Origin of the sequence: Vibrio kagoshimensis, from assembly GCF_050337535.1 — a bacterium.
Lineage (GTDB): Bacteria > Pseudomonadota > Gammaproteobacteria > Enterobacterales > Vibrionaceae > Vibrio > Vibrio gallaecicus.
On record NZ_JAKJSZ010000029.1, the window covers coordinates 1 to 48,340 of the forward strand.

The 48,340-nt window shown below is 43.1% G+C and carries 48 protein-coding genes; 21 read left to right on the top strand and 27 right to left on the bottom strand.

Annotated elements, in window-relative coordinates:
• The first annotated feature begins 526 nt into the window (after positions 1-526).
• Complete coding sequence (locus L4C37_RS20620; RefSeq protein WP_273295555.1) at positions 527-1,072, top strand: gamma carbonic anhydrase family protein; 546 nt, start codon at positions 527-529, stop codon at positions 1,070-1,072.
• Here L4C37_RS20620 and L4C37_RS20625 read toward each other — a convergent pair.
• The 4 genes from L4C37_RS20625 to tsaC form a co-directional block, all read right to left on the bottom strand.
• Positions 1,069-1,338, bottom strand: coding sequence for a DUF1488 family protein (locus L4C37_RS20625; protein WP_273295557.1), 270 nt, complete (start codon positions 1,336-1,338; stop codon positions 1,069-1,071). The two genes, L4C37_RS20620 and L4C37_RS20625, sit on opposite strands and share 4 nt — an antisense overlap.
• Before the next feature lie 3 nt (positions 1,339-1,341).
• Positions 1,342-2,172, bottom strand: coding sequence for a shikimate dehydrogenase (aroE, locus tag L4C37_RS20630; protein ID WP_429769787.1), 831 nt, complete (start codon positions 2,170-2,172; stop codon positions 1,342-1,344).
• Positions 2,173-2,246: 74 nt separating this feature from the next.
• Positions 2,247-3,164: an oxygen-dependent coproporphyrinogen oxidase gene (gene hemF, locus L4C37_RS20635; RefSeq protein WP_102249171.1), complete on the bottom strand. Its 918-nt coding sequence runs from the start codon at positions 3,162-3,164 to the stop codon at positions 2,247-2,249.
• 19 nt (positions 3,165-3,183) lie between these two features.
• The gene (gene tsaC / locus L4C37_RS20640) at positions 3,184-3,741 is read right to left on the bottom strand and encodes an L-threonylcarbamoyladenylate synthase type 1 TsaC (protein ID WP_372265098.1); all 558 of its coding nucleotides are present in this window, start codon (positions 3,739-3,741) and stop codon (positions 3,184-3,186) included.
• Positions 3,742-3,936: 195 nt separating this feature from the next.
• Between tsaC and purE the strand changes: the two genes are divergently transcribed.
• Both purE and L4C37_RS20650 read left to right on the top strand, forming a co-directional pair.
• The gene (gene purE / locus L4C37_RS20645) at positions 3,937-4,422 is read left to right on the top strand and encodes a 5-(carboxyamino)imidazole ribonucleotide mutase (protein ID WP_004735777.1); all 486 of its coding nucleotides are present in this window, start codon (positions 3,937-3,939) and stop codon (positions 4,420-4,422) included.
• A 5-nt stretch (positions 4,423-4,427) separates the two neighbouring features.
• On the top strand, positions 4,428-5,558 hold the full coding sequence (locus tag L4C37_RS20650; RefSeq protein WP_429769790.1) for a 5-(carboxyamino)imidazole ribonucleotide synthase: 1,131 nt from the start codon (positions 4,428-4,430) through the stop codon (positions 5,556-5,558).
• 105 nt (positions 5,559-5,663) lie between these two features.
• On the opposite strand, the gene L4C37_RS20655 is transcribed toward L4C37_RS20650, so the two are convergent.
• The 4 genes from L4C37_RS20655 to L4C37_RS20670 are packed head-to-tail and all read right to left on the bottom strand — an operon-like array spanning position 5,664 to position 8,964.
• The gene (locus tag L4C37_RS20655; RefSeq protein ID WP_429769792.1) at positions 5,664-6,233 is read right to left on the bottom strand and encodes a DNA topoisomerase family protein; all 570 of its coding nucleotides are present in this window, start codon (positions 6,231-6,233) and stop codon (positions 5,664-5,666) included.
• 12 nt (positions 6,234-6,245) lie between these two features.
• Entirely contained in the window at positions 6,246-6,722 is a 477-nt protein-coding gene (locus L4C37_RS20660) for a DUF494 family protein (RefSeq protein WP_137375392.1), read from the bottom strand.
• 2 nt (positions 6,723-6,724) lie between these two features.
• The gene (dprA, locus tag L4C37_RS20665; RefSeq protein WP_429769794.1) at positions 6,725-7,846 is read right to left on the bottom strand and encodes a DNA-processing protein DprA; all 1,122 of its coding nucleotides are present in this window, start codon (positions 7,844-7,846) and stop codon (positions 6,725-6,727) included.
• Complete coding sequence (locus tag L4C37_RS20670; RefSeq protein WP_372265106.1) at positions 7,843-8,964, bottom strand: LysM peptidoglycan-binding domain-containing protein; 1,122 nt, start codon at positions 8,962-8,964, stop codon at positions 7,843-7,845. The genes dprA and L4C37_RS20670 overlap by 4 nt, the downstream gene beginning before the upstream one ends.
• Before the next feature lie 140 nt (positions 8,965-9,104).
• Between L4C37_RS20670 and def the strand changes: the two genes are divergently transcribed.
• The 6 genes from def (at position 9,105) to L4C37_RS20700 (ending at position 15,546) form a co-directional block, all read left to right on the top strand.
• Positions 9,105-9,620 carry a peptide deformylase gene (gene def / locus L4C37_RS20675; protein ID WP_206383712.1) on the top strand — a complete coding sequence of 172 codons (516 nt, stop codon included), beginning with the start codon at positions 9,105-9,107 and terminating at the stop codon, positions 9,618-9,620.
• Between the two features lie 34 nt (positions 9,621-9,654).
• Positions 9,655-10,620: a methionyl-tRNA formyltransferase gene (gene fmt / locus L4C37_RS20680; RefSeq protein ID WP_429769797.1), complete on the top strand. Its 966-nt coding sequence runs from the start codon at positions 9,655-9,657 to the stop codon at positions 10,618-10,620.
• Between the two features lie 117 nt (positions 10,621-10,737).
• The gene (gene rsmB, locus L4C37_RS20685) at positions 10,738-12,018 is read left to right on the top strand and encodes a 16S rRNA (cytosine(967)-C(5))-methyltransferase RsmB (protein WP_429769799.1); all 1,281 of its coding nucleotides are present in this window, start codon (positions 10,738-10,740) and stop codon (positions 12,016-12,018) included.
• 108 nt (positions 12,019-12,126) lie between these two features.
• A complete protein-coding gene (gene trkA / locus L4C37_RS20690) occupies positions 12,127-13,503 on the top strand; it encodes a Trk system potassium transporter TrkA (protein WP_137375398.1) in 1,377 nt (458 codons plus the stop codon).
• 24 nt (positions 13,504-13,527) lie between these two features.
• Positions 13,528-14,973: a TrkH family potassium uptake protein gene (locus L4C37_RS20695; protein ID WP_137375399.1), complete on the top strand. Its 1,446-nt coding sequence runs from the start codon at positions 13,528-13,530 to the stop codon at positions 14,971-14,973.
• Between the two features lie 9 nt (positions 14,974-14,982).
• Entirely contained in the window at positions 14,983-15,546 is a 564-nt protein-coding gene (locus L4C37_RS20700; protein ID WP_429769802.1) for a DUF3157 family protein, read from the top strand.
• A 97-nt stretch (positions 15,547-15,643) separates the two neighbouring features.
• Here L4C37_RS20700 and trhA read toward each other — a convergent pair whose 3' ends face one another.
• Both trhA and L4C37_RS20710 read right to left on the bottom strand, forming a co-directional pair.
• The gene (gene trhA, locus L4C37_RS20705; RefSeq protein WP_429769804.1) at positions 15,644-16,297 is read right to left on the bottom strand and encodes a PAQR family membrane homeostasis protein TrhA; all 654 of its coding nucleotides are present in this window, start codon (positions 16,295-16,297) and stop codon (positions 15,644-15,646) included.
• Positions 16,298-16,431: 134 nt separating this feature from the next.
• Positions 16,432-17,223: a sporulation protein gene (locus L4C37_RS20710; RefSeq protein ID WP_137375402.1), complete on the bottom strand. Its 792-nt coding sequence runs from the start codon at positions 17,221-17,223 to the stop codon at positions 16,432-16,434.
• A 281-nt stretch (positions 17,224-17,504) separates the two neighbouring features.
• Between L4C37_RS20710 and L4C37_RS20715 the strand changes: the two genes are divergently transcribed.
• The 6 genes from L4C37_RS20715 (at position 17,505) to L4C37_RS20740 (ending at position 22,732) form a co-directional block, all read left to right on the top strand.
• A complete protein-coding gene (locus tag L4C37_RS20715; RefSeq protein ID WP_167494082.1) occupies positions 17,505-17,672 on the top strand; it encodes a hypothetical protein in 168 nt (55 codons plus the stop codon).
• Positions 17,673-17,811: 139 nt separating this feature from the next.
• Positions 17,812-18,075, top strand: a complete 264-nt coding sequence (locus L4C37_RS20720) for a YihD family protein (protein WP_429769807.1) — start codon at positions 17,812-17,814, stop codon at positions 18,073-18,075.
• A 333-nt stretch (positions 18,076-18,408) separates the two neighbouring features.
• Entirely contained in the window at positions 18,409-19,827 is a 1,419-nt protein-coding gene (ccoG, locus tag L4C37_RS20725) for a cytochrome c oxidase accessory protein CcoG (RefSeq protein WP_372265112.1), read from the top strand.
• 47 nt (positions 19,828-19,874) lie between these two features.
• Positions 19,875-20,861, top strand: coding sequence for a serine/threonine protein kinase (locus tag L4C37_RS20730; protein ID WP_137375456.1), 987 nt, complete (start codon positions 19,875-19,877; stop codon positions 20,859-20,861).
• A gap of 69 nt (positions 20,862-20,930) precedes the next feature.
• A complete protein-coding gene (locus tag L4C37_RS20735; RefSeq protein ID WP_429769809.1) occupies positions 20,931-21,530 on the top strand; it encodes a thiol:disulfide interchange protein DsbA/DsbL in 600 nt (199 codons plus the stop codon).
• A gap of 245 nt (positions 21,531-21,775) precedes the next feature.
• The gene (locus L4C37_RS20740; RefSeq protein WP_273296090.1) at positions 21,776-22,732 is read left to right on the top strand and encodes a DUF2860 domain-containing protein; all 957 of its coding nucleotides are present in this window, start codon (positions 21,776-21,778) and stop codon (positions 22,730-22,732) included.
• 79 nt (positions 22,733-22,811) lie between these two features.
• Here the strand turns inward: L4C37_RS20740 and L4C37_RS20745 are convergent, their stop codons facing one another.
• The gene (locus tag L4C37_RS20745) at positions 22,812-24,335 is read right to left on the bottom strand and encodes a YifB family Mg chelatase-like AAA ATPase (protein ID WP_273296089.1); all 1,524 of its coding nucleotides are present in this window, start codon (positions 24,333-24,335) and stop codon (positions 22,812-22,814) included.
• A 469-nt stretch (positions 24,336-24,804) separates the two neighbouring features.
• Here L4C37_RS20745 and ilvG point away from each other — a divergent pair, with 469 nt between their 5' ends.
• Genes ilvG through ilvA form a run of 5 tightly spaced genes read left to right on the top strand, consistent with a single transcriptional unit; the run spans position 24,805 to position 31,129 of the window.
• Positions 24,805-26,451 (top strand): acetolactate synthase 2 catalytic subunit, encoded by a 1,647-nt coding sequence (gene ilvG / locus L4C37_RS20750; RefSeq protein ID WP_137375408.1) that lies wholly within the window; start codon positions 24,805-24,807, stop codon positions 26,449-26,451.
• Between the two features lies 1 nt (position 26,452).
• A complete protein-coding gene (gene ilvM, locus L4C37_RS20755; RefSeq protein WP_137375409.1) occupies positions 26,453-26,737 on the top strand; it encodes an acetolactate synthase 2 small subunit in 285 nt (94 codons plus the stop codon).
• 11 nt (positions 26,738-26,748) lie between these two features.
• Positions 26,749-27,717: a branched-chain amino acid transaminase gene (locus tag L4C37_RS20760; protein WP_137375410.1), complete on the top strand. Its 969-nt coding sequence runs from the start codon at positions 26,749-26,751 to the stop codon at positions 27,715-27,717.
• Positions 27,718-27,736: 19 nt separating this feature from the next.
• Entirely contained in the window at positions 27,737-29,578 is a 1,842-nt protein-coding gene (gene ilvD / locus L4C37_RS20765) for a dihydroxy-acid dehydratase (RefSeq protein ID WP_137375411.1), read from the top strand.
• A 3-nt stretch (positions 29,579-29,581) separates the two neighbouring features.
• On the top strand, positions 29,582-31,129 hold the full coding sequence (gene ilvA / locus L4C37_RS20770; RefSeq protein ID WP_429769812.1) for a threonine ammonia-lyase, biosynthetic: 1,548 nt from the start codon (positions 29,582-29,584) through the stop codon (positions 31,127-31,129).
• Positions 31,130-31,239: 110 nt separating this feature from the next.
• On the opposite strand, the gene punR is transcribed toward ilvA, so the two are convergent.
• Positions 31,240-32,154 (bottom strand): DNA-binding transcriptional activator PunR, encoded by a 915-nt coding sequence (punR, locus tag L4C37_RS20775; RefSeq protein ID WP_137375413.1) that lies wholly within the window; start codon positions 32,152-32,154, stop codon positions 31,240-31,242.
• 160 nt (positions 32,155-32,314) lie between these two features.
• On the opposite strand from punR, the gene punC reads away from it, so the two are divergent.
• Positions 32,315-33,526, top strand: coding sequence for a purine nucleoside transporter PunC (gene punC / locus L4C37_RS20780; RefSeq protein ID WP_429769814.1), 1,212 nt, complete (start codon positions 32,315-32,317; stop codon positions 33,524-33,526).
• A gap of 58 nt (positions 33,527-33,584) precedes the next feature.
• Here the strand turns inward: punC and L4C37_RS20785 are convergent, their stop codons facing one another.
• The 15 genes from L4C37_RS20785 to mnmG form a co-directional block, all read right to left on the bottom strand.
• Entirely contained in the window at positions 33,585-35,198 is a 1,614-nt protein-coding gene (locus L4C37_RS20785) for a diguanylate cyclase (RefSeq protein WP_273294230.1), read from the bottom strand.
• A 239-nt stretch (positions 35,199-35,437) separates the two neighbouring features.
• Positions 35,438-36,796 carry a bifunctional UDP-N-acetylglucosamine diphosphorylase/glucosamine-1-phosphate N-acetyltransferase GlmU gene (gene glmU, locus L4C37_RS20790; RefSeq protein WP_429769816.1) on the bottom strand — a complete coding sequence of 453 codons (1,359 nt, stop codon included), beginning with the start codon at positions 36,794-36,796 and terminating at the stop codon, positions 35,438-35,440.
• A gap of 191 nt (positions 36,797-36,987) precedes the next feature.
• Entirely contained in the window at positions 36,988-37,410 is a 423-nt protein-coding gene (locus L4C37_RS20795; protein ID WP_017107532.1) for a F0F1 ATP synthase subunit epsilon, read from the bottom strand.
• 18 nt (positions 37,411-37,428) lie between these two features.
• A complete protein-coding gene (gene atpD, locus L4C37_RS20800; RefSeq protein WP_137375416.1) occupies positions 37,429-38,832 on the bottom strand; it encodes a F0F1 ATP synthase subunit beta in 1,404 nt (467 codons plus the stop codon).
• Positions 38,833-38,866: 34 nt separating this feature from the next.
• Positions 38,867-39,733, bottom strand: coding sequence for a F0F1 ATP synthase subunit gamma (atpG, locus tag L4C37_RS20805; protein ID WP_009848120.1), 867 nt, complete (start codon positions 39,731-39,733; stop codon positions 38,867-38,869).
• Positions 39,734-39,781: 48 nt separating this feature from the next.
• The gene (gene atpA, locus L4C37_RS20810) at positions 39,782-41,323 is read right to left on the bottom strand and encodes a F0F1 ATP synthase subunit alpha (protein ID WP_010433235.1); all 1,542 of its coding nucleotides are present in this window, start codon (positions 41,321-41,323) and stop codon (positions 39,782-39,784) included.
• Positions 41,324-41,336: 13 nt separating this feature from the next.
• Positions 41,337-41,870, bottom strand: a complete 534-nt coding sequence (gene atpH, locus L4C37_RS20815; RefSeq protein ID WP_137375417.1) for a F0F1 ATP synthase subunit delta — start codon at positions 41,868-41,870, stop codon at positions 41,337-41,339.
• A 15-nt stretch (positions 41,871-41,885) separates the two neighbouring features.
• On the bottom strand, positions 41,886-42,356 hold the full coding sequence (atpF, locus tag L4C37_RS20820; RefSeq protein WP_137375418.1) for a F0F1 ATP synthase subunit B: 471 nt from the start codon (positions 42,354-42,356) through the stop codon (positions 41,886-41,888).
• 58 nt (positions 42,357-42,414) lie between these two features.
• A complete protein-coding gene (gene atpE, locus L4C37_RS20825) occupies positions 42,415-42,672 on the bottom strand; it encodes a F0F1 ATP synthase subunit C (protein WP_004411110.1) in 258 nt (85 codons plus the stop codon).
• 48 nt (positions 42,673-42,720) lie between these two features.
• Entirely contained in the window at positions 42,721-43,518 is a 798-nt protein-coding gene (gene atpB / locus L4C37_RS20830) for a F0F1 ATP synthase subunit A (RefSeq protein ID WP_137375419.1), read from the bottom strand.
• An 8-nt stretch (positions 43,519-43,526) separates the two neighbouring features.
• Entirely contained in the window at positions 43,527-43,916 is a 390-nt protein-coding gene (locus tag L4C37_RS20835) for a F0F1 ATP synthase subunit I (RefSeq protein WP_137375458.1), read from the bottom strand.
• A gap of 189 nt (positions 43,917-44,105) precedes the next feature.
• Positions 44,106-44,987 carry a ParB/RepB/Spo0J family partition protein gene (locus L4C37_RS20840; RefSeq protein WP_273294190.1) on the bottom strand — a complete coding sequence of 294 codons (882 nt, stop codon included), beginning with the start codon at positions 44,985-44,987 and terminating at the stop codon, positions 44,106-44,108.
• A 23-nt stretch (positions 44,988-45,010) separates the two neighbouring features.
• Positions 45,011-45,784, bottom strand: coding sequence for a ParA family protein (locus L4C37_RS20845; protein WP_137375421.1), 774 nt, complete (start codon positions 45,782-45,784; stop codon positions 45,011-45,013).
• A 14-nt stretch (positions 45,785-45,798) separates the two neighbouring features.
• Complete coding sequence (rsmG, locus tag L4C37_RS20850) at positions 45,799-46,431, bottom strand: 16S rRNA (guanine(527)-N(7))-methyltransferase RsmG (protein WP_372265118.1); 633 nt, start codon at positions 46,429-46,431, stop codon at positions 45,799-45,801.
• Positions 46,431-48,326 (bottom strand): tRNA uridine-5-carboxymethylaminomethyl(34) synthesis enzyme MnmG, encoded by a 1,896-nt coding sequence (gene mnmG, locus L4C37_RS20855; RefSeq protein WP_273294188.1) that lies wholly within the window; start codon positions 48,324-48,326, stop codon positions 46,431-46,433. The genes rsmG and mnmG overlap by 1 nt, the downstream gene beginning before the upstream one ends.
• Positions 48,327-48,340 lie beyond the last annotated feature (14 nt).

Genomic DNA, 48,340 nt, shown 5'->3' on the forward strand with positions numbered 1-48,340 from the left:
AGTAAACATGTAATTCTAAAGCTATTACCATTCCAACAGAATGGTAATGAATTGACTGTGCCAAAATTAAGTAAACTTAATTTTGTATTGGTCACTCAGTTCATTGAAACCAAATTGATTTCCGAGGAAATCTTGCTTTGCTAATGCAAAACAAATTTTGATATTCATCAACGAGTGCCCACACAGATTGATAGGTTTAAATTGTTAAAGAGCTTTTCCTTTTTTGAGCTTCGCTCAAATCGGACGGTCATTTTAGCTATTTTAGTTTTAGTGTCAACCACTTTTTTTCAAAACTCTTTCAAGCGCTTGGCTTGGCTAATTTGACTGGTTAATTCGTTCTGGTTCCCTAAGAAGCCTTCCCGTTTCAACGAGGTCGCATTATAGAGATTGCGATCACATTGGCAAGTTCTTTTTGAAGTTTTTCTTACTTTTTTGATTGTTCGAGCGTTTTTTGTTCAAAACATCCCATTTTCACTAGTATTCCTCTTAATTAAGGGCTTATGGTACCTATATTAAAGGAGGATTTATGAGTTCAATACGCAGTTATAAAGGGATATCACCTCAAATAGGGCAAGCTGTCTATATAGATACAAGTTCTGTACTGGTTGGTGATATCAAAATCGGTGACGATTCGAGTGTATGGCCTTTAGTTGCAGCCCGAGGGGATGTGAACCATATCCATATTGGTGATAGAACTAACATTCAAGATGGCAGCGTATTACATGTTACCCATAAGAATGCTGAAAACCCTGAGGGTTATCCTCTATTAATAGGTAATGATGTCACTATTGGACATAAAGTAATGCTGCATGGCTGCACTATCGAGGATCGCGTTTTAGTTGGCATGGGTGCCATTGTACTTGATGGTGTCGTTATTAAAGAAGAAGTGATGATTGGTGCTGGTAGTTTGGTACCACCTAATAAGGTACTTGAAAGCGGTTATCTGTATGTAGGAAGTCCTGTAAAACAAGCACGCCCATTAAATGATAAAGAGCGTGCCTTTTTACAGAAATCAGCTGACAACTATGTTCAGAATAAAAACGACTATCTAGACTCTGTACTTCCAGTCTAAAGCGCCTTGATCTGAATCCGATTAGAGGAGTCATACTCCTCTTCTTCTATTAGTTCTTCCGCCAGCTCTTCAATATCAAAACGTAGCTCTGAAAAGATAACTAAAGCTTGTTCACCACCTTCTATCCCTTTACCAGCCAATTGTGATAATTCTTCAATAGTCATTACACATTCAATCAGAGCGCCTGACTGTTGTGCAGGGAAGATAATAGATTGACTCGCTTCATCCCAATCTTGAATATCTGGAAATAGGATTGATTGATTCACCTTTTATACCTCTAAATTTTTACGTAGTTCTCTTAATACTTGTTTAGAACCAGGGCGTAACCCTCGCCATAGCATAAAGCTTTCCGCTGCTTGACCCACTAACATACCTAACCCGTCATAAGCGGCATGAACTCCATTATCTAGAGCCCATTGATTAAATACCGTATTTCCAGATCCGTAGACCATGTCATAGACGACACTATTGGTATTGAAAATCACATCCGAAATTTCAGGAAGCTGACCACTTAGACCAGACGAAGTAGAGTTAATAATCACATCAAACCCTTCATTAACATCACTTAACCCCATCCCCTTGACGTTTCCATACGAAAAAAACATCTCAGCCAATAGTTCTGCCTTTGAACGGGTTCGGTTAGCGACCACCAATTGTTGCGGTTTTTGGTCAAGAAGAGGTTGAATTACACCTCGCGCAGCGCCACCAGCGCCAAGTAAAAGAATACGAGCTCCTTCTAACACTACTTTCTGTTGAAGAAGGTCTTGAACTAAACCCTCGCCATCAGTGTTATCACCGATGATTTCTCCATCATCTAACTTCTTAAGTGTGTTTACGGCACCCGCTAGTTCAGCCCTTTCAGTCAGGCGGTTAGCGAACTGATACGCATCTTCTTTAAAAGGCGCAGTGACGTTACACCCCCTACCACCGTCATTAAAAAAAGCTTTAGCAGCAGCAATAAATTGGCCACTATCTGGCTGTAATGCAGTGTAGGTAAGTTGCTGATTGGTTTGACGGGCAAACAAGGTATGAATAAAAGGCGATTTGCTTTGCACAATGGGGTTGCCGAAAACGGCATAACGATCTACTTGCTGTGTCATATCCTTACCTAACAGAAATAAAAAAGGTCATCTATATAGATGACCCTATCACTATCCCAATAAGGAAGGAAGAACTACCAAACTCGAGGCTTTAGGTAGTCGCTATAAAGCAAAGCTTCTGGTGAACCCGCTTGTGGTTCGTAGCGATATTCCCAACGAGCTAATGGTGGCATCGACATTAATATAGATTCTGTACGACCACCACTTTGTAAACCAAATAAGGTGCCACGGTCATAGACTAGGTTAAATTCAACATAGCGACCACGACGATAAAGTTGGAAGTCACGCTCGCGCTCACCGTAAGACGTTTCTTTGCGGCGCTCTACAATGGGTAGATAGGCGGCTGTAAAACCTTCACCAACTGCCTGCATATAAGCAAAGCTCTTATCGAAACCCCATTCATTCAGATCATCAAAGAACAGACCACCAACACCGCGTGTTTCGTCTCGGTGAGGCAGATAGAAGTATTTATCACACCACTCTTTATGTTCTTGATAAACATCATCACCAAACGGCGCACAAAGATCTTTCGCGGTTTGATGCCAAGATTGGCAGTCTTCATCAAAAGGATAAAATGGCGTTAAGTCAAAACCACCGCCAAACCACCAAATCGGGTCTTCCCCTTCTTTTTCCGCAATAAAGAATCGAACGTTGGCGTGTGAAGTTGGGATGTATGGGTTTTTAGGGTGGATAACTAATGAGACCCCCATAGCTTCAAACTTACGTCCGGCTAACTCAGGGCGATGAGCTGTGGCTGAGGCAGGCATTGCCTTACCTGCGACGTGAGAGAAATTAACCCCACCTTGCTCAAAGACCGCACCATTGGTCATCACACGAGTTCGACCACCGCCACCAAGACGTTCGCCAGGTTCACGTTCCCATGCATCTTCTTCAAACAGTGCTGTGCCATCAGCTTGCTCAAGCTGTTGGCAAATCGAATCTTGTAGGCTCAGTAAAAACTGTTTTACTGCTTCTTTATCAATTGCTGACATCTTACTTCCTTTGCAGGGTTTAACCCTGTCTTAATATTTTCGACGTTTTTGCATCTCTAATTTCACTTGGTTTCTCACGACCACCCGTTTGACCTTCTAGAATCGCGACTAAGTGTTGACCTAGTTGCTGTTGAACTTCTTCAGTCGTCATACAAGGCGGCTCGCCAGTCAGGTTGGCACTGGTAGAGGTTAACGGCTTACCGAATTCATTACACATCCTTTGAACCAAAGGGTGATCCGTCACTCGTACCGCGATGGAATCAAACTGGCCACTTACCCAGTCAGTGACTTTACTGCTGGTTGGCATAATCCAAGTGACCGGACCTGGCCATGTCGCTTTGACCGTCGCTAACTGTGCTTCAGTCAGTTGGCTTTCATCAATATAAGGCAATAACTGCTCGTAACTCGCAGCAATTAAGATCAAGCCCTTTTCAACCGGGCGCTGTTTTAACTCGAGTAATTTCTTGATGGCTTGTGGATTATCAGGATCACAACCGACCCCAAAAACGCCTTCAGTCGGGTAAGCAATGACTTCACCTTGTTGTAATGCCTGCAAAGTATGTTGAAAGTTATCCACGGGTTGCCTCATTAATTCAGTTATCGAACTCGGTAAGTGTACAAATTATCATTCACTGTGACTAAAGCTATTTGTTTATAAAATGTATCAATTAACAACTTAGACTGACGCAAACGTTTTCCTTAAGCCATTTTACCCGTATAATGCGCGCAAAATATCTAATCACTAATTAAATCGTACCTGAAGGAGTTTGAGATGACTGTCGGTATTATCATGGGTTCTAAATCTGATTGGCCAACAATGAAGCTAGCTGCAGAAATGTTGGATCAGTTTGGCGTGGCGTACGAAACAAAAGTGGTTTCTGCTCACCGCACACCTCAATTGCTTGCTGACTACGCAACCAGTGCGAAAGAGCGCGGTATTAAAGTGATTATTGCAGGAGCGGGCGGTGCTGCACATCTTCCAGGTATGGCGGCTGCTTTCACAAGCGTACCTGTTTTGGGTGTTCCTGTTCAGTCTAAAGCACTAAAAGGCATGGACTCTCTGCTTTCTATCGTACAAATGCCAAAAGGTATCGCTGTAGGTACTTTGGCTATCGGTGAAGCTGGCGCTGCCAATGCTGGCATCCTAGCAGCTCAAATCATTGGTACACACAATGAAGAAGTAATGGCGAAAGTAGAAGCGTTCCGCTCTGAGCAAACAGAAACGGTTCTTGCTAATCCAAACCCTGCAGAGGACTAATTCCCATGCATGTTCTTGTGTTAGGCGCGGGCCAACTTGCTCGCATGATGTCCCTAGCGGGGGCACCACTGAATCTTGAAATTTCTGCTTTTGATGTTGGCAGCAAAAATATTGTTCACCCATTAACGCAAGCGATTCTAGGCAATGGTTTAGAAAATGCGATTGAGCGTGCGGACGTCATTACTGCCGAGTTCGAACATATCCCTCACGATGTACTTGAGGTATGTGAGCGCAGCGGTAAGTTCTTCCCGACAACAGAAGCAATCAAAGCCGGCGGTGACCGTCGCCTTGAAAAAGCCCTGTTAGACGAAGCAAGCGTGAAAAATGCTAAGTACTACGTGATTAACTCTCGCGAAGACTTTGACGCTGCGATCGCTCACGTTGGCTTACCAATGGTATTGAAGAGCACACTTGGTGGCTACGATGGCAAAGGTCAATGGCGCTTAAAGACATTAGACAATGTTGACGCAACTTGGACAGAAATGGCTGAGTGCATTGCCGCAACAGACAACCAAGCGATTGTGGCTGAAGAGTTCGTTCCATTTGACCGTGAAGTATCACTGGTTGGTGCTCGTGGCGTTAATGGCGAGATCCAAGTATACCCATTGGCTGAAAATGTTCACACCGATGGCGTGTTGAGCTTATCGACAGCGATTGATGACATTGAACTGCAAGAGCAAGCGAAAACCATGTTCACCGCCATTGCAGAACGCTTAGATTACGTTGGCGTACTAGCACTAGAGTTCTTTGATGTTCAAGGTTCACTGCTGGTTAACGAGATTGCACCACGTGTTCATAACTCTGGCCACTGGACGCAACAAGGCGCGGAGACTTGTCAGTTTGAAAACCATCTACGTGCCGTATGTGGAATGCCACTAGGCAGCACTAAGCTGGTTCGCCCAACCGCAATGATCAACATCCTTGGCGAAGATACTCTACCTGAAGCGATTTTGGCTCAAGGTGGTTGTCATGTTCATTGGTATGGCAAAGAGAAGCGCGCAGGCCGTAAGATGGGTCACATAAACGTGAGTGCTGACTACAATGCAGAGCTGCAAAGAGCGTTATGCTCTCTGGCAAACATTCTCGACAGACAAGCCTACCCTGCTGTGCATGAGTTTGCTGAGCAAATGAAGTAAGCCTACATTGGTTTATTGATATAAAAAGTTTATTTGATATAGAAACGGCGCTCATTGAGCGCCGTTTTTTTATTTCTGATCATTCGCTTACTGTGATTTATATTACTACTGAGATTGAATGTGATGACACTTGCGATCAGCACATTGCTTCTTGGTACCATTGGCTGTTTTCTTCTCAAGTAACAGCGGGAACTGACACTCTTCACAACGACCTATAATGGGTGGCTGATTAACTGCGAACTTACACTTAGGGTAGTTATCGCAAGCATAGAAGGTTTTGCCATAGCGAGATTTACGCTCAACCAAGTGGCCTCGTCCACATTCAGGACAACCAACCAAAGGCTTTTCTTCAACCTGCTCTTTAGGCTGATCTAACGACTCAATATGATGGCATTCAGGGTAATTACTGCACCCAATGAACATCCCAAATCGACCTTGCCTTAATACCAACTCATTCTGGCATTCAGGACATGGGACTCCAAGTTCCTTAACCACATGACCATCATTTTGATGTAATGGTTTGATGTAATCACAACTTGGGTAAAGCTTACAGCCTAAAAACGGACCGTGCTTACCATGGCGAAGATGAAGCTCTCCACCACATTGAGGGCATGGCTCATGCTCTAATGCATGTTCATGTGCTGAAAAAAGTTGGTTATCAATCTTACTGCTCATCTTACGCCTGTATTAATGCAAGATACCTTGCTCTTTGGTGTACAGCAGCTCTTCCATTTGCGTATATGCACTTTCATTACCAGGCACATTAAACAGTACCATTAAAATAATCCACTTCAGATCATCCAGCTCAAATTCGTTTGTTTCCAAACCCATTACGCGATCAATCACCATCTCGCGAATTTCGGTCGTTAATACGTTGATCTGCTCTAGGAATAATAAAAACCCACGACATTCCAAATTAATTCGAGACACTTCTTTCTCGGTGTACACTCGCATCGATGTTGTCGAACATGTCGCGATTGCTGCTTGGTTATCTGTTTCTTGCAGTGCAGCAAGCTCTTCTAACCAATGGAGAGCTTTGTATATATCACTTTGATTAAAACCAGCTCGAAGCAATTCATCTTCCAGCTCATCTTGATCCACCTGCAATTCAGAATCGCTATGGATGTAGGTTTCAAACAAGTACATCAGTATGTCCATCATCATAGCTAGTCTCTCCCCTTTCGAATATAGCCACCAGAAACTGCAACAACATGCCCAAGGAGTTCAAGCTCCAAAAGCTGCATCATGACTTCATGCACAGGTATATGGGTTCTCTGTGCCAAAATATCAACGGGTGTCGCTTCTATTCCTACGTTAGCTAACAGCTGTGGAAATGGCAATTGTTCATTTTGGGTGACTGTTAAGGAAGGTTCTTGAGTTGGAAACAAGCTGGGCTGCTGCTCTATTGACCAATGTAATAGGCTTTCTAATTCGAATAAAACATCGTGAGCACTTTGAACTAGGCAAGCACCTGCTTTTATTAAACTATTTCCGCCTCGACTAGTAGGAGTGTGGATAGAGCCAGGAAGCGCGAAGACTTCTCTGTCTTGCTCCAATGCATACCGAGCTGTGATAAGCGAACCACTCTTTTCAGCCGCCTCAACCACTAACGTACCTAAAGACAAGCCACTAATAATACGGTTACGGCGAGGGAAATGTTCAGGTCGAGGTTTAGCGTGAGGACGAAATTCAGAAATTAAAGCACCACTTTCTACAATTCTCTCGGCCAAACTCCGATGCCTTGCGGGGTAAATAGACTCTAGACCAGAACCTAAAACCGCGAAAGTTTCTCCTCCCGCCTTTAAAGCTCCATCATGCGCATAGCCATCAATGCCTAACGCTAACCCGCTAGTCACTATCAACCCTTTTTTCACAAACTCCTGAGCAAATAACTTCGCAGTATTAAGACCTTCTAAAGTGGCATTTCTACTACCGACCATAGCTATTTGAGGTTCAATTAATTTATCAGCCTGCCCTTTTACAAATAGTACGCTCGGCGCAGAGGCAATATTTGCTAACTGTTTCGGATAAAGGGAACAAGACGAAGTAATTATATGATGGTTTGAATGCTTATTTAACCAAGCAAGGCAATCATCCACTTCTTTAGGTGCTTTTTCAAAAAGGTAAGAAACTTGCTTAGGTGATAAGCCAAAAGCTTGAAGCTGTTGCGAGGAAGATTGAACAATATTTAAAGGCGAGTCAAATGCCAGCAGGCGGGAAAGTCGCTTCCCGCCGAGTTGAGGAATGAAGCTAAGAGTTAGCCAAGCAGAAAGCTCCTGCTCATTCACTCTTCCGTTTCCGTTTCAGACTCTACCGTTTTCGGAATAATAGAAGGCGTTAAGGGTGACACCGCCAGAATCTGACTATTAATGGGTTTAGCGCTATTAGTGATCAAAGCTAAACTAAAATACTCGTAAGGTCGAATGACCATCAAGCTTCCGACAGAAGTACTCGGTAGCTGTAGTTTTTGATTAATTGAAGAGCTTTCATAGGTGTATTCACCTTGTTTATCATAAACCACTGCTCCCAACTCATTAAGCGTAAACATACTACCCTGTCGAAGCTGATCATGCTCACCTCGGTTAATCACAACCACTTGATTCTTAGCGCTGTACTGGCTTCCCTCTAATGAACCAACGATATTAGCAAATTGCCCCGCAGCAGCTGGTGCCGGGTAGAAAGTCGTAGATAAACTAACAGTCTCTATATCAAGATCAGGTAAAACCACATCATTTAGCTGAATTTCTTGTAACTGCTTATCCACTTTCAAACTGCTGAATTCATCATTAGCATCTTTTAGTGTTGCTGTGGCAACTAATCGCAATGACATAATAGAAGAGGCAGGTTCTTCTCGTTTATACGTCTCGACTGAGCGATAAATGCCCCATTTAGAGTGTTGCTGATTTCCAGAAATAAATAATCTATCGTCACCTGTTAAGAACTTGCGTCCGTCACTGGTTCCAAGCACTCTTTGAGCAGAAGCCAAGTCAGATTCACTGACTAAACGGTCCGATTGTAAATAAGGTAAAACTAAACCTTCATTCACAGTTGGTAAGGCTTTCTTCTCTGATACTCGAATTTTCGGACTCAGTTTAATAACTGGCTTTAAGCTCAAGACTGGCTGACCGTTAATCCAAACCAAAGAAAGTTTATCACCAGGGTAAATAAGGTGAGGGTTATCTATTTCTGGGTTGACTTGCCAAAGACGAGGCCACAACCATGGGCTATCTAGATACATTTCAGATATATCCCAAAGCGTATCGCCTTTAACAACAATATACGTCTCTGGTGCCCCTTCTTTGATGTTAAGAGGTTTATCAGCGGCTTTATCTTCAGTCGCTTGAGCCGAAAATGACAATGATAGAGGCAAACAAAGAAGAGAAAGTGTACGAGAAAATTGACGCATGACCAGAGTCCCTTGGGCTGAATATATGATATCTAATCCGAGAATTACTTTCAGGATGCTGTCATTTGGCTTCTAAAATGTCTAGAATTGAGCCAACAAGGTTTATGCTGTTTCGGCACAGTTCAACATTTCGAGTGTATATGTCTGTATTAGAAGTATTAACATTACCGGATGATCGTCTACGCACCGTGGCGAAACCGGTAAAGGAAGTAACCCCAGAAATTCAAAAGTTCGTTGATGACATGATTGAAACCATGTACGACGAAGAAGGTATTGGCCTTGCGGCAACGCAGGTTGATTTCCACCAGCGCATCGTCGTTATCGATGTTTCAGAAACGCGCGATGAGCCAATGGTGCTTATCAACCCTGAAATTACCGAGAAACGTGGCGAAGATGGCATCGAAGAAGGTTGTCTATCGGTTCCTGGCGCACGAGCTTTAGTACCTCGCGCAGCAGAAGTAACAGTTAAAGCATTAGATCGTGACGGAAACGAATTCACATTCGACGCTGACGACCTACTGGCTATCTGTGTTCAACACGAACTTGACCACTTAGAAGGCAAGTTATTTGTTGATTACCTATCACCAATGAAGCGTAAACGTATCCAAGATAAACTAGCGAAAATTAAACGTTTCAATGAGAAACAAGCTAAGTAGTCGTTAGTTTTACTAAATTAGAAGGAAGCCTACCTTGAGTCAGTCTTTAAGAATTGTCTTTGCAGGTACTCCGGATTTCGCCGCCCGTCACTTGGCGGCGTTGTTGTCTTCGGAGCATGATGTTATTGCGGTTTACACCAACCCAGATCGCCCAGCTGGTCGCGGAAAAAAATTGTCTGCGCCACCAGTAAAACAACTGGCACTTGAGCACGATATTCCGGTTTTCCAACCTGAAAACTTCAAGTCAGATGAAGCTAAGCAAGAGTTGGCTGATCTCAATGCCGATATCATGGTAGTTGTGGCTTACGGTATGTTGTTACCACAAGCTGTTCTCGATACGCCTCGCTTAGGTTGCATCAATGTGCATGGCTCTATCCTACCTCGCTGGCGTGGGGCAGCTCCAATTCAACGCTCTATCTGGGCGGGTGATAAAGAAACAGGCGTGACCATCATGCAGATGGATATCGGTCTAGACACGGGTGACATGCTAAGTATCGCAACGTTACCAATCGAAGCGACGGATACCAGCGCTTCCATGTACGAAAAGTTAGCAGGTCTTGGCCCTGACGCTCTTGTTGAGTGTTTAGCTGAAATCGCTTCTGGTAAAGCAGTTGCTGAAAAGCAAAATGATGAACTTGCTAACTACGCGAAGAAGCTGAGCAAAGAAGAAGCGAAGATTGATTGGAATGACAGTGCTGAACACATCGAACGTTGTGTCCGCGCTTTCAACCCATGGCCAATGAGCCACTTTGCAGTTGTGGATAGCAGCTCTAATGATGAGAAAAGCATTAAAGTTTGGCAAACACGTGTTGATGATGAATCAGCATCTGAGCCAACTGGCACAATCATCAAAGCCGATAAAACGGGTATCTATGTAGCGACAGGGCAAGGCGTACTTGTTCTTGAACAGCTGCAAGTACCTGGTAAAAAGGCGATGTCAGTACAAGATATCCTTAATTCAAGAGCAAGCTGGTTCGAAGTCGGTTCGCAACTTTCGTAATCATTTCGTTACCCTTGCTTTGGCTAACTTGTTAGCCCGCTGCTGAAAAGCGGCACTAGAAAACCTTTACGAGGGCAGAGATGCCCTCATATATTCAATAAATATTCGGTACCCCTCATGAATGTTCGCGCTGCTGCTGCAAATGTCCTATTCCAAGTTGTCGATAAAGGCCACTCTCTTTCACACGCTCTCCCTGCGGCTCAAAAAACGATCCGCCCGCGAGACCATGCTCTACTGCAAGAGATTTGCTACGGCGCACTTCGTTACCTGCCTCGCTTAGAGTCAATCGCTAACGAGCTGATGGAAAACTCGCTTAAAGGTAAAAAACGCGTATTCCATCACCTGATCTTAGTCGGCATTTACCAGTTAAGCTTTATGCGCATTCCCTCGCATGCTGCCGTTGCTGAAACAGTTGAAGCAACCAAAACACTTCGCGGTCCAAGCCTTAGCGGTTTGATTAATGCAGTACTACGTAGCTACCTACGCGATCAAGAAGAGCTAGACGAGAAAGCAATTAGCCACAATGCAGGTAAATACAGCCATCCAAGCTGGATCCTTAAAATGCTTAAAGAAAGCTACCCAGATAAGTGGGAGCAATTGATTGAAGCAAACAACAGCAAAGCGCCTATGTGGTTACGTGTAAACCGTCAGCACCACACTCGCGACGAATATGTTGAGCTACTGAATAACGAAAACATTGAATACACAGTACACCCAGAAGCTGCTGATGCCATCAAATTAGCGTCACCTTGCGATGTAACCTTATTGCCAGGTTTCGATAAAGGTTGGGTTTCAGTACAAGACGCCGCTGCTCAGCTTTCTGTCGATTACCTAACACCAAAAAATGGTGAGCTAATCCTTGATTGCTGCGCCGCTCCAGGTGGTAAAACCGCACACATTCTTGAACATACTCAAGACACTGAAGTTGTCGCTATCGACTGCGATATCAAGCGTCTGGATCGTGTTTACGATAACCTTGAACGCCTACAATTACGTGCTGATGTTATCTGTGGTGATGCTCGCTACCCTGAAGAGTGGTGGATGGGCGATAAGTTCGACCGTATCCTACTTGATGCGCCTTGTTCAGCAACAGGTGTGATTCGTCGTCACCCAGATATTAAATGGCTTCGCCGCGCATCTGATATTGATGCGCTTGCTGAATTACAAAGTGAAATTATGGATGCAATGTGGCGCCAGCTAAAAGAAGGCGGCACAATGGTTTACGCAACTTGTTCTATCACTCCACAAGAGAACGTGCTGCAAGTAAAAGCATTTTTAGATCGTACAGCGAATGCCACTTTAGTTGGTTCTGATATCGAAAATCCAGGTCGTCAAATTCTACCTGGTGAAGAAGATATGGATGGCTTCTACTACGCGGTTTTAGTAAAACAAGCATAGAAATAAACGCAGCGGTTAAGAATCATTTCTTAGCCGCTGTTTCGTTATGATGCACAAATCGTTTCAACTGAAACGAGCAATTAAATTACAACGATAAAGAGACAGGCTATGAAAATCATTATCCTTGGGGCTGGGCAAGTTGGCGGTACACTTGCAGAGAACCTAGTAGGCGAAAATAACGATATCACTATTGTTGACCGCGATAGCGATCGCCTACGTGAACTTCAGGATAAATATGACTTACGAGTCATCAATGGTTACGCAAGCCACCCTCAAACCCTGAGGGAAGCTGGGGCACAAGATGCCGACATGTTGGTTGCCGTGACAAACATGGATGAAACTAACATGGCAGCTTGCCAAGTTGCTTTCTCTTTATTTAATACACCAAACCGAATTGCCCGTATTCGCTCACCACAGTATTTGGAAGAAAAAGAAGCCCTCTTTAAATCAGGCGCAATTCCTGTCGATCACCTGATCGCACCAGAAGAACTGGTGACAAGCTATATTGAACGCTTGATTCAGTACCCAGGCGCTCTGCAGGTGGTTAGCTTTGCAGAGCAAAAAGTCAGCCTGGTGGCAGTAAAAGCTTATTACGGCGGTCCACTAGTTGGTAACGCACTGTCTGCTTTACGTGAACATATGCCGCACATCGATACCCGAGTCGCCGCTATTTTCCGCCAAGGTCGCCCTATCAGACCACAAGGCACAACCGTTATTGAAGCTGATGATGAAGTCTTCTTTGTGGCAGCAAGTAACCATATCCGTTCGGTAATGAGTGAGCTGCAACGTCTTGAAAAGCCTTACCGCCGCATCATGATTGTGGGAGGAGGTAATATCGGTGCCAGCTTGGCAAAACGTTTGGAACAGAGTTACAGCATCAAACTCATTGAGCGTAGCTACAACCGTGCCGAAAAGCTGTCTGAAGAATTAGAAAATACCATCGTATTTTGTGGTGATGCAGCAGACCAAGAATTACTCGCCGAAGAAAATATCGACCAAGTTGATGTATTCATTGCACTGACCAATGAAGATGAAACCAACATCATGTCTGCCATGCTTGCAAAACGCATGGGGGCAAAAAAGGTAATGGTGTTGATCCAACGTGGTGCTTATGTCGATTTGGTACAAGGCGGCGTAATTGATGTAGCAATATCGCCTCAACAAGCGACAATTTCTGCCTTGCTGACTCACGTTCGTCGTGCCGATATTGTGAATGTATCATCTCTACGTCGAGGCGCGGCAGAAGCTATCGAAGCCATCGCTCATGGTGATGAAACAACGTCGAAGGTAGTAGGAAAAGCCATTGGTGATATCAAACTTCCACCAGGTACAACAATTGGTGCCATCGTTCGAGGGGAAGAAGTATTGATCGCGCACGATAGAACCGTCATCGAACAAGATGATCACGTTGTGATGTTCTTAGTCGACAAAAAATACGTGCCTGACGTTGAGTCACTCTTCCAACCAAGCCCATTCTTTTTGTAAAACTCCGTTTTACGGCGAGCTCACATGGTCAACTTTCGTCCCATATTATTAGTAATCGGGTTAGTACTTTCAAAACTAGCCCTGTTTATGTACATCCCCACTCTTGTTGCTTTCTTTACCGGCACAGGAGGCTTTCTTGAGTTTGGACAGTCAGTTGCCATTACACATATTGTGGCGTTTATCTGCCTCAGTTTAGGTCGTACCGCAACGTTCCGGCTTGGGGTACGCGATATGTTCCTGATTACCTCCTTTGTATGGACGATAGCCAGCGCATTTGCAGCATTACCCTTTGTTTTCATTAACCATATTAGCTTTACCGATGCCTACTTCGAAACCATGTCTGGTATCACGACAACTGGTTCAACGGTGCTTAGCGGGCTAGATGCCATGGCTCCGAGCATTTTATTGTGGCGCTCCATCCTTCAATGGTTAGGAGGAATCGGCTTCATCGTAATGGCAGTAGCGGTACTTCCGATGCTCAATGTTGGAGGAATGAGGCTATTCCAAACAGAATCTTCTGATTGGTCAGATAAAAGCAGCCCAAGAGCCAAGACCGTCGCTAAGAACATTGTGGGGGTTTATCTTGTGCTAACTGGTCTTTGTCTAGTCAGTTATCTGTTCGCTGGGATGAACCTATTTGATGCAATAAACCATGCCTTTACCACACTTTCTACTGGTGGTTACTCAACGTCTGATGGCTCAATGAATCACTTCTCCAATAGTGCACATTGGGTAGGTACAATCTTCATGTTTTTAGGTGGTTTACCGTTTTTACTCTTTGTCAGTGTGCTTAGAAATAAAAAAATGGCGCCTCTTTACAAAGACGCGCAAGTGCGTGGTTTCACGATTTTATTCCTAACCTCAAGCGTCATTATAGCTTCATGGCTAGTAATTAGAGATGGCTACAGCGTACTCGATGCCCTGAGAGTTTCGATGTTTAACATCGTATCGGTAGTTACAACAACAGGCTTTGGTTTAGAAGATTTCACAGCATGGGGCGCATTACCCACTACTCTCTTTGCATTTTTAATGATGGCAGGAGCTTGTTCTGGTTCGACTTCTGGCGGCATCAAAATTTTCCGTTTCCAGATAGCCATGACGTTACTGCACAAACAAATGATGAAACTCATTCATCCTTCAGGAGTCTTTGTGCAACGCTATAATCAGCGACCTGTAAACGATGATATTGTTCGGTCACTCGTAGCCTTCGGCTTAATGTTTTTCATCACCATAATATTAGTCGCCGGCGGGCTCAGCGCGATGGGGTTAGATCCAGTAACCAGTATTTCAGGTGCTATTACCGCGGTGGCAAATGTCGGTCCTGGAATGGGTAGCGTTATTGGCCCAACGGGAAATTTCGCTCCATTACCAGACGCTGCAAAGTGGCTATTGAGTGTAGGAATGTTGATGGGTCGCTTAGAAATTTTAACTATTTTGGTACTATTTTTCCCCGCCTTTTGGCGACGCTAAGGAATTGATATGACACGTTGGAACACATTACTGGCTTTCACTTTGCTTTCATCTTCCGTGATGGCAGAACAAACAGTAACGTTACAAGATGGAAAGCAAGTTCGCTTAAAAGATGACTTTACGTGGGAATACACTTCCACCAGCACAGAGCAAATTCCCACCAATACGGAACAAGCGACAACATTTGAAGCGATCCCTGTCGTTCAGCAAGCAATGAAAGGTACCACTATTACTGTAGGTAATGACAAACCAAGTTTGCAACTATCAAAGTCAGGATTAGATGTACTCATTGGAGCAAGCACGTATGAAGATGGGCAGCTAATCTTGCCTGTATCCGTGACCAACCAAAGCACTCAATCGGTTGTATTGGTTACCTTAACATTCGCGGTTTATTCGCCAACAGGTGAACTGTTGCATGAGGGCAGCTTTGATACATGGCAATCAATAAAACGCTTGGCTGATACTTACTTGAGACCTCAAACTTCTGCTAAAGGTAAAGATCTCATCGTAGATGTTGGTCAATATCCAAAATATCGAATTGAAGTGGATATTGAGAACGTAGTAACACGCTAGCCCCAATCGCATAATTCTATTCATTACTTCGTTGATATAGGCATATAGCTATGAAGTAATGATATCTGCCTATCTGAGCTACTGAGTTAACCCCTACTTAAACAGGCTCAACGTATAAATATATGGCTAAGAAGTGACAGAAACACCCAGCCAAAACAAACAAATGCCAGATAGCATGGTTGTAAGGGATACGATCTTTAACGTAAAAAATAACGCCTAACGAATAAATAATGCCCCCAACAGCCAGTAATATCACCCCACCAATATCAATACTTTTCACTAGTTGGTAAATCACAATCACAGATAACCAACCCATCGTTAAGTAAGTCACTAAAGATAAGCGTTCAAAGCGATAAACGAATGCAATTTTCATAATGATGCCAAAAAGTGCAATACACCAGATGACTGCCATTAGCCCTATAGCTAAAGGGGTACGTAATCCAACTAATAAGAAAGGGGTGTAGCTGCCTGCAATTAACAAGTAGATAGCACAGTGATCCAGTGTTTTTAGTAAGCGCTTGGTTTTTTTTGTAGTGATGGAATGGTAAAGCGTTGAAGCGAGGAATAATAAAATAATGCTACAGCCATACACCGCCATGCTGATCATGGTTAATGCATCAGCTTCGAAGGTATTAGCCCTAACCAGTAGAAGAACTAAGCCAACAACGCCCAGTATTACTCCTAAACCATGAGTAATAGCATTCGCACGTTCTTCTTTTTCACAGTACTCACTCGCAGATGAGGCGGACATAAAAACCAACTAGATTAATAGAATATTTAATCTAGTATTACACATTAAGCTTACACGTGTAAGCTTAAATAAATAACAGGCTCAAAGTTAACGATATGCTTTCAAATAATACTAAGCCAAAAACTAGAAACCAATTAAGAAACCGACTCTAGATATTCAATCACTCGCTTACCGGCTTCCTCAGGAGGAGTATCAAGCGGCAAACTTAACTGTCGTTTTAACTGACCAATACCAAGTAAACTGGCTAGCATACCTTTGGCGCCGTGACGATTTCGGTCAATCTCAAACCATAATTGCAGTTCAGTTTCGCTTCGATGAGCCACAACTTCAAGTTCTCTCCAGCGCCCATGGTAAGGACCTGTAGTTGGAACAAACTCAAACTCTTGGACAAAAGGAAGCTCAAAACCATCTACCGCTTCACATTCCACCTGGCGAATACGAAGACCTTGTTCTTCTAACTCACTGAGAATGCTGTCGAGCAATTTATCAGGTCGAACCGTTAAGATATCTTTATCTGATGGATCAACCGCCATCGCGATATCTAACCCAGTTTCCAACCAAACTTTCGCATCACCAATAGTGACAGGTGTATTGAGTGGGACATCCAACTCGCACTCAAAATCACGAGTTTCGCCGGGCTGAATGGTAAACGCATAAGGTAGGCTCCACTTCACCAAAGAGTAAGTTTGGTGCATACGGCGAGTTTGTGAACTTTCGCGCCCATTTGAATCAACCGGCACTTCTTTTATGTAGCGACAGCACAGGTTCAAATCAATATTATCGATCTCTTGCGCTTGGGAGCCACCATAAACATGTACAGTTATGTTGGCTTTTTCGCCTGGATAAAGCACTTCCTGTTGCAAAACTGAATCCACTTTTGCAGATCCAATGCCAAAGCTGGCTAACGTTTTCTTGAAGAACGACATATGCACCTCCTTTAAAACATCATCTTAAGCCTTAAATAGGATCAAACTCAAATCTATTTCTCTTACTATTTTAGCTCGATTTGTGAACGTTTCTTATCCAACGGTCGATCGAAGGGTAAGATAGTGATAATCTATTCTTGATATGCATGCATATCATTATCCTGACTAATCGTTTGGATTGGCGAAAGCCAGAAGAGCCAAACTTCAAGTAATTGAAGCTCAACTCATGATTAGTCAGGCCATTAGATTGGCAATGGATATGCCTGACCGTTAGGTAAAAAATGCGCCCAACAGCTGTCAGGTCTTCGCACACCAACCGTAGTGCGATGCGTCGTCGTAGTGGCTTTGTCACTGCACCAACGGCAAAGAAAATGGCTCCTGCAATGACTTTAGTGGAAAAGGCTGCTTTATTAGCACCTGCTTCAGTAAAAGTTACTCAAGCCGCTTAACAAAAAGCGCAGTATTTACTGCGCTTTTTTCTTTTCTTCACTTTCCCACTCTGCTTTTATTCACTCTTCCACGTTGGTATTCCCGACCTGATTTGATACCTTTAGCAAAAATCATTATAAATATTGTGGAGAAAGCTGCATGAAGTGCCATCGAATTGAAGAGTTATTGGAACTGATGGAGCCTGAATGGCAAAAAGACCAAGAACTGAACTTGCTCGAATTTATCATCAAGCTATCACAAGAGGCCGGTTACGAAGGTAAACTTGAAGAACTCACCGACGACGTGCTGATCTATCACCTAAAAATGCGTAACAGCCAAAAAGATGACATGATTCCTGGTCTTAAAAAGGATCAAGAAGATGATTTTAAAACTGCAATTTTAAAAGCTCGAGGCATTATTTAGTCCTTCGAAGCCCATCATCTAAAACGATATCAAACTCTAAAGCGGCCTTAGTGGTCGCTTTTTTGTTTCTGTTCGCTACTTTTTCATCACAACTGTTATGAGTTTTGTTGTTAAAGGTTGATAGCGTTAAAGAAATTAGAACAATATTGCCGTTATAATCGCCATCCATAAGAATCTTCTAAAATAGTAATAATGAACTGCACTAAGTTTCGACCCTTCGATGTTTACTGTAGGTTTTTATTACCCGATTCACTTAAAAATCATTATTTCAAAGCAATGTCGTAGAGTGCTATCAATAAGAAATGGCACCAAATGCCACAAAAAGGATATCCCATGAGTCAGGATAAAATCGATATCAAAGATGTGACTCCTAAAACCTTTAACCCTAAGACACATAAAGGTAACGGAGATCGATTTAACCCAAGTAACCGTATTTACGTACGTGAAAGTAAAGGTAAATTCCAGCAATTACGTCGTTATGGCGGTTGGTTCTTACTGCTACTTTTTGCCCTTATTCCGTGGATACCATTTGGTGAACGACAAGCGATCTTATTGGATATCGGTAGCCAACAATTTAACTTCTTTGGCACTACTTTATACCCTCAAGATCTGACTTTACTCGCCATATTATTTGTTATCGCGGCTTTTGCTCTCTTTTTTATAACCACCTTCTTAGGTCGGGTTTGGTGTGGTTATCTTTGCCCACAAACCGTTTGGACCTTTATGTATATTTGGTTCGAAGAGAAACTAGAAGGCGCAGCTAACAAACGAAGAAAACAAGATTCAGGGAAGCTCACCCCTAACTTGTTAATGCGTAAAACGCTTAAACACATAGCCTGGATAGCCATAGCCCTTGCCACCGGCTTCACATTTGTTGGCTACTTTATCCCTGTAAAAGAACTGGTCGTCGATTTCTTTACCTTTAATGCATCATTTTGGCCAGCCTTTTGGATTCTATTCTTTGCGGGCTGTACTTATGCAAATGCCGGCTGGATGCGTTCGATAGTATGCTTACACATGTGTCCATACGCTCGATTCCAATCTGCAATGTTTGATAAAGATACTTTCATTGTTGGTTATGATCCTAAACGCGGTGAAAGCCGAGGACCTCGTTCTCGTAAAGCTGATCCAAAATCACTTGGTCTTGGTGACTGTATTGACTGTAATTTATGTGTTCAGGTGTGCCCAACAGGGATAGATATCCGTGATGGTTTGCAATATGAATGCATTAACTGCGGCGCATGTATTGATGCTTGTGATAAAACAATGGATCGCATGGGCTACGAGAAAGGTCTAATCAATTACACAACTGAGCATCGACTCGATGGCCACGATACAAAAGTCATGCGTCCTAAACTGCTAGGGTATGGTGCTATATTATTAATTATGATTGGCCTGTTCTTCGTTCAGATAGCCAGTGTTGACCCTGCAGGTTTGAGTGTATTAAGAGACCGTAACCAATTGTTTAGAGTTAACAATGAAGGTTTTATTGAAAACACTTACACACTTAAAATCATTAATAAAACCCAGCAACTTCAAGAATACACGTTCGATGTTGAAGGCATACCTAATGTTACTTGGTACGGAAAACAATCGGTAGAAGTGCAGCCAGGTGAAGTATTGAATTTACCTATAAGCTTAGGGGCTGATCCTGAAAAACTCAGCTCACCGGTTTCTACAATTCAGTTTATACTCTCTGATAGTGAAGAATTTACCATTGAAGTAGAAAGCCGCTTTATTAAGAAGCTGTAACTGCACAATTAACGGAAAAAGGCTCAGTAATGAGCCTTTTTTATTTTATGACTATGCAAGCCTTTAACTTTGATAACTTAACACCCGACTTCATGTGGTACGCCCTTGAAAGCATTGGTGTCCGCGCTGAATCTGGTCTTCTTGCCCTTAATAGCTATGAGAACCGTGTTTATCAATTCTCAGATGAAGACAAAAAACGCTATGTAGTAAAATTCTACCGACCTCAACGTTGGAGCAAAGAGCAAATTCAAGAAGAACATGATTTCGCTCTTGAGCTGATCGAGCAGGAGTTACCAGTTGCACCACCAATGATAATTAATGGCGCAACATTACATGAATACCAAGGCTACATGTTTGCTTTGTTTACCAGTGTGGGTGGCCGTCAATATGAAGTGGATAACCTAGACCAATTGGAAGGCGTTGGACGTTTCCTTGGGCGCATTCATAAAGCCAGCGCAGGTAAAACTTTTCAACATCGTCCGACTCTCAGCTTAGATGAATACCTTTATCAACCACGTAAAATTCTAGAAAATTCTAATTTCATTCCAACGCATCTAGAAAACGTATTCTTCAACGATCTTGATTTACTTATCAAAGCACTAGAATCTCAATGGGATAATAATTATAAAAATATTCGCCTCCATGGAGATTGCCACCCAGGGAATATACTATGGCGTGATGGGCCTATGTTTGTGGATCTCGATGATGCGAGAAATGGACCTGCTGTACAAGATTTATGGATGCTGCTAAATGGTGAGCGCCAAGATAAACTCATGCAACTCGATATTATTTTGGAAAACTACCAAGAGTTTTGCGATTTTAATACTGCTGAGTTGAAACTAATTGAGCCACTACGCGGTCTACGAATGGTGCATTACATGGCATGGTTAGCAAAACGATGGCACGATCCTGCCTTCCCGCTCGCTTTTCCTTGGTTTAATGATCCAAAATACTGGGAGAGCCAAGTTCTTGCTTGTAAGGAACAGTTAGCAACATTACAAGAACCACCGTTATCATTAATGCCACAGTGGTAATTGAGCATTGCTTACAGTTACCAAGACTCAAAAAACAACCAGAATTCAAATAATAATGGAGATTGAATAATGAAAAAGCTGCTCGCATTTTTCTCACTTGTATTACTTAGCCTTTCTGCACACGCGGCTAAGTTTAATGAAGGCGAACATTACAAAACGTTAGATCTAGAGCCTTCAAAAAAGCCAGTAGTGACCGAGTTTTTCTCTTTCTATTGCCCACACTGTCATAGCTTTGAACCTATTATTCAGCAGCTAAAGCAACAACTGCCTGAAGGCGTAAAACTGCAAAAAAACCATGTATCTTTCATGGGCGGTAAAATGGGTAAGTCGATGAGTAAAGCTTACGCAACTTCTATCGCACTTAAAGTCGAAGACAAAATGACACCTGTGCTATTTAATCGCATCCACAATATGCAAAAAGCACCAAAAGACGATGCAGAACTGCGCCAAATCTTCCTAGATGAAGGGGTAGATGCAAAGAAATACGATGCGGCTTTCAACGGTTTCGCCATCGACTCTATGGTTCGTCGATTCGACAAAGGCTTTAAAGACAGTGGTCTTTCAGGCGTTCCAGCTATCCTCGTAAATAATCGCTACCTAGTTCAAGCTCAAGGTATCAAAACAACGGGCGAATACATTGAGTTGGTTAACTTCTTACTAAAGAAATAAACCTCGCGATAATGTAAGTACACCGCTTAAAAAGAAAAGGGAGCCACCAAACGGCTCCCTTTTTAGATCTTTATCCTAAAACTGAGTCAGGGCCATATTGAGCCATTTAATGCTGGTCACCGCCAATGTCTCATTATAGAGTTTCAAAGGTATTCTAAATGTAAAAAACAGTGAACCATTTTGTTACTGTGACCTCTATAAACACTACGTGTTATCACTAATCATTCGGTCAAGGAGAATCACGAGTGAAACTAAAATACACAATCCTAGCGACGAGTATAATGGCAATGCCAGCACTTGCTCAGCTTTCTGATGAAGCAGGATTCAGCGGAGAAATTTCTCTCAATGCCGGCATGGCTTCCTCAACATCAAACTTCAACACTGATGGCGATAAAAACTTAACATCAGTCAATCAAAGTGCCTCAGAAGAAAGCACTTTTCTTGTCGCTCCTCTCGGTAATATCGCATATACCTTCGGTGAGCAACTCAATCAGCAAGTTTATACCGGTACCACCCGTGATGATGTTGCTACAGGTACTGTTGTGCTCGAAGTTGGTTATAAGTATCAATTAGAGTCAGGTATGGTGATAGATGCGTCTTTCTTGCCTACCATCATGTCTGGAGAAACTTGGGCTGACCCTTATTTAACAACCGGTCCAAGAACAGAAACAGATGAAACTGGTAATGCATTCCGATTAAAACTAGAGAGTATCGCTGGTTCCAATTTCAGCCTTGATATGGCTTATGCAACCAAAGATGTAGAAAATGATGCCATTACTTTTGATGAATTAAAGCGCGATGCCGATACTGTTTACCTCAAAGGGCAATATCGACAACCTTTAAATAGAACGACCCTTCTGCTTCCTTCTATCACTTACCAATCCACATCTGCAGATGGTAAGGCAAGCTCGTTTGAAGAAATAGGCGCTGAAGTCAGCTTATTTAAAGCGATTAACCGCCATAAATTAGCATTAACTGCGGGCTATAGCCGTAGAAGCTATGATGCTACGAATCCTATTTACGACAAAACGCGCAGTGATAATAAATACAATTTATTTGCGGCTTATGAATACGATAACTTTATGGATTGGGACAATTGGGCTTTCATTTCATTAGCAGGTTATGGCACAAGCCAATCAAATATTACCTTCTATGATGAATCAGAATACCTAGTCTCTGTTGGTATCAACTACAAGTTCTAAGCCCTAATTAAGGTAGTTCAGTCTTGATATAAATGATTGCGATTAAAGCCTAGATCTACCAGGCTTTAATCGTTCTTTATCAAACAGACTGCGCCGTTAACTGTTTCAATAATCTATCCATAGCGCGGTATCCCAACGCTTCAGCTAAATGTTTCTTTTCAATATCAATACACCCTTCCAAATCAGCAATGGTTCTCGCCACTTTGATAATTCGATGATATGCCCGAATAGATAAACCTAAACGATGCAACGCACTTTCTAGAAACTCAGCATCACAGCGCTGTAAGGGACAATATTTATCAATTTCACGGCTACCCAGTAATGCATTGGATTTATTACTGCGCTTCATCATTAATTCTCTTGCTGACGCCACTCTTTTTCTCACAACCTCTGTGGTTTCACCTCTATCTCCACCTTCCGCGAGCATTCCTTTAGGCAGCAATGGAATTTCTAATGACATATCAAAACGATCCAACAATGGTCCTGACAGTTTATTCAAATAGCGTAAAATGATCTGCGGATTGGCTCTGGCTTGATTCCCCTCATAGTATCCAGTAGGACTGGGGTTTAATGCGCCTACCAATTGAAACCGAGCAGGGAATCGAGTCTTACCTGCCGCTCTCGAAATAATAATTTCTCCGGACTCTAATGGCTCTCTCAAAGAGTCGAGTACTTTCCTGTCAAATTCAGGCATCTCATCCAAAAACAGCAACCCATTGTGGGCCAAAGATATTTCACCAGGTCTTGGGATAGAACCGCCTCCTACCAAGGCAGCCATAGAACTAGAGTGGTGCGGAGACCGAAATGGTCGTTTTTTCCAATTATGCTGATTAATTTCTTGCTGAGTTAATGAAGCAACAGAAGCAGTTTCTAGCGCTTCTTGATCATTCATTTGAGGTAATAAGTCACATAGCCGGGAAGCAAGCATGGTTTTGCCTGTACCGGGAGGACCAAGAAAAAGTAAATTATGATTACCTGCTGCCGCAATTTCTAAGGCGCGCTTTCCTTGCTGCTGACCGATAATATCTTGCAAGTCTCGTGAAGATATATCATCTAACATCATTTGAGCGGTTTGATGCAAACCTAAAGCTTGTTGACCACATATATCAGCACAAACTTCCAATAAACTTTGTGCAGACTTGTGCTGCCCTTTACCAACTAAGGCAGCTTGATCGCCATTGGCATGAGGAACGACTAAGACACGTTGAACTTTATCCGCCGCCAAAGTAGCAGGAAGGACGCCTTTAACGGGTCTTAATTCCCCTGATAACGCAAGTTCTCCAATAAACTCTGAATCTGCTAAAGTCGAATGGGGCAGCTGATCAGAAGCAACCAAAATCCCTAATGCGATGGGTAAATCAAACCGTCCGCCTTCTTTCGGTAAATCGGCAGGAGCGAGGTTAACAGTGATCCGCTTAGCCGGAAACTCAAAGCGCGAGTTTATGATTGCACTTCTTACTCTGTCTTTAGCCTCTCGAACGGTAGTTTCAGGCAGACCGACCAAAGTAAAACCTGGCATACCATTGCTAATATGCACCTCAACCGTCACTTCTGGTGCTTCCACCCCAACACTTGCTCGACTATGAATTATCGCGAGACCCATACAATTCCTTTGTTATTGATTTAAAAGTATTCACTCTGATATTCATTGATGATCAAAGCTATAGAGATGTTATATAGCGTGGTGGAATGCTGTGTTCATGTGAAAAAAGAATGACATTTTGCTTGTCATACAGCAGATTTGTGTGATAACACTAGAGATGTAGACCTTCACATAAGACAATAAAAGATAGAACAAACAATTTATGACATTTAACGCTCGCATTTACGCACTGATTAACCTGGTCATCGTAGTCATTATTAAGACTACGCGGGGGCGAGTGGCTAGAAGGTAACCACAAATTTTAAAAACCCCCGCACTGAAAAGTCCGGGGGTTTTTTGTAATTTATATATTTGATTTTTTATTTTGAAGCATTTTCGGCTATGCCGTTAGACAGGAAGAATGGGAGCACAAGATGTGCAATGAAAAAGCAAAAAGTTACCAAAGCACAGGTAATTCGGAGGATTTACGATGAAAGGCGCAGAACTGGTCGTATCCGCATTAAAGCAACAAGGAATTAAAACCGTTTTTGGCTATCCAGGTGGCGCAATTATGCCTATCTATGATGCTCTATACGACGGTGGAGTTGAGCATATTCTTTGCCGCCATGAACAAGGTGCCGCTATGGCTGCCATTGGCATGGCTCGAGCAACGCAAGATGTAGCAGTATGCATGGCAACCTCTGGACCTGGTGCAACCAACCTAGTAACAGGTTTGGCTGATGCTTTCATGGACTCAATCCCTCTTGTTGCTATCACAGGTCAAGTCGCAAGTACTCACATTGGAACTGATGCATTCCAAGAAATGGATGTGATTGGTATGTCTTTGTCTTGTACCAAGCATAGCTACCTAGTCACTGACATTGAAGATTTAGCACCAACACTGGCAGAGGCTTTTGAAGTAGCCAAAGCGGGTCGTCCTGGTCCGGTCATTGTTGATATAGCAAAAGATGTTCAGCTTGCTCAAACTCCTGTAGAAGTTCTTCCTGAATTTACACCACCAGCGCTTCCAGTTGCCCCACAAGAAGCGATTGATGCTGCTCAACACCTTCTTTCTCAAGCCACTCGCCCTGTACTCTATGTCGGCGGTGGCGTTCAATTAGCGAAAGCCACTGAATCTGTTCGTGAGTTTTTACGATTAAACCCTATGCCAGCAGTGAGCACCTTGAAGGGCTTAGGCACGATTGAACGTGATGACCCTCATTACCTCGGAATGCTAGGCATGCACGGCACGAAAGCCGCAAACCTTGTTGTTCAAGAAAGTGACCTTTTGATTGTAGTCGGCGCTCGCTTCGATGACCGAGTAACCGGCAAGCTTGATACTTTTGCTCCCCTCGCTAAAGTTATCCATATCGATATTGATGCAGCTGAATTAGGTAAACTTCGTCATGCTAATGCCCCTGTTCGAGGCGACATCAATAAAGTGCTACCTCAGCTAGAGCTGGCACAAGATATTTCGTCTTGGGTGCATCACTCAGAAGGCTTACGTAGCTCGTTCAAATGGCGCTACGATCACCCTGGCGACTTAATCTTTGCTCCTAAATTACTAAAGCAACTGTCTGACATGATGCCAGAAAGCTCAATAGTTTCGACGGATGTTGGTCAACACCAAATGTGGGCAGCTCAACATATTCAGCCTCGCGATCCTCAAAACTTTATCACCTCTGCAGGTTTAGGCACGATGGGCTTTGGTTTACCAGCTGCGATGGGCGCATCCGTTGGTCGTCCAGATGACCAATCAATCCTAATCTCAGGTGATGGTTCGTTCATGATGAACGTACAAGAACTTGGCACGCTGAAACGCCGCCAAATCCCTGTAAAGATGGTGCTACTGAATAACTCACGTTTAGGCATGGTTCGCCAATGGCAGTCGCTGTTTTTTGATGGTCGCCACAGTGAGACAATTTTGGATGATAACCCTGACTTCGTCATGCTTGCGAAAGCATTTGATATCCCAGGGAAAACCATCACACGTAAAGAAGAAGTTGAGCCAGCATTGAAAGAGATGTTGGAAAGTAAAACTGCCTACTTACTTCATGTATTGATCGATGAAGAAGAAAACGTATGGCCTCTTGTACCGCCAGGTGCATCGAACAGTGATATGTTGGAGAACACATAACATGGAAAGATATTTATTAGATATTAAGGCTGATGATAAGCCAGTACTGTTGGAACGTGTTCTTCGAGTTATTCGTCACCGTGGTTTTATTGTTAAGCAAGTAGCTGGGACACAAAACCATGAAAGCAAAGTCGCGAGCGTTGAAATTATTGTCGATAGTGACCGCCCGATTTCTTTCTTAGTTAATCAAATTGAAAAGCTATGGGACGTGCGTACCGTTGATGTCATTACCATTAGCCGTAATGAGCTACCAAACAACAACCTACAACAAAAAATTAGTGCATAAGGAAAGCAAGCATGACAGCTAAAACAGCAGATTTTATTTGGTTTAATGGTGAATTGGTTCCATGGGCTGAAGCGAACGTTCACGTTTTGACTCACGCTATGCACTACGGTACGTCAGTATTTGAAGGTGTTCGTTGTTACAACACACCAAAAGGTCCGGTTATTTTCCGTCACCCTGAACACGCACGCCGCCTAAAAGATTCAGCAAAAATTTATCGCTTCCCTATTCCATACACGGAAGAAGAAATCATGGAAGCAACGCGTGAAACATTACGCCAGAACAAACTTAAGTCTGCGTATATCCGCCCTCTAGGCTTTGTTGGTAATGTTGGGTTGGGTGTTTGCCCTCCTGAGAACACTGAAATGGATCTAATCATCGCCGCTTTCCCTTGGGGTTCTTACCTTGGTGAAGAAGCTTTAGAGAACGGTGTTGATGCCATGATTTCAAGTTGGAACCGCGCCGCTCCAAATACTATCCCTACAGCGGCTAAAGCTGGTGGTAACTACCTTTCTTCATTGCTAGTTGGCGGTGAAGCCCGTCGTCATGGTTATGATGAAGGCATTGCGCTAAGCGTTGATGGCTACCTTTCTGAAGGTGCTGGCGAAAACATCTTTGTGATTCGTAACGGTGTACTTTCAACGCCACCAGCAACCAGTGCAATTCTTCCTGGTATCACTCGCGATACCATCATGACGCTTGCAAAAGACATGGGGTATGAGGTTCGTGAAGAAAACATTGCTCGAGAAGCATTATACCTTGCAGACGAAGTATTTATGACTGGCACAGCGGCTGAAATTGTACCAGTACGCAGCGTAGATAAAATTACGGTAGGCGAAGGAAAACGAGGTCCTATTACAACTAAAGTTCAAGCGGCTTACTTTGGTTTGTTTAATGGTACAACGGAAGATAAATGGGGCTGGTTAGATTATGTTTATCCAGAAAACCAAGCTAAAGACACTCAACAGCCAGCAGCCAAGTAATTTATAAGGATTTAATGCAATGCCTATCTATCGTTCAGCAACAACTACTCACGGACGCAACATGGCTGGTGCGCGCGCTTTATGGCGTGCAACTGGCGTAAAAGATGATGATTTCGGTAAGCCAATCATTGCCGTTGTAAACTCGTTCACACAGTTTGTACCTGGTCACGTTCACCTTAAAGATATGGGTCAACTGGTTGCGGGTGAAATCGAAAAAGCAGGCGGTATCGCCAAAGAATTCAATACCATCGCAGTGGATGATGGTATCGCAATGGGTCACGGCGGCATGCTGTACTCACTGCCGTCACGCGAACTTATCGCAGACTCAGTTGAATACATGGTTAATGCGCACTGTGCGGATGCCATGGTTTGTATTTCAAACTGTGACAAAATCACTCCGGGAATGATGATGGCTGCAATGCGCCTTAATATCCCAGTGATCTTTGTTTCAGGTGGTCCAATGGAAGCGGGTAAAACTAAGCTTTCTGATCAAATAATTAAACTCGATCTTGTTGATGCAATGATCCAAGGTGCCGATCCTACAATTTCAGATGAGCAAAGTGAGCAAGTTGAGCGTTCTGCATGTCCAACTTGTGGTTCATGTTCTGGCATGTTTACTGCGAACTCAATGAACTGCTTAACTGAAGCTCTTGGTCTATCTCAACCAGGTAATGGTTCTATGTTAGCAACGCACGCAGACCGCGAAGAGTTGTTTATCAATGCGGGTAAACGCATTGTTGATCTAACGAAACGTTACTACGAGCAAGATGACGAATCAGCACTTCCACGTAACATCGCGAATCGCGCGGCATTTGATAATGCAATGGCGCTTGATATTGCAATGGGTGGTTCAAGTAACACCGTACTTCACCTATTAGCGGCAGCTCAAGAAGGTGAGATTGACTTTGACATGAGCGATATCGATGAGATGTCACGCCGTGTTCCGCACCTGTGTAAAGTTGCTCCTTCAACACCTAAATACCACATGGAAGATGTTCACCGTGCTGGTGGGGTAATGGCGATCCTTGGTGAGCTTGACCGTGCAGGTCTTCTTAATAACCAAACTCGCACTGTACTTGGCTTAAGCATGCAAGAACAGTTGGCTCAATACGACATCATGCAAACAGAAGATGAAGCAGTGCTTAAGTTCTTCCGTGCAGGTCCTGCTGGTATTCGTACAACCAAAGCATTCTCACAGGATTGCCGCTGGGATCGTCTTGATGACGACCGTAAAGAAGGTTGTATCCGTACTAAAGAAAACGCATTCAGCCAAGAAGGTGGTTTAGCTGTTCTTTCGGGCAACATCGCAGTTGATGGCTGTATCGTAAAGACTGCTGGTGTTGATGAAGAGAACCTTAAGTTCCAAGGTCCTGCGGTTGTTTTTGAAAGCCAAGATACCGCTGTAGATGGAATCTTAGCTGGCAAAGTGAAAGCCGGCGAAGTCGTTGTCATTCGTTATGAAGGTCCTAAGGGTGGTCCGGGCATGCAAGAGATGCTTTACCCTACGACTTACCTTAAATCGATGGGACTTGGTAAATCTTGTGCGCTTCTAACAGACGGTCGTTTCTCTGGTGGTACATCTGGTCTATCGATTGGTCACGCCTCTCCTGAAGCGGCAAGTGGCGGTGTGATTGGTCTGGTTAACACTGGCGACATCATCACTATCGATATCCCAAACCGTTCAATCACCCTAGATATTTCTGACGATGAGCTAGCAGCACGTCGTGCAAAACAAGATGAACTAGGTTGGAAGCCAGTTAACCGTCAACGTGAAGTGTCATTTGCACTAAAAGCTTATGCAAGCATGGCAACCAGTGCAGATAAAGGCGCGGTACGTGATAAGTCCAAATTAGAGGGCTAGCCAATGACCGACGCTTTCCCTAAAAAGGAGCTCAAACAAACTGGTGCAGATTATCTGCGCCAGATCTTACGCGCTCCTGTCTATGAAGCAGCTATCGTGACACCTCTTCAAGAGATGCCACGTTTAGCGGCTCGTATAGGTAACCAAGTCCAGATAAAGCGTGAAGATCGCCAGCCTGTGCACTCGTTTAAATTACGTGGCGCTTACAACATGGTTTCGAGCTTATCTGATGAGCAAAAGTCGGCTGGCGTGATTGCAGCATCAGCAGGCAATCATGCTCAAGGTATGGCGTTATCCGGCACAAAACTGGGGATTCAAACCACGATTGTAATGCCGAAAACGACGCCAGATATCAAAGTGGATGCGGTTCGCAGCTTTGGTGGTAATGTCGTTTTACACGGCAATAACTTTGATGAAGCTAAAGCCGAAGCTGAACGTTTATCTGAATTGCATGGCTACACGTTTGTTCCTCCTTTCGATCACCCTCTAGTGATCGCAGGACAAGGTACAATCGGTATGGAGATGCTTCAACAAAATGGGCACCTAGATTACATTTTTGTGCCTGTTGGCGGTGGTGGTTTGGCCGCTGGGGTTGCTGTTCTTATTAAGCAATTAATGCCAGAAATTAAAGTCATTGCGGTAGAACCTGAAGACTCTTCATGCTTAAAAGCTGCACTAGATGCCGGTGAACCTGTCGTTTTAGATCAAGTCAGTATGTTCGCTGATGGTGTAGCGGTTAAGCGTATTGGTGAAGAGACATTCCGCCTTTGTCAGAAATACTTAGATGGACACATTGCGGTATCCAGCGATGAAATTTGTGCTGCCGTAAAAGATATCTTCGAAGACACTCGTGCCATCGCAGAACCTTCTGGTGCACTTGCTTTAGCTGGTTTGAAAAAATTTGCAGAGCAACATCAACTAAAAGACAAACAGCTTAGTACTGTATTGTCAGGCGCAAATACCAACTTTCATGGGTTGCGTTATGTTTCTGAACGTTGTGAGCTTGGTGAAAAACGTGAAGGTTTACTGGCAGTAACTATTCCAGAGCGCCAAGGGGCATTTTTAGAGTTCTGCAATATCATAGGTGGGCGAGCTGTCACTGAGTTTAACTATCGCTATAACGATGACAGCCTAGCGAATATTTTTGTCGGTGTACGCTTACAAGGCGGGCAAGAAGAGCTAGATGGTATCATTACCGATCTTCGCGATGGTGGATACCCAGTTGTTGATTTGTCTGATGATGAAATGGCAAAACTGCACGTTCGTTACATGATTGGCGGCAAACCCTCGAAACCAATAAAAGAACGATTATACAGTTTTGAATTTCCTGAATACCCTGGAGCGTTATTGAAGTTCTTAGATACTCTAGGTACGCACTGGAATATTAGCCTTTTCAATTACCGTAACCATGGTGCTGACTATGGTCGAGTGCTGTGTGGTTTTGAGCTGAGTGATGATGATTTAATGACTTTTTCTAGCCACTTACGTGAATTGGGCTACCAATGTAAAGACGAAACCGATAATCCTTCTTATCAGTTCTTCCTGTCATAATATTGGTCAACAAAATCTTTATAAGCATCCAAAAGAGCGAATTTATGTCGCTCTTTTTCTTTTTGTGTGCTCTTTCGTTTAACTGCTTTTTATGGATAACGCTTCTTACTTCAAACAACCTTTCGGTGCTCTAACCAATCTTGATGAAGTTGCTCACTTGACCCTAAATAATTAACCATCCATTCAATAAGCTTATGATTATCATCTTTTTTCCACACTAAACAACATTGGCTTTGAGGGCTGTCTTCTGGGAGTATTTTTTCCACCAGCAAACCTTGTTGAATGATAGGTGCCGCAATATGCCTTGGCATATAACCCACTCCTACACCATTCTTCAGGCACTCAATCGCGCTATACCAATTAGGCAATAGGAGCCTTCTTTGGGAAGCATAATGACCAGCATGACGTTTAGGCAATACGCTTGAGGTGTCATCTAAACAAATAGCTGGAAATTGACTCACAAACTCCTCAGTCAATTGCTGCTCTCGTACACAAGGGTGACTTGGCGACATAACAAATGCCCAATCTAAACGCCCCATATCTTTGACCTCAAAATCTCCACCAACAGGTACAGCAGATGTCGCTCCAATAACAATATCCGCCCTTCCTTGCGCGATAGCCTCCCAGGATCCGTTGAATACTTCCATGTTGATTTGTAGTTCAGCAAAATCAAATGTCTGATAAAACTCCTCTATCAATGGTTTCATCTTATCGAGCTTAACCACATTATCTAAAGTCAGCCTTAGTGTCTTTTTCCATCCTTTAGCCGCACGCTTAGTTTGCGCCCTCACCTCTTCCATTTGCCTCAGTAAAGAACGAGCTTCTTCAATAAACAATTCACCGGCCGGTGTCAGTTCCACTTTCCTTGGTAAGCGTCGAAATAGAATCACATCGAGTTCTTGCTCAACTTGCCTGACACCATAACTGATCGCAGAGGGAACTTTATGCAATTGTTCAGCTGCCGCAGTGAAGCTACCCAGCCGAGCCACAGTATCGAGCATTTCTAGAGAGGATTTAGAAAACATAAGCCTTCAAATTTTTTGATTGATAACTACATATTTTAACGTTTTATTTTATTTAAAGCTAAAAATAGAATACGAAACACAGAATACAAAGGGATTAACCCCACTTTGTTTAAACAATAAATTTGATAACAAGCTAAGTTATCTAAGCTCATGGCACCTTATGAATATCTCCAAGTTTCAACTCGTTTATCTTGCTGCATTATCTATGCTCGGTTTTATCGCTACTGATATGTACCTTCCTGCTTTTAAAATCATGGAAATTGATTTTGCTACAGGCCCAGAACAAATTGCTCTTTCTTTAACAGTCTTTTTAGTCGGTATGGCTTTAGGTCAACTGCTTTGGGGGCTTGCTAGCGATAAATATGGCCACAGGAATACGCTTGCAGCCGGTTTAGCGCTGTTCACTCTGGCATCATTTGGATTAGCGTTTAGTACTGAAGTCTGGCAACTCCTTGCATTACGCTTTGTACAAGCTATTGGAGTATGTGCTCCAGCAGTGATCTGGCAAGCGATGGTGATCAAGCGTTATTCAGCGTCTAGCAGCCAACAAATTTTTGCAACCATCATGCCTCTTGTGGCTTTATCTCCAGCACTAGCACCTCAATTGGGTGTTGTATTAGCCGATACTTTCGGATGGCATAGTATCTTCATTGTATTGACGCTAATGGGTGCTCTTCTAATCGCCACTACAATGGCTCAGCCCCAAGAGAAACCTGAAGTAAGAGAAACATCCGTTGGTAATGACATTAAGTCGCTTCTGAAGTCTAAATCTTACCTAGGCAATGTAATAATGTTTGCTTCTGCATCGGCTGCGTTCTTTGCATACCTAACGGGAATGCCTGAAATTATGGCTAAGCTAGGATATGAAGCAAAAGATATTGGTTTGAGCTTCATTCCACAGACGATTGCATTCATGGTAGGTGGCTACTTAGGTAAAGTTGGCGTTAAGAAGTTTGGTGACTCTCGCGTACTTAAACACTTAGTCGGGCTATTTAGCGTTTCAACACTGCTTATTTTTGTCGCTTCACAATGGGAATTAACTTCAATTTGGCCTTTGCTTGCTCCTTTCTGCTTAATCGCAGTGGCGAATGGTGCTCTTTACCCAATAGTTGTGAACCGAGCGCTATCTAGCGCAAAACATAGCCCAGCAACGGCTGCAGGTCTTCAGAACAGTTTACAAATCTGTATCAGTAGCTTTGCAAGTGGCTTAGTTGCTGCAATGGCAAGCAGCGCATTACAGGTTACTGGTGTGACAATTGTGATTTGTTTAATGGGATTATGGATTGGCTACATTGTTGCAAACCGTGAATTATCACAGCACTTCACAACACCAGATAACTCTCGAGTTGTACTTGAAGAAAACCAAGACTAGAGCTTAAATAAACTGTATCGGAAATAAAAAGAGCGAGTATTACTCGCTCTTTTTATTTCTACTTAGAGTCCGACTCAATGACTTCTAAAGTTGGAGCTTTTTTCCGGCTATATTCATTATAATTAACCACTCGACTACGTCCCATATCTTTAGCTAGATAAAGCGCATTATCGGCCATCTTAACCAGGGACTCTGTATCAGAAGCTGGCTTCGGATAGGTTGACACACCAATCGACACACCCAACTGACCTAATGATAATCCCTTGTATTCTAAGTGCATTGAACGCACCGCATCACACAGCGTCTGACCAAACTCTGTCGCTTCTTGCATAGTGTAATGAGGAAGCAGCACGGCTAGCTCTTCTCCTCCAAGTCGACAAGCAATCTCATCTTCACTTACGCTCTGCTTAAGCAACGCACTGATTTCTTTCAATACGAAGTCACCAGCATCATGACCAAAGTTGTCATTAAAACGTTTGAAGTGATCCAAATCGAGCATCAACAACGACAATGGTTGTTCGCTGGTGGCAGAGTTCATCGAATGCTCTTCTAGTTTCTGCTCAAAGAAACGACGGTTGAACAGACCAGTTAATGGATCGCTTAGAGCTTGTGAACGTAGCTTCTCTTGGAGACTCAAGTTAGCCAATGCTAAACCTAGGTGCTCTGAAACACTGAAAGCCAGTTGCTCTATGATTGGGTCAATTTTTATATCACCGACACCAAAGTAAAGGTGCATGATACCGATGGTATTACCATGTGCAGTCAACGGAATACAAAGGGTTTGGTTGTTATCCATCTCATGCATGTGACCACAAGTTAAAGAATGGAAATCATCATTCGATTGATGTGCTCGGCCCTTACGCAATGACCAACATTCTTCTGGTGCAAAGCTTGCGCTGCCCGGCCATGTTTCTCCCCAGTCCAATTGTGTTATTAGTTGGTTACGCGATGCACGCATCAGAGAAACACTGCCGTTCACGTTACCAAGGATTCGAGGCAGGATATCAGAGACAATTTGCTGCGCTTCAACCATGTTATTACACGCCGCCAGCATATTCGCTAAGCGATGCATCAACTCGATCTCATGGGTTCGTTGACGAATACGCTCGTCTTGTTTTTTCTGTTCTTCTTCAACCTTATGAGTGATCTGGCGATTGCTCACATAAGATGTACCGATCAAGAAGCTTAAACTCAGTAGCACCATACCAATCAAAATTCCCATCAACTGGAAATTCATTTGCTTTAATTGATGCATAGGAGAAGAAATGACGATAACGAAATTCAGACCATTGATCGATTCTTGGCGGGAGTAATAAATTCGGTCTACAGATGTCACGGTGCTAAACCTAACATCACTACCAATACCGAGATCTAAAGCTTGCTGGAACTCAGGGCGGTCGCTGTGGTTTTCTACGCTGGCGAGTGCGTGATCGGACAGATCGGTATCACCAATGACAACACCATCTGGATTAATAACTTGAATTCTCAAGCTGGTATTAGCCTGAGTTAAATCACCGATATAATCATCAACATCGAGATCTGTGGTAAATGAATGACTGTCTTCACGCATTTCATATACCACATCAGACATCAACGAAATAAGGTGGTTACGTTCGTTCTCTACAACTAACTTCTCTAATGTGATGTAAAAACCATATAAGCCCACCAGCATTGAAAAAGATAAAATAACGATTGGCAAAGTTTGCCATTTTTTGTCGACTAATCTCACTACGTAACCATTTTAACTTACAGAACATCGATCTGAATAATATCAATCTACCAACAAAATACAATTCCGAAGTTGATTATTTTCCTATCACAAATCGCCTACAAAAAAGCCAGCAACATAGTTACTGGCTCTTAATACACTCAATGACTAAATTTTTAGCTCTAGCCAGATTTATGTTTAATCTATTTTTTAGCTGGACGCGCCCAATTTGCTATCTTGCGCTCTTTAGCACGACTAATAACAAGTTCATTTTCAGAAACATCACGAGTTACTGTCGAACCAGCACCAACGGTAGCACCATTACCTATCGTAACAGGCGCTATTAATTGGCTATCCGAACCAACGAATACATCATCGCCAATGATAGTCTTAAACTTATTAGCACCATCGTAGTTACAAGTAATAGCACCTGCACCAACGTTCACACGCTGACCGATTTCAGCATCACCAAGATAAGTTAAGTGGTTAGCTTTAGAACCTTCACCTAAGCAAGTATTCTTCACTTCAACAAAGTTACCCACATGAGAGTTATTACGCATGTCTGCACCAGGACGAAGGCGAGTAAATGGACCTACAGTACAATCCTCACCAACTGTCGCACCATCAATGATGCTGTAAGGGCGAACGATTGTGTTGTCATCAATTTCACAGTCTTTCAGTACGCAGCCAGTACCAATAACTACGTTATCACCAATACTAACAGTACCTTCAATAATAACATTCGTATCAATCTCGACATCCATACCACATTGTAATTCACCACGTAAATCAAAACGGCTTGGATCTCGTAGCATGACACCTTGCTTCAATAACTTATCTGCTTGCTCAGCTTGATAAGCACGCTCTAAGCGAGCCAATTGAGAACGGTCATTAACACCTTCAACTTCAATTGGGCTTACTGGATGTACAGCTTCAACCGCACGACCTTCATCGTGAGCGGCTGCGATAACATCAGTCAGATAGTATTCACCTTGTGCATTGTCGTTGCTTAAGCCAGACAACCAGCGCTTGAGGTCACCACCAGTCGCAACCATAACGCCGGTGTTGATCTCTTTGATAAGCTTCTGCTCATCTGTTGCATCTTTTTGTTCAACAATAGCCACAACAGGACCATTACGACGAATAATACGACCGTAACCCATCGGGTTGTCTAACACGACCGTAAGTAGTGCAATACCACCATTTGGCTGAGCATCTAATAGGTTTTCAATAGTTTCAGGCGAGATAAGCGGTACATCACCGTAAAGGACTAATACTTTTTCATCATCAGCAAAATGTTCAGAAGCCTGGTCGACCGCGTGGCCCGTACCTAGCTGTTCAGCTTGTAGGGCCCAGTTAACCGACTCTTGTGCAAGTGTCGATTTCATTTGTTCACCACCATGACCGTAAACAAGATGAATATTTTGAGCACCTAAACCATTACAGGTATCAATAACATGCTTCACCATCGGCTTACCCGCAAGCGTGTGCAGAACCTTTGGTGTATTTGAATACATGCGAGTACCTTTTCCCGCTGCGAGAATTACCGCGCTAAACTTCATTGTAAACCTATCCAACATTATTTTTTATTAAGCCGATATTGTAACCGTTTTTGGAAAAAAAATTAAATCGTAATAACCATTTAACCGATATTGATATGGAAGAGGAACATTTTTGAGAATCCAAAAATGCAAAAATGCAAAAAGGCGACCCTTAGGTCGCCTTTATCTCAGAGTCTATAATCTTATAAAGATTAACGACGCTGTTTTGTCAGTTCGATAACTCGTAACTGAGCAATGGCTTTAGCCAGTTCACCGGCCGCTTGTGCGAAGTCTATGTCGCCATGCTGATTTTGGATATTCTCCACAGCCTTGCGTTTAGCTTCTTCCGCCTTTGCTGCGTCTAGTTCTTCACCACGGATAGCTGTATCAGCCAGTACAGTCGCTGTACCAGGTTGAACTTCTACCATACCACCAGAAACATAAATGATTTCTTCGTGGCCGTGCTGCTTAACAATACGCACCATACCAGGCTTGATAGCGGTCAGCAGTGGAGTGTGACCATGGAAAATACCAAGCTCACCCTCACTACCGGTCACCTGAAACGTTTCAACAAGGCCAGAGAAAAGTTGTTTCTCGGCACTTACAACGTCTAGGTGAAAGGTTATTGCTGCCATATCGCCTCCTAGTTAGCCTTATAGCTTCTTAGCATTCTCGATAGCTTCGTCAATTGCACCACAGTACATGAACGCTTGCTCTGGAATGTCATCGTATTCACCAGATAGAAGACCTTGGAAGCCACGTAGAGTCTCTTTAAGAGGTACGTAAACGCCTGGGTCACCTGTAAATACTTCCGCTACGTGGTAAGGCTGAGTTAGGAACTTCTCAATCTTACGAGCACGAGATACAACTTGCTTATCTTCTTCAGATAGCTCGTCCATCCCTAGGATAGCAATGATATCTTTCAGCTCTTTATAGCGCTGAAGAGTAGACTGAACGCCACGAGCGATGTCGTAGTGCTCTTGTCCAACTACCAATGGATCCAGTTGACGTGAAGTAGAATCTAGCGGGTCGATCGCTGGGTATAGACCCATAGATGCGATGTTACGGTTAAGTACAACCGTTGCATCCAAGTGAGCGAACGTTGTTGCTGGAGACGGGTCAGTCAAGTCATCCGCAGGTACGTATACCGCCTGTACAGACGTGATAGAACCAGCTTTAGTTGACGTGATACGCTCTTGTAGAACACCCATTTCTTCAGCTAGTGTAGGTTGGTAACCTACCGCAGAAGGCATACGACCTAGAAGTGCTGATACTTCAGTACCTGCTAGTGTGTAACGGTAGATGTTATCAACAAATAGTAGAACGTCACGACCTTCGTCACGGAAGCGCTCTGCCATTGTTAGACCAGTCAGTGCAACACGTAGACGGTTACCTGGTGGCTCGTTCATCTGACCGTAAACCATCGCTACTTTTGATTCTTCAGGGTTTTCAACGTTTACAACGCCAGCTTCCTGCATCTCAAAGTAGAAATCGTTACCTTCACGAGTACGCTCACCTACACCTGCAAATACAGATAGACCTGAGTGTTGAAGTGCGATGTTGTTGATAAGTTCCATCATGTTAACGGTCTTACCTACACCAGCACCACCGAATAGACCGATTTTACCACCCTTAGCGAATGGACAAATCAAGTCGATTACTTTAACACCAGTTTCTAGAAGAGCTGTCTCGTTAGACTGCTCTTCGTAGCTTGGAGCTTCACGGTGAATGGCGTAATGCTCTTCAGCACCAATCTCGCCACACTCATCAATCGCGTCACCTAGGACATTCATGATACGACCCAATGTCTTAGTACCTACTGGTACTGAAATTGGAGCGCCAGTATTTTCAACTGTCAAACCACGACGTAAACCATCAGAGCTACCCATTACGATTGCGCGAACTACGCCACCGCCAAGTTGTTGCTGAACTTCAAGAACTAGACGCTCTTTCACTTCATTAACATTCAGAGCATCGTATACACGAGGTACTTCGCCCTGTGGGAACTCTACGTCGACTACCGCACCGATGATCTGTACGATCTTACCTGTAGCCATCGTTAATCCTCTAACTATTTAGTTTTACCTAAGCTTAAACCGCAGCTGCGCCTGAAACGATCTCAGAAAGTTCTTGTGTAATCGCCGATTGACGGGCTTTGTTGTACACAAGTTCTAAGTCATCAATAATGTCACCAGCATTATCTGTTGCTGATTTCATTGCAATCATTCGAGCCGCTTGCTCACAAGCAAGGTTCTCAACCACACCTTGATACACTTGAGATTCGACATAGCGAACCAATAGTGCATCTAGTAGTGGTTTTGGCTCGGGCTCATATATGTAGTCCCAAGAATGACTGCGTTTCATTTCTTCGCTGTCTGATTTAGGCAAAGGAAGTAATTGATCGATCGTTGGTTCTTGAACCATAGTGTTTTCAAACTTGTTGAACACTACGAACAGGCGATCTAATTCGCCTTCATCATATTTCTTCAGCATAACGCTTACAGAGCCAATCAAGTCTTCAAGGCTTGGACGATCGCCCAGACCAGAAACTTGAGCTGCTACTTTCGCGCCGCTGTTATTGAAAAATGCTGTTGCTTTAGAGCCTACAATTGCAAGCTCAACATCAGCACCTTTCTCAGACCAATCTTTCATGTCATTCATAGCTTTTTTGAACAAGTTAATGTTCAAACCACCACAAAGACCACGGTCTGTAGAAACGATGATGTAACCAACACGTTTGGCTTCACGTTCCTCAAGATAAGGATGCTTATACTCGAGGCTACCATTAGCCAAATGACCGATCACTTTACGCATTGTTTCTGCATATGGACGAGTAGCTTCCATTGCGTCTTGAGAACGACGCATTTTTGAAGCTGCTACCATTTCCATTGCTTTCGTAATCTTCTGTGTGCTTTTAACACTACCGATTTTATTACGTATCTCTTTTGCGCCGGCCATCGTTACTCTCCGTTAATGGTATGAGGTGGCCCTAAGACCACCTACCAATTACCAGGTCTGGGTTGCTTTGAAATCGTCAACAAGCTTCTTCAGCTCAGCTTCGATTTCTTTATTGAAAGCACCCGTTGTGTCGATCTGTGTTGCTAGATCGGCATATTGACCACGAGCAAACGACAGTAAAGCAGCTTCAAAATCTAGAACTTTAGAAAGTTCAACATCTTGAAGGTATCCACGCTCTGCAGCGAAGATTACTAGAGCTTGGTCAAATACAGACATAGGAGCGTATTGCTTCTGCTTCATCAGTTCTGTAACTTTTTGACCGTGGTCTAGTTGCTTCTTAGTCGCTTCATCAAGATCCGAAGAGAACTGAGCAAATGCTGCAAGTTCACGGTATTGAGCTAGAGCAGTACGGATACCGCCAGATAGCTTCTTGATGATTTTAGTCTGCGCCGAACCACCTACACGAGAAACTGAGATACCTGGGTCAACAGCTGGACGTACGCCCGCGTTGAATAGCTCAGTTTGTAGGAAGATCTGACCATCAGTAATCGAGATTACGTTCGTTGGTACGAATGCAGATACGTCACCAGCTTGCGTTTCAATGATAGGTAGAGCAGTTAAAGAACCAGTCTTGCCTGTCACTTCACCGTTAGTGAATTTTTCTACATATGCTTCGCTTACACGAGCAGCACGCTCTAGTAGACGAGAGTGAAGGTAGAAAACATCACCTGGGAACGCTTCACGACCTGGTGGACGCTTAAGTAGTAGCGAGATTTGACGGTAAGCGACAGCTTGCTTAGATAGATCATCATAAACAATCAGTGCATCTTCACCGCGATCACGGAAGTATTCGCCCATCGCACAACCAGCATATGGTGCAAGGTATTGCAGCGCTGCAGATTCAGAAGCAGATGCAACAACAACAACAGTGTTTGCTAGTGCGCCATGCTCTTCTAGTTTGCGAACTACGTTAGCAATAGTCGACGCTTTTTGGCCGATAGCTACGTAGATAGAGAAAATACCAGAATCTTTTTGGTTAATAATCGCATCGATCGCCATTGCTGTTTTACCAGTCTGACGGTCACCGATTACTAGTTCACGTTGACCACGACCGATAGGGATCATTGAGTCAACTGACTTGTAACCAGTTTGAACAGGTTGATCTACCGATTTACGGTCGATTACACCTGGTGCGATAATTTCTACAGGCGAAGTCAATTTAGCTTCGATTGGACCTTTACCATCAATTGGCTCACCTAGTGTGTTTACAACACGACCAAGCATTTCAGGACCTACTGGTACTTCAAGAATACGACCAGTACCTGTAACTTTCATGCCTTCCTGTAGGTCAGCATACGGGCCCATTACAACAGCACCAACCGAATCACGGTTCAAGTTTAGTGCTAGCGCGTAACGGCCACCCGGTAGTTCGATCATTTCACCTTGCATCACGTCCGCTAGGCCGTGGATGCTAAGGATGCCATCGCTTACAGAAACGATAGTACCTTCATTGCGAGCTTCACTAACAACGTCGAAAGATTCAATACGTTGTTTAATTAGATCGCTAATTTCAGTGGAATTAAGTTGCATGCTCCAATCCCCATTAAGACTGCAATGCATCGCTCAGGCGGTCTAAACGACTGCGCGCTGAGTTATCGATGACTAGGTCTCCGGCTCGAATAATAACTCCACTAAGTAGAGTCTCATCTATACTGCAATTCAGCTGAACTTTGCGCGCTAAGCGCTGTTCCAATTTGCTGCTGATCTCTGCGTGTTGCTCTTTTGAAAGTTCAACAGCTGAAGTAACTTCAACGTCGATTTCTTTCTCATGCTCTTGTTTAAGCAATAAGAACTGTTTACAAACATCAGGAAAAGCCATTAAACGGCCATTCTCTGCCATCACTTTAATCAAGTTCTGACCGAATTCATCAAATTGTTCGCCACAAATAACAATGAATACTTCCGCTAATTTTTCCGCAGTCATAGAACCGCTTAATAAATTATGAACATCATCATTTTGTGCCACTTCGGCAGCAAAAGTAAGCATTTGACCCCATTGGTCTAGCTCACCTTTCTCTACCGCAAAGTCAAAGGCTGCTTTAGCATAGGGGCGTGCGATTGTAGTCAAATCAGACATATACAGCCCCTTGCTTTAAAGTTTTGCAGTAATGTTGTTAAGAAGATCATCGTGTACATCTTTATCGATAGTACGTTCAAGGATTTTCTCAGCACCAGCTATAGCCAGAGTTGCGACTTGTTTGCGCAGGTCATCACGGGCACGTGTGCGCTCAGCTTCAAGTTCAGCTTCAGCTTGCGCTAAGATTTTCTGGCGTTCTGCCTGAGCTTCTTCGCGAGCTTCATCAATAATTTGAGCTTTACGTTTATTTGCCTGTTCAATAACCTCAGTTGCAGTGCGCTTCGCTTCCTTCATTTGCTCGGAAGCGTTGGCTTGTGCCAGGTTCAAGTCTTTCGCAGCGCGCTCAGCGGCTACAAGACCGTCAGCAATTTTCTTCTGACGCTCTTCAATTGCTTGCATGATTGGTGGCCATACATATTTCATGCAGAACCAAACAAACAATGAAAAAGCAATTGCTTGACCTAACAGAGTTGCGTTCATATTCACAACAGCTACTCCTCGTTAAGAATCAACTACAAAAAATTAATTAACTATTAAGAGTTAATTAGCCTGCTAGTTGACCAACAAATGGGTTAGCAAACGTGAATAGTAGTGCGATTACGATACCGATCATTGGAACAGCATCCAGTAGACCAGCGATGATGAACATCTTAACTTGTAGCATTGGAGCCATTTCAGGTTGACGCGCAGCGCCTTCTAGGAATTTACCACCAAGAATAGCAAAACCAATTGCAGTACCTACGGCACAAAGACCAACAATGATAGCAACAGCGATTGCTGAAAAACTTAGTACAGTTTCCATTTACGTTCTCCGATTAACATTAATAGTTAGAATAAAGCTTAAAAATTTTTAGTGATCACTATCTTCATGGGCCATTGAGAGATAAACAATTGTCAACATCATGAAAACAAATGCTTGAATCAAAATAACCAAGATATGGAAGATAGCCCAAGGTAGTGCACCTACCCATTGTAAGTACCACGGTAGCATTGCCGCGATAAGAATAAACACCACCTCACCCGCAAACATATTACCAAATAAACGCATACCTAGAGATAGTGGTTTCGCTAATAACGAAATTACCTCAAGTACCAAGTTAAATGGAATCATGATTGGGTGATTAAATGGATGCAGTGCCAATTCTTTAGCAAACCCGCCTAAGCCTTTTACTTTGATGCTGTAGTAGATCATCAGAGCAAAAACACCCAAAGCCATTGCCATGGTTATATTTACATCAGCAGTAGGAACCACTTTAAGGTAAGGGATACCTAGCCAATGCTCTGCAGGATACGGTAAGAAATCGATAGGCACTAAGTCCATCAAGTTCATTATGATAATCCAGCAGAATATAGTCAGTGCTAGTGGAGCGATCAGAGGATTGCGACCATGGAAAGTTTCTTTAACGTTGTCACCAACGAATTCAACTACCATTTCAACAAAACACTGGAGCTTACCAGGAACACCTACTGTTGCTTTCTTCGCAACTGAACGAAAAACCCAAAGGAAAATCGCACCAGTTAGTACAGAAAAGAACAGGCTGTCTATATGTACGTTCCAGAAACTTGTTTCCTCTACAAGACCAAACTTAGCTAAAGAAAGGTTTTGTAAATGGTGTTCAATGTATCCGGATGCTGTTGGCGCAGCCATAACTCATCCTATTTTTTATTGTTAATGAAAAGCACTGGCGCAAAGATATTAATCCCGAGAGCCAGTAAATAGGTCAGTTTGAGGGGAACGAGTTCCACCTGCATATACATGTAGACAATAGAGAATAGTAAAACTGTGATTAAGATTTTTAATGCTTCACCTGCATAAAAGGACGCAGCAACTAACTTAGTTGCACGAGCTCCGCAAAATAGAAAAGCACAAACACAAAACACCACATTGGCAATGACAAAAATGCCGCCACCGATCAATGAGGCAAAACCCCAATCAGGATTAACCGTGATACCTAACCCTACTGCCACTAATATAACCGCGCTAAGCTCGATCAATAACATTTGCTTTGCAAGCACTCGTCCTGGTCTTGCTAACGCCGCTACCATGTATTCTTCCTCTTTTAAGCCCACTAACACTTGCTTAAAAGTGTGTAGAGAAATTGGCGAAAATTATACGGTCAGTCAGATTGAATGCAATTAAAATGCATTATTTTTTTACATTTTTGTATACAATCCGACAACTTTTAAACAAAAGACCGAGTTTATAACATAATTGACCTAAATCAATTATCTCACTTAGTGCTCTAGCTTGGCAATCAATTGCTCTAATTTGTGAGGCTCATCAAGAGTAATCGTAACCTTTGATTTCCCTAAGTTATTTCGAACAATTGAAACGTTTGCTTGCAATTTTTCAGCTAATCTATGCGAAATCGCTAGAGCTTCTTGGTCTTCAACCTTTGTTTTTTCTTCAACTTCTGGTTTTAGGCAGTTTTTAATAAGATTCTCTGTCTGGCGCACCGTCAATTTTTTATTTGCGACGGTAGTAGCAACCTCAACTTGTTGCTCACCATTGAGAGCTAATAATGCACGAGCATGCCCCATTTCCAGTTGCTTATTAGAAACTAAACCTTTTACTTCATTTTCGAGCTGATTTAGACGTAATAAGTTACTTACTGTCGCTCTAGATTTACCTATAACTTCGGCAACTTGCTGATGCGTCAATTTAAACTCATTTTGTAAGCGCTCTAATGCTTGCGCTTCTTCAATAACGTTTAAGTCTTCACGCTGAATATTCTCGATTAAAGCCATCGCGATTGCAGCTTTATCTTGAACCTTTTTGATTAAGCAAGGCACCTGTTTTAAACCCGCTTGACGAGCAGCTCTCCAGCGGCGTTCACCAGCTATAATCTCAAAATGATCTTGAGAGATAGGACGAACGATAATTGGTTGAATAATACCTTGTGACTGAATCGAAGCCGCCAGCTCTTCTAGAGCTTCTGGAGCGATATCTTTGCGAGGCTGGTACACACCAGGCTTTAAACTAGTAACGGAAAGCTCAACCAGTTCACCATCTGCCGATAATGCTTGGCTATGCGATGCTACCTGCTGCTTTTCACGAGCTAATGAGCTAGTTGCAAGTAATGCATCTAGCCCTTTTCCTAAACCACGCTTAGACATTGAGCGAATTCCTTTGGTTGGGTTTAAACAGGAACTTCTTCACGACGCAGCATCTCACCAGCTAAAGCAAGGTATGCTTTAGCACCAGCAGAATACTTATCGTAATACATTGCTGGCTTGCCATGACTTGGGGCTTCAGCTAAACGTACATTCCTAGGGATAACAGTTCGATAAACTTTGCTACCGAAATGTTTCTTTAATTGATCGGATACTTCATTTGATAAGCGATTGCGAGGATCATACATAGTTCGAAGTAAGCCTTCGATTTTAAGGTTCTCGTTTACAACCGCTGCCAGCTTACTAATTGTATCCATCAAAGCTGTTAAACCCTCCAATGCAAAGTACTCACATTGCATTGGAACCAACACAGAGTCAGCTGCAGCCATTGCATTGATTGTAAGGAGGTTTAAAGAAGGAGGGCAATCAATAAAGATGAAATCATAGTTATCGCGAACTGATGCAAGCGCATTTTTTAAACGCACTTCACGGGCAAATACTTCCATCAGCTTTATTTCGGCTGCGGTTACATCCCCATTAGCTGCAATTAAGTCGTAGTTCCCAGATGGACTACGACACACCACTTCATCAAATGGGGTATCTTCGACTAACAAATCATAAGCTGTTGCTTCAACTTGATATTTATCGACTCCACTTGCCATAGTGGCATTACCTTGAGGATCGAGATCAACAACCAATACTTTACGCTTTGTTGCAGCCATTGATGCTGCTAAATTAACGCAAGTTGTTGTTTTCCCTACACCGCCCTTTTGATTGGCAACTGCTACAATTTTACCCACTATGGCCTCGCTGATTATCCCTGACGCGATAAAGTTACTAAGTGACGGTCGCCTTCCAGCTCCGGGACATCCAAAACTTGAATATCAACCACAGAGCACCATTCAGGTAGCAGGTCGATTTCATCTCTTGGATGCTGTCCTTTAAGAGCTAAAAATACACCAGACTGCTCTTTAGGTAAATGATGACACCATTCCACCATATCTGTCATTGAAGCAAATGCACGACTTAGAACACCATCAAATTTTTCTTCTGGTTGAAACTCTTCAACACGGCTTTGAACTGGTGTCACATTTTTAATACCTAGCTCATGAGTAACTTGCTTAATAAAGCGAATACGTTTGCCTAAACTATCTAGCAAGAAAAACTCACAATCTGGATTCATAATAGAAAGAGGAATACCTGGTAAACCTGGTCCAGTTCCAACATCAATAAAACGCTTACCTTGCAAGTGAGTACTAACAATAACACTATCTAGGATATGCTTCGTTAGCATGTCCATAGGGTCACGAACTGACGTTAAGTTATATGCTTTGTTCCATTTGTTCAGCAACTCAACGTAACCAACAAGTTGACCACGTTGTTTATCTGATACTTCTAAGTCTGTTTGGCTCAGTAGGTGATCAAGTTTTTCTCGTAATGCCGACATTATGCGTCCTCACCCTTTTTTAATAAGCCTTGTTTTTTTAGGTAAACCAATAAAATAGATACCGCAGCAGGTGTAATACCCGAGATACGAGAGGCAATACCTATTGATTCAGGTTTTGAAGTTGAAAGCTTTAAAACCACCTCGTTAGATAAGCCTTTAATCTGGCTGTAATCTAAGTCAGCAGGCAGTTTGGTATTTTCGTGACGAAGAGATTTTTCAATTTCGTCTTGCTGACGCTGAATATAACCTTCGTATTTAACTTGTGTTTCAACTTGCTCAGCCGCTTGTTGATCATCCAATGCAGGACCAAAAAGATCCAAAGATGTTAACTGTGCGTAGTTTAGCTCTGGACGACGTAAAAGATCTTCACCGCTAGCTTCACGAACCATAGGGGTTTTTAAAAGCTGATTAAGCGATTCAATACCTTCAGATTTTGGATTTACCCAAGTTTCTTTAAGGCGTTGGCGTTCTTTTTCTATGTTCTCAACTTTATCGTTAAAACGAGCCCATCGAGCATCATCAACCAGCCCTAACTCACGGGATTTTTCAGTCAAACGTATATCTGCGTTATCTTCACGAAGCAATAAACGGTACTCCGCGCGAGATGTAAACATTCGGTAAGGTTCTTTAGTACCCATTGTCGATAAGTCGTCAATAAGTACGCCCATGTAGGCTTGGTCACGACGTGGGCTCCAACCTTCTTTACCTTGCGTGAATAAACTCGCATTTAAGCCAGCCATCAAGCCTTGTGCTGCAGCTTCTTCATAGCCTGTCGTACCGTTAATTTGTCCAGCAAAGAACAAACCTTGAATAAATTTTGTCTCGTACGTCTGTTTTAAATCTCGAGGATCGAAGAAATCATACTCGATAGCATAGCCTGGACGGACGATATGGGCATTTTCAAAACCTTTCATTGAGCGAACGATTTGAACTTGAACATCAAAAGGTAAACTAGTCGAAATCCCATTAGGGTATAATTCGTGAGTTGTGAGACCTTCAGGCTCAATGAAGATTTGGTGACTGTTTTTATCAGCAAAACGCATCACTTTGTCTTCAATTGAAGGGCAATAGCGAGGACCAATACCTTCGATAACACCGGCATACATCGGGCTTCTATCTAGATTTGCACGAATAACATCGTGTGTATTTTCATTGGTATGCGTAATAAAACACGGAATCTGTTTTGGCTGTTGAGCTCGATTACCCATGAATGAGAAAACAGGCGTTGGATTATCACCATGCTGAACTTCTAGTTCTGAGAAGTCGACACTGCGCGCATCAATTCTTGGCGGTGTACCTGTTTTCAAGCGATCAACTCTGAATGGAAGATCACGTAAACGGTTTGCTAGTGCGATCGATGGTGGATCACCAGCGCGTCCTCCAGAAGAACTTTCCATTCCAATGTGGATCTTACCACCAAGGAATGTACCCACCGTGAGCACAACGGCTTTAGCATGGAACTTAAGCCCCATCTGAGTAACCACACCAACAACTTGATCCTGTTCTACGATCAAGTCATCCACCGATTGCTGAAACAAAGTTAAGTTTGGTGTGTTTTCTAGAACATTTCGAACAAACGCTTTGTATAAAGCACGGTCAGCTTGAGCACGTGTTGCACGTACTGCAGGACCTTTTGATGCATTTAACGTTCTGAATTGAATACCAGAATGATCGATGGCTTGTGCCATTAATCCACCCATCGCATCCACTTCTTTGACTAAGTGACCTTTGCCAATACCACCAATCGCAGGGTTGCAAGACATTTGCCCCAGAGTATCGATGTTATGAGTGAGTAATAACGTACTTTGACCAGTACGTGCAGATGCGAGTGCGGCTTCCGTTCCTGCATGGCCACCGCCGACAACGATGACGTCAAATTTTTCATGATAAAGCATGGACCGACCTCAGG

Bases quoted from the DNA above. Each gene is read 5' to 3' on its own strand.
- ccoG (WP_372265112.1), top strand. From the start codon at position 18,409: ATGAGTCAGGATAAAATCGATATCAAAGATGTGACTCCTAAAACCTTT.
- L4C37_RS20650 (WP_429769790.1), top strand. From the start codon at position 4,428: ATGCATGTTCTTGTGTTAGGCGCGGGCCAACTTGCTCGCATGATGTCC.
- purE (WP_004735777.1), top strand. From the start codon at position 3,937: ATGACTGTCGGTATTATCATGGGTTCTAAATCTGATTGGCCAACAATG.
- trkA (WP_137375398.1), top strand. From the start codon at position 12,127: ATGAAAATCATTATCCTTGGGGCTGGGCAAGTTGGCGGTACACTTGCA.
- L4C37_RS20715 (WP_167494082.1), top strand. From the start codon at position 17,505: ATGCGCCCAACAGCTGTCAGGTCTTCGCACACCAACCGTAGTGCGATG.
- punC (WP_429769814.1), top strand. From the start codon at position 32,315: ATGAATATCTCCAAGTTTCAACTCGTTTATCTTGCTGCATTATCTATG.
- L4C37_RS20730 (WP_137375456.1), top strand. From the start codon at position 19,875: ATGACTATGCAAGCCTTTAACTTTGATAACTTAACACCCGACTTCATG.
- L4C37_RS20720 (WP_429769807.1), top strand. From the start codon at position 17,812: ATGAAGTGCCATCGAATTGAAGAGTTATTGGAACTGATGGAGCCTGAA.
- aroE (WP_429769787.1), bottom strand. From the start codon at position 2,172: ATGACACAGCAAGTAGATCGTTATGCCGTTTTCGGCAACCCCATTGTG.
- L4C37_RS20655 (WP_429769792.1), bottom strand. From the start codon at position 6,233: ATGAGCAGTAAGATTGATAACCAACTTTTTTCAGCACATGAACATGCA.
- L4C37_RS20795 (WP_017107532.1), bottom strand. From the start codon at position 37,410: ATGGCAGCAATAACCTTTCACCTAGACGTTGTAAGTGCCGAGAAACAA.
- hemF (WP_102249171.1), bottom strand. From the start codon at position 3,164: ATGTCAGCAATTGATAAAGAAGCAGTAAAACAGTTTTTACTGAGCCTA.
- atpE (WP_004411110.1), bottom strand. From the start codon at position 42,672: ATGGAAACTGTACTAAGTTTTTCAGCAATCGCTGTTGCTATCATTGTT.
- ilvA (WP_429769812.1), top strand. From the start codon at position 29,582: ATGACCGACGCTTTCCCTAAAAAGGAGCTCAAACAAACTGGTGCAGAT.
- L4C37_RS20695 (WP_137375399.1), top strand. From the start codon at position 13,528: ATGGTCAACTTTCGTCCCATATTATTAGTAATCGGGTTAGTACTTTCA.
- rsmG (WP_372265118.1), bottom strand. From the start codon at position 46,431: ATGTCGGCATTACGAGAAAAACTTGATCACCTACTGAGCCAAACAGAC.
- L4C37_RS20710 (WP_137375402.1), bottom strand. From the start codon at position 17,223: ATGTCGTTCTTCAAGAAAACGTTAGCCAGCTTTGGCATTGGATCTGCA.
- L4C37_RS20620 (WP_273295555.1), top strand. From the start codon at position 527: ATGAGTTCAATACGCAGTTATAAAGGGATATCACCTCAAATAGGGCAA.
- L4C37_RS20670 (WP_372265106.1), bottom strand. From the start codon at position 8,964: ATGCGTCAATTTTCTCGTACACTTTCTCTTCTTTGTTTGCCTCTATCA.
- ilvM (WP_137375409.1), top strand. From the start codon at position 26,453: ATGGAAAGATATTTATTAGATATTAAGGCTGATGATAAGCCAGTACTG.
- atpD (WP_137375416.1), bottom strand. From the start codon at position 38,832: ATGGCTACAGGTAAGATCGTACAGATCATCGGTGCGGTAGTCGACGTA.
- glmU (WP_429769816.1), bottom strand. From the start codon at position 36,796: ATGAAGTTTAGCGCGGTAATTCTCGCAGCGGGAAAAGGTACTCGCATG.
- trhA (WP_429769804.1), bottom strand. From the start codon at position 16,297: ATGTCCGCCTCATCTGCGAGTGAGTACTGTGAAAAAGAAGAACGTGCG.
- L4C37_RS20785 (WP_273294230.1), bottom strand. From the start codon at position 35,198: ATGCTGGTGGGCTTATATGGTTTTTACATCACATTAGAGAAGTTAGTT.
- ilvD (WP_137375411.1), top strand. From the start codon at position 27,737: ATGCCTATCTATCGTTCAGCAACAACTACTCACGGACGCAACATGGCT.
- rsmB (WP_429769799.1), top strand. From the start codon at position 10,738: ATGAATGTTCGCGCTGCTGCTGCAAATGTCCTATTCCAAGTTGTCGAT.
- L4C37_RS20735 (WP_429769809.1), top strand. From the start codon at position 20,931: ATGAAAAAGCTGCTCGCATTTTTCTCACTTGTATTACTTAGCCTTTCT.
- punR (WP_137375413.1), bottom strand. From the start codon at position 32,154: ATGTTTTCTAAATCCTCTCTAGAAATGCTCGATACTGTGGCTCGGCTG.
- atpH (WP_137375417.1), bottom strand. From the start codon at position 41,870: ATGTCTGATTTGACTACAATCGCACGCCCCTATGCTAAAGCAGCCTTT.
- L4C37_RS20660 (WP_137375392.1), bottom strand. From the start codon at position 6,722: ATGATGATGGACATACTGATGTACTTGTTTGAAACCTACATCCATAGC.
- atpA (WP_010433235.1), bottom strand. From the start codon at position 41,323: ATGCAACTTAATTCCACTGAAATTAGCGATCTAATTAAACAACGTATT.
- atpB (WP_137375419.1), bottom strand. From the start codon at position 43,518: ATGGCTGCGCCAACAGCATCCGGATACATTGAACACCATTTACAAAAC.
- L4C37_RS20700 (WP_429769802.1), top strand. From the start codon at position 14,983: ATGACACGTTGGAACACATTACTGGCTTTCACTTTGCTTTCATCTTCC.
- L4C37_RS20760 (WP_137375410.1), top strand. From the start codon at position 26,749: ATGACAGCTAAAACAGCAGATTTTATTTGGTTTAATGGTGAATTGGTT.
- ilvG (WP_137375408.1), top strand. From the start codon at position 24,805: ATGAAAGGCGCAGAACTGGTCGTATCCGCATTAAAGCAACAAGGAATT.
- atpG (WP_009848120.1), bottom strand. From the start codon at position 39,733: ATGGCCGGCGCAAAAGAGATACGTAATAAAATCGGTAGTGTTAAAAGC.
- mnmG (WP_273294188.1), bottom strand. From the start codon at position 48,326: ATGCTTTATCATGAAAAATTTGACGTCATCGTTGTCGGCGGTGGCCAT.
- L4C37_RS20745 (WP_273296089.1), bottom strand. From the start codon at position 24,335: ATGGGTCTCGCGATAATTCATAGTCGAGCAAGTGTTGGGGTGGAAGCA.
- L4C37_RS20835 (WP_137375458.1), bottom strand. From the start codon at position 43,916: ATGGTAGCGGCGTTAGCAAGACCAGGACGAGTGCTTGCAAAGCAAATG.
- L4C37_RS20840 (WP_273294190.1), bottom strand. From the start codon at position 44,987: ATGTCTAAGCGTGGTTTAGGAAAAGGGCTAGATGCATTACTTGCAACT.
- def (WP_206383712.1), top strand. From the start codon at position 9,105: ATGTCTGTATTAGAAGTATTAACATTACCGGATGATCGTCTACGCACC.